At 68.7% G+C, this 56,914-nt stretch carries 51 protein-coding genes and 1 tRNA gene (2 of these 52 running past the window's edge); 18 read left to right on the top strand and 34 right to left on the bottom strand.

Annotated elements, in window-relative coordinates:
• Positions 1–4,143 carry the 3' portion of a PAS domain-containing protein gene (locus tag AB0C75_RS03165; protein WP_362886521.1) on the top strand. 27 nt of this gene lie to the left of the window's left edge, so the window shows 4,143 of its 4,170 coding nt (coding positions 28–4,170); its start codon lies off the left edge, out of view; the stop codon is at positions 4,141–4,143.
• A gap of 119 nt (positions 4,144–4,262) precedes the next feature.
• On the opposite strand, the gene AB0C75_RS03160 is transcribed toward AB0C75_RS03165, so the two are convergent.
• The 3 genes from AB0C75_RS03160 to AB0C75_RS03150 all read right to left on the bottom strand — a co-directional run bounded on the left by AB0C75_RS03160 (position 4,263) and on the right by AB0C75_RS03150 (position 7,240).
• Entirely contained in the window at positions 4,263–5,909 is a 1,647-nt protein-coding gene (locus AB0C75_RS03160; protein ID WP_362886519.1) for a long-chain fatty acid--CoA ligase, read from the bottom strand.
• Positions 5,910–6,141: 232 nt separating this feature from the next.
• Positions 6,142–6,696, bottom strand: a complete 555-nt coding sequence (locus tag AB0C75_RS03155; protein ID WP_362886517.1) for a SigE family RNA polymerase sigma factor — start codon at positions 6,694–6,696, stop codon at positions 6,142–6,144.
• 232 nt (positions 6,697–6,928) lie between these two features.
• Entirely contained in the window at positions 6,929–7,240 is a 312-nt protein-coding gene (locus AB0C75_RS03150) for a hypothetical protein (RefSeq protein WP_362886516.1), read from the bottom strand.
• 290 nt (positions 7,241–7,530) lie between these two features.
• On the opposite strand from AB0C75_RS03150, the gene AB0C75_RS03145 reads away from it, so the two are divergent.
• Entirely contained in the window at positions 7,531–8,415 is an 885-nt protein-coding gene (locus AB0C75_RS03145) for a bifunctional DNA primase/polymerase (RefSeq protein WP_362886514.1), read from the top strand.
• A gap of 28 nt (positions 8,416–8,443) precedes the next feature.
• Here the strand turns inward: AB0C75_RS03145 and AB0C75_RS03140 are convergent, their stop codons facing one another.
• The 14 genes from AB0C75_RS03140 to AB0C75_RS03075 form a co-directional block, all read right to left on the bottom strand.
• On the bottom strand, positions 8,444–10,495 hold the full coding sequence (locus AB0C75_RS03140; protein ID WP_362886512.1) for a hypothetical protein: 2,052 nt from the start codon (positions 10,493–10,495) through the stop codon (positions 8,444–8,446).
• Between the two features lie 435 nt (positions 10,496–10,930).
• Positions 10,931–11,602 carry a hypothetical protein gene (locus AB0C75_RS03135; RefSeq protein WP_362886510.1) on the bottom strand — a complete coding sequence of 224 codons (672 nt, stop codon included), beginning with the start codon at positions 11,600–11,602 and terminating at the stop codon, positions 10,931–10,933.
• A gap of 210 nt (positions 11,603–11,812) precedes the next feature.
• A complete protein-coding gene (locus AB0C75_RS03130) occupies positions 11,813–12,955 on the bottom strand; it encodes a tyrosine-type recombinase/integrase (protein WP_362886508.1) in 1,143 nt (380 codons plus the stop codon).
• Positions 12,955–13,176, bottom strand: coding sequence for a helix-turn-helix domain-containing protein (locus tag AB0C75_RS03125; RefSeq protein WP_362886506.1), 222 nt, complete (start codon positions 13,174–13,176; stop codon positions 12,955–12,957). Before AB0C75_RS03125 ends, AB0C75_RS03130 begins: the two co-directional genes overlap by 1 nt.
• A gap of 2 nt (positions 13,177–13,178) precedes the next feature.
• Complete coding sequence (gene repSA / locus AB0C75_RS03120) at positions 13,179–14,594, bottom strand: replication initiator protein RepSA (RefSeq protein ID WP_362886504.1); 1,416 nt, start codon at positions 14,592–14,594, stop codon at positions 13,179–13,181.
• A 91-nt stretch (positions 14,595–14,685) separates the two neighbouring features.
• Complete coding sequence (locus AB0C75_RS03115) at positions 14,686–15,000, bottom strand: SpdD-like protein (protein ID WP_362886502.1); 315 nt, start codon at positions 14,998–15,000, stop codon at positions 14,686–14,688.
• Positions 15,001–15,027: 27 nt separating this feature from the next.
• The gene (locus AB0C75_RS03110; protein WP_010060553.1) at positions 15,028–15,183 is read right to left on the bottom strand and encodes a hypothetical protein; all 156 of its coding nucleotides are present in this window, start codon (positions 15,181–15,183) and stop codon (positions 15,028–15,030) included.
• Positions 15,184–15,195: 12 nt separating this feature from the next.
• Entirely contained in the window at positions 15,196–15,387 is a 192-nt protein-coding gene (locus tag AB0C75_RS03105) for a mobile element transfer protein (protein ID WP_362886500.1), read from the bottom strand.
• 5 nt (positions 15,388–15,392) lie between these two features.
• A complete protein-coding gene (locus AB0C75_RS03100; RefSeq protein ID WP_362886498.1) occupies positions 15,393–15,578 on the bottom strand; it encodes a hypothetical protein in 186 nt (61 codons plus the stop codon).
• Between the two features lie 18 nt (positions 15,579–15,596).
• Complete coding sequence (locus AB0C75_RS03095) at positions 15,597–16,274, bottom strand: DUF2637 domain-containing protein (RefSeq protein ID WP_362886496.1); 678 nt, start codon at positions 16,272–16,274, stop codon at positions 15,597–15,599.
• Positions 16,274–16,459, bottom strand: a complete 186-nt coding sequence (locus AB0C75_RS03090; RefSeq protein WP_362886494.1) for a hypothetical protein — start codon at positions 16,457–16,459, stop codon at positions 16,274–16,276. Before AB0C75_RS03090 ends, AB0C75_RS03095 begins: the two co-directional genes overlap by 1 nt.
• Before the next feature lie 79 nt (positions 16,460–16,538).
• Positions 16,539–17,891: an FtsK/SpoIIIE domain-containing protein gene (locus AB0C75_RS03085; RefSeq protein WP_362886492.1), complete on the bottom strand. Its 1,353-nt coding sequence runs from the start codon at positions 17,889–17,891 to the stop codon at positions 16,539–16,541.
• A gap of 2 nt (positions 17,892–17,893) precedes the next feature.
• Positions 17,894–18,253, bottom strand: a complete 360-nt coding sequence (locus AB0C75_RS03080) for a hypothetical protein (protein ID WP_362886490.1) — start codon at positions 18,251–18,253, stop codon at positions 17,894–17,896.
• A 139-nt stretch (positions 18,254–18,392) separates the two neighbouring features.
• On the bottom strand, positions 18,393–19,172 hold the full coding sequence (locus tag AB0C75_RS03075) for a GntR family transcriptional regulator (RefSeq protein ID WP_362886488.1): 780 nt from the start codon (positions 19,170–19,172) through the stop codon (positions 18,393–18,395).
• 18 nt (positions 19,173–19,190) lie between these two features.
• Between AB0C75_RS03075 and AB0C75_RS03070 the strand changes: the two genes are divergently transcribed.
• Positions 19,191–19,655 (top strand): NUDIX domain-containing protein, encoded by a 465-nt coding sequence (locus AB0C75_RS03070; protein WP_362886486.1) that lies wholly within the window; start codon positions 19,191–19,193, stop codon positions 19,653–19,655.
• A 575-nt stretch (positions 19,656–20,230) separates the two neighbouring features.
• Here AB0C75_RS03070 and AB0C75_RS03065 read toward each other — a convergent pair.
• Entirely contained in the window at positions 20,231–20,542 is a 312-nt protein-coding gene (locus AB0C75_RS03065; protein WP_362886484.1) for a DUF3800 domain-containing protein, read from the bottom strand.
• A gap of 1,093 nt (positions 20,543–21,635) precedes the next feature.
• Between AB0C75_RS03065 and AB0C75_RS03060 the strand changes: the two genes are divergently transcribed.
• Together AB0C75_RS03060 and AB0C75_RS03055 are read left to right on the top strand one after the other, a co-directional pair.
• A complete protein-coding gene (locus tag AB0C75_RS03060; RefSeq protein ID WP_362886482.1) occupies positions 21,636–21,926 on the top strand; it encodes a hypothetical protein in 291 nt (96 codons plus the stop codon).
• The gene (locus tag AB0C75_RS03055) at positions 21,923–22,120 is read left to right on the top strand and encodes a hypothetical protein (RefSeq protein WP_362886481.1); all 198 of its coding nucleotides are present in this window, start codon (positions 21,923–21,925) and stop codon (positions 22,118–22,120) included. Before AB0C75_RS03060 ends, AB0C75_RS03055 begins: the two co-directional genes overlap by 4 nt.
• On the opposite strand, the gene AB0C75_RS03050 is transcribed toward AB0C75_RS03055, so the two are convergent.
• From AB0C75_RS03050 to AB0C75_RS03015, 8 genes are all read right to left on the bottom strand, one after another.
• Entirely contained in the window at positions 22,084–22,311 is a 228-nt protein-coding gene (locus AB0C75_RS03050) for a helix-turn-helix transcriptional regulator (RefSeq protein ID WP_362886479.1), read from the bottom strand. The genes AB0C75_RS03055 and AB0C75_RS03050 overlap by 37 nt on opposite strands.
• Positions 22,312–22,318: 7 nt before the next feature.
• Positions 22,319–25,435, bottom strand: coding sequence for a DEAD/DEAH box helicase family protein (locus AB0C75_RS03045; protein ID WP_362886477.1), 3,117 nt, complete (start codon positions 25,433–25,435; stop codon positions 22,319–22,321).
• The gene (locus AB0C75_RS03040) at positions 25,432–26,673 is read right to left on the bottom strand and encodes a restriction endonuclease subunit S (protein WP_362886475.1); all 1,242 of its coding nucleotides are present in this window, start codon (positions 26,671–26,673) and stop codon (positions 25,432–25,434) included. The genes AB0C75_RS03045 and AB0C75_RS03040 overlap by 4 nt, the downstream gene beginning before the upstream one ends.
• Complete coding sequence (locus AB0C75_RS03035) at positions 26,666–28,627, bottom strand: class I SAM-dependent DNA methyltransferase (RefSeq protein ID WP_362886473.1); 1,962 nt, start codon at positions 28,625–28,627, stop codon at positions 26,666–26,668. The genes AB0C75_RS03040 and AB0C75_RS03035 overlap by 8 nt, the downstream gene beginning before the upstream one ends.
• 1,227 nt (positions 28,628–29,854) lie before the next feature.
• Positions 29,855–30,130, bottom strand: coding sequence for a hypothetical protein (locus AB0C75_RS03030; protein ID WP_359955443.1), 276 nt, complete (start codon positions 30,128–30,130; stop codon positions 29,855–29,857).
• The gene (locus tag AB0C75_RS03025) at positions 30,127–30,870 is read right to left on the bottom strand and encodes a GntR family transcriptional regulator (RefSeq protein WP_362886471.1); all 744 of its coding nucleotides are present in this window, start codon (positions 30,868–30,870) and stop codon (positions 30,127–30,129) included. Before AB0C75_RS03025 ends, AB0C75_RS03030 begins: the two co-directional genes overlap by 4 nt.
• Entirely contained in the window at positions 30,867–31,091 is a 225-nt protein-coding gene (locus AB0C75_RS03020; protein WP_362886469.1) for a hypothetical protein, read from the bottom strand. The genes AB0C75_RS03025 and AB0C75_RS03020 overlap by 4 nt, the downstream gene beginning before the upstream one ends.
• Before the next feature lie 526 nt (positions 31,092–31,617).
• Positions 31,618–31,896, bottom strand: coding sequence for a hypothetical protein (locus AB0C75_RS03015; protein WP_362886467.1), 279 nt, complete (start codon positions 31,894–31,896; stop codon positions 31,618–31,620).
• A gap of 78 nt (positions 31,897–31,974) precedes the next feature.
• On the opposite strand from AB0C75_RS03015, the gene AB0C75_RS03010 reads away from it, so the two are divergent.
• Positions 31,975–32,730 (top strand): GntR family transcriptional regulator, encoded by a 756-nt coding sequence (locus AB0C75_RS03010; protein WP_362886465.1) that lies wholly within the window; start codon positions 31,975–31,977, stop codon positions 32,728–32,730.
• Positions 32,731–32,892: 162 nt separating this feature from the next.
• Here the strand turns inward: AB0C75_RS03010 and AB0C75_RS03005 are convergent.
• Positions 32,893–32,979: transfer RNA gene (locus AB0C75_RS03005), tRNA-Ser, on the bottom strand.
• A gap of 172 nt (positions 32,980–33,151) precedes the next feature.
• Positions 33,152–33,730 (bottom strand): hypothetical protein, encoded by a 579-nt coding sequence (locus AB0C75_RS03000; protein ID WP_362886463.1) that lies wholly within the window; start codon positions 33,728–33,730, stop codon positions 33,152–33,154.
• A gap of 229 nt (positions 33,731–33,959) precedes the next feature.
• Between AB0C75_RS03000 and AB0C75_RS02995 the strand changes: the two genes are divergently transcribed.
• Complete coding sequence (locus AB0C75_RS02995; RefSeq protein ID WP_362886461.1) at positions 33,960–34,895, top strand: FkbM family methyltransferase; 936 nt, start codon at positions 33,960–33,962, stop codon at positions 34,893–34,895.
• A 233-nt stretch (positions 34,896–35,128) separates the two neighbouring features.
• On the opposite strand, the gene AB0C75_RS02990 is transcribed toward AB0C75_RS02995, so the two are convergent.
• A complete protein-coding gene (locus tag AB0C75_RS02990; protein WP_362886459.1) occupies positions 35,129–35,893 on the bottom strand; it encodes a glycosyltransferase in 765 nt (254 codons plus the stop codon).
• A 5-nt stretch (positions 35,894–35,898) separates the two neighbouring features.
• Positions 35,899–36,687, bottom strand: a complete 789-nt coding sequence (locus tag AB0C75_RS02985) for a GntR family transcriptional regulator (protein ID WP_362886457.1) — start codon at positions 36,685–36,687, stop codon at positions 35,899–35,901.
• Between the two features lie 174 nt (positions 36,688–36,861).
• Between AB0C75_RS02985 and AB0C75_RS02980 the strand changes: the two genes are divergently transcribed.
• The gene (locus AB0C75_RS02980; protein ID WP_362886455.1) at positions 36,862–38,415 is read left to right on the top strand and encodes a serine/threonine-protein kinase; all 1,554 of its coding nucleotides are present in this window, start codon (positions 36,862–36,864) and stop codon (positions 38,413–38,415) included.
• Positions 38,416–38,605: 190 nt separating this feature from the next.
• On the opposite strand, the gene AB0C75_RS02975 is transcribed toward AB0C75_RS02980, so the two are convergent.
• Positions 38,606–42,595, bottom strand: coding sequence for a hypothetical protein (locus AB0C75_RS02975; protein WP_362886453.1), 3,990 nt, complete (start codon positions 42,593–42,595; stop codon positions 38,606–38,608).
• Between the two features lie 561 nt (positions 42,596–43,156).
• On the bottom strand, positions 43,157–44,647 hold the full coding sequence (locus AB0C75_RS02970) for a trypsin-like peptidase domain-containing protein (protein ID WP_362886451.1): 1,491 nt from the start codon (positions 44,645–44,647) through the stop codon (positions 43,157–43,159).
• 197 nt (positions 44,648–44,844) lie between these two features.
• Here AB0C75_RS02970 and AB0C75_RS02965 point away from each other — a divergent pair, with 197 nt between their 5' ends.
• The 3 genes from AB0C75_RS02965 (at position 44,845) to AB0C75_RS02955 (ending at position 47,541) form a co-directional block, all read left to right on the top strand.
• Positions 44,845–45,672: a glycerophosphodiester phosphodiesterase gene (locus tag AB0C75_RS02965; RefSeq protein ID WP_362886449.1), complete on the top strand. Its 828-nt coding sequence runs from the start codon at positions 44,845–44,847 to the stop codon at positions 45,670–45,672.
• Positions 45,673–45,812: 140 nt separating this feature from the next.
• Positions 45,813–46,403, top strand: coding sequence for an ATP-binding protein (locus AB0C75_RS02960; RefSeq protein WP_362886447.1), 591 nt, complete (start codon positions 45,813–45,815; stop codon positions 46,401–46,403).
• 172 nt (positions 46,404–46,575) lie between these two features.
• Positions 46,576–47,541: a DUF5926 family protein gene (locus tag AB0C75_RS02955; RefSeq protein WP_362886445.1), complete on the top strand. Its 966-nt coding sequence runs from the start codon at positions 46,576–46,578 to the stop codon at positions 47,539–47,541.
• Between the two features lie 583 nt (positions 47,542–48,124).
• On the opposite strand, the gene AB0C75_RS02950 is transcribed toward AB0C75_RS02955, so the two are convergent.
• A complete protein-coding gene (locus AB0C75_RS02950) occupies positions 48,125–48,808 on the bottom strand; it encodes a bifunctional DNA primase/polymerase (protein WP_362886443.1) in 684 nt (227 codons plus the stop codon).
• 694 nt (positions 48,809–49,502) lie between these two features.
• Between AB0C75_RS02950 and AB0C75_RS02945 the strand changes: the two genes are divergently transcribed.
• Positions 49,503–50,831, top strand: coding sequence for a PP2C family protein-serine/threonine phosphatase (locus AB0C75_RS02945; RefSeq protein WP_362886441.1), 1,329 nt, complete (start codon positions 49,503–49,505; stop codon positions 50,829–50,831).
• Positions 50,832–50,972: 141 nt separating this feature from the next.
• A complete protein-coding gene (locus AB0C75_RS02940; RefSeq protein WP_362886439.1) occupies positions 50,973–52,436 on the top strand; it encodes an aminopeptidase P family protein in 1,464 nt (487 codons plus the stop codon).
• Positions 52,437–52,477: 41 nt separating this feature from the next.
• Here the strand turns inward: AB0C75_RS02940 and AB0C75_RS02935 are convergent, their stop codons facing one another.
• Positions 52,478–53,035 (bottom strand): ATP-binding protein, encoded by a 558-nt coding sequence (locus tag AB0C75_RS02935; RefSeq protein ID WP_362886437.1) that lies wholly within the window; start codon positions 53,033–53,035, stop codon positions 52,478–52,480.
• A gap of 261 nt (positions 53,036–53,296) precedes the next feature.
• Between AB0C75_RS02935 and AB0C75_RS02930 the strand changes: the two genes are divergently transcribed.
• The 5 genes from AB0C75_RS02930 to AB0C75_RS02910 form a co-directional block, all read left to right on the top strand.
• A complete protein-coding gene (locus AB0C75_RS02930; protein ID WP_362886435.1) occupies positions 53,297–54,124 on the top strand; it encodes a hypothetical protein in 828 nt (275 codons plus the stop codon).
• A gap of 104 nt (positions 54,125–54,228) precedes the next feature.
• Complete coding sequence (locus tag AB0C75_RS02925; RefSeq protein ID WP_362886434.1) at positions 54,229–54,960, top strand: YcnI family protein; 732 nt, start codon at positions 54,229–54,231, stop codon at positions 54,958–54,960.
• Between the two features lie 51 nt (positions 54,961–55,011).
• A complete protein-coding gene (locus AB0C75_RS02920) occupies positions 55,012–55,668 on the top strand; it encodes an SCO family protein (RefSeq protein WP_362886432.1) in 657 nt (218 codons plus the stop codon).
• Positions 55,665–56,111: a copper chaperone PCu(A)C gene (locus tag AB0C75_RS02915; RefSeq protein ID WP_362886430.1), complete on the top strand. Its 447-nt coding sequence runs from the start codon at positions 55,665–55,667 to the stop codon at positions 56,109–56,111. Before AB0C75_RS02920 ends, AB0C75_RS02915 begins: the two co-directional genes overlap by 4 nt.
• Positions 56,112–56,125: 14 nt before the next feature.
• Positions 56,126–56,914, top strand: partial view of a copper resistance protein CopC gene (locus AB0C75_RS02910; RefSeq protein ID WP_362886428.1) — the beginning only. Its footprint extends 1,155 nt past the window's final position; only the first 789 of its 1,944 coding nucleotides appear in the window; its start codon is at positions 56,126–56,128; its stop codon lies off the right edge, out of view.

Raw genomic sequence — 56,914 nt, 5'->3', positions numbered from 1 at the left:
GCTCGCCTCGCAGCCATACTCGACGCCCTTCCGGACGGGCTCCTGCTCGTCAACTGCAACGGCACGGTCGTCAACGCCAACACCATCGCCCTCGAAATGTTCGAGACCCCGGGCACCGCGCTCGTGGGACGAGGACTGCTCGATCTGCTTCCGGAGTTCGACTCCAGGCTGATCCCGGGGTCGATGCGCAGGCCGGACGCTGCGGACGAGCAGGGCAGGACGAAGCCTACGCGGATGATCGCGCGCCGTACCGACGGCACCGACTACCCCGTCGAGGTCACCAGTGCCTCGCTGGACAGCGGCCAGGCCGCCTACAGCGACATCCACTCCAGCTACACGGGCGACGAACTGCTCATGCTCGTCGTACGGGACCTCTCCGGCACCGTCGACACCGAGGCCGAGCTGGCCCGCTCGCAGCGCCAGACCGAGATGATCCTGCGGGCCGCATCCGAGGGCGTCGTCGGCACGGACACGGACGGCCGGGTCGTCCTGGTCAACCCCGCCGCCGCCCACATCCTCGGCTTCCGCGCCAGCGATCTCGGCGGCCAGGAGCTCCACCCGCTGATCCTGCACTCACGCGCGGAGGGCGACCCGTTCCCGTACGAGGAGTCGCCGCTCGCCGACACCCTGCGGTCCGGCCGCAAGCACCGGGTGCGCGGTCAGGTGCTCTGGTCCAAGGGCGGCGACCAGGTCCCGGTGGACCTGACGACCGCCCCGGTGCGCGACGGGGACCAGCTGGTCGGCGCCGTCATGACGTTCACCGACCGCAGGCCCTACGAGGAACTGACGCAGCAGCACACCGAGGAGGTCTCGGGGCTGACAGAACGGCACGCCGCCGAGATCGCCGAGCTCACCGAGAGCCACCGCGCGGAGGTCACCGCGCTCACCGAACGGCACGCGGCGGAGACCTCCGACCGGACCGAGCGGTACGCCTCCGAGCTGGAGGAGCAGACGGAGCGTCTGACCGGTCTCGGCGAGCGGCACACGCAGCTGACCGCCGTGCTCGGCGAGTCCCTCCGCGGACCGCTGGAGGAGCTGCGCGGCGAACTCTCGGCCCTCGCGGCCGACCCGGCCGGCCAGCTCTGGCCGGAGGCCAACCAGATCCTTCACCACCTCGCCGCGGGCTATGCGCGCATGACGACGCTCGTCGACAACGTACTGAGCTACCAGCGCCTGGACACCGGCGCCGAGGAGCTCGTCAAGCAGGCCGTGCTGCTGGACTCCGTGGTGACCGCGGGCATCGACGGTGCCGTCGAACTGATCGGTCCGGGGCGCGCGCAGTTCGCGGTGCACGCCCCGCCGATCGAGGCCGAGGTCGACGCGGGCCGGCTGATCACGGCGCTCGCCCATCTCGTCGCCGACGTCGCCGGAGTCGACTCGACCGGCAAGGCCAGGCCGGTGCCGGGCGGCGGCTACGTCGATTCCACGGTCGTCGTGGCCGCGGCGCAGCGCGGTGACGTCGTACGGATCGAGGTGCGCGGGCCGTTCGCCGGGGGCGACCCCGTGCACGTGCCGATCGTGCGCGGGATCGTACGCGCGCACGGCGGTGTGCTCCAGACGCACGAGATGCCCGGGATGAGCGGCAGCGCGTACGTCCTGGAGGTGCCGCTCGGCGCGGGTACCGGCACCATCGCGCAGGAGCCGCCCCCGGTGTCCGAGGAACCGGCCGTACCGGAACCCGCCCCGCAGCAGCCCGCCCCGCAGGGTGGCCGGCGCCGGGCGCGCAGGGCGTCGACGGACGCCTTCCTGGACAGCCCCGTCGACGCGGGAGGGGCCGCAGGTCCTGAGTCCGGTGACACGGCGGCCTCCGAGCCGACCGGGCGGCGCAGGGCACGCCGTGAGTCCACGGCCCCGCAGGAGCCCCAGCCGGAAGAGGACATGACCCCGCCTCGACGGAGCGAGGGCTCCGGTCGCAGGCGCGGCCGGCCCAGTCCCGCGGAGACGGGCGGGGAGCCCCGGCAGGCACTGGCGCTCCCCGCAGCGGCCCCTTCCCCCTCGGAAGGGTCCGTCGTCACGGCGGCCGAGGGCGCGCAGGGCGGTGGCGGCCGCCCGCAGCGCGGGCAGACCGTGCCGCCCCAGGGTGTGCCCCAGAACGCCTCCGCCCCCCAGCACCTCTCCGCCCCGCAGGGCGGCGGCCGACCCGCGCTGCCTGCCCTCGCCTCGCCCGAGGCCCGGAGCCAGAGCCACGACCCGGCCTCTGCCCAGCACCCCGCCCAGGCGCAGGCGCCCGGGTCCGGGCAGCTGGAGCAGTCACGGCCGGGGCAGACGGGACATGCGGGGCAGCCGGAGCAGCAGCCCAGGGGGCGGCGCGCCCGCCGGGCCCTGGCCGCAGCGCAGGAACGCGCCGCCGCGGCCGAGCCCTCGGGGCCGCGTACCGCCTTCGCGCTGCCGCCCGCCGCCGCGGACCGGATCCCGCCGGTGGCCCCGGGCCCGCCCCTCGTGGCACCGCCGTCCGCCGCGCCCCCGGCCTCGCCCGCCCCACAGCAGGCCCCGGCTCCCCCGGGCACTGAGCCGCTCCCGGCCGTGGACGGCCCGCTGCCCGAGCGCCACGACGCCGTACGGACCACCCCGGACGCCGACCACACCCCGCCGCAGCCGCACCCCGTGCCGTCCGGCCGCCGCAGGGCACGGAACCCTGAGCCTCCGGAGGCGCAGGTCCGGCCCGGTCACCCCGTTCCCGGGCAGCCGCTGCCCGCGGTGCCTCCGCAGCCCGACTGGGCGCAGCCTGGCGTGCCGGTGCAGGATCCTGCCGCACCGGTGCACGAGGACGGCGTGGGCCCGGCCGCCGACGAGGCCTGGGCGGCCCCCGGCGCCACCACGCACACCACGGGCACCGTCGCCGCTCCGGCCGGTCCCGCGGCGGCCGGAGCGGGACCGGCCGGTCCCTCGCCGGAAGCAGCGTCCGTACCCACGTCGCCCGCGCCGGGGCCGCATCCGGCCGACAGCGACGCTCCTTCCGCCGTCCGGGACGCGCGGCGTCAGCCGCTGCCCGCCGAGGCGCCCATGCCGGCGTCCTCGGATTCGACCCAGGGCCGTGCGTTCAGCGTGCGGACACTGGGGCAGGGCGTGCCCTTCGCACAGCACCTCGCGCATCAGCAGAACCAGACGCTCGGCGGTGCCGGGCGGCGCCGTAAGCTCGCCGCCCCGCCCGAAGCCGAGCCCCCGGCCCCGCCCGTCGTGGCTCCCGTGCCGCCGCAGCCCGCCCCGGCCCCTGTTCCGCCGCAGCCCGAGGGCACCCAGGGCAGCACCGTGCAGGGCTCAGGTTCCAGCAGTCTGCTGTCCCCGCCCGCGTCCGAGGGGCGCGCGTACGCGATAGGGGCACCCGACGCGGGCGCCGAGGGGCCTGAGCCGCTGGACGGGCCCGGTGGGGCAGTCGAGGTGGCGAACCGTCCGCAGCCGCAGCCCGTCGACGACGAGCTGCCCCCGGAGCCGCTGGACAACCCGAGGCGGCTGCTCGTCTGGCCCGCTCCTGACGTCTCCACCCAGCAGGCCCTCAGCGACCGCGGCTACCGTCCGGTGATCGTGCACTCCCGCGAGGAGGTGGACGCCCAGATCGCGGCGTTCCCCGCCGCGCTGTTCGTGGACCCGCTGACCGGGCCGATCACCCGTACGGCGCTGCAGTCGCTGCGTCAGGCGGCCGTGGCGGCCGAGGTCCCGGTGCTGGTGACGGCCGGCCTGGGGCAGGCGACCAGGGAAGCGGCGTACGGCGCCGACCCGGCGGTCCTCCTCAAGGCGCTCGCCCCGCGCGACAGCGACCAGCACCCGCCGAGGGTCCTGGTGATCGAGGAGCACGAGGAGGTCTCGCTGGCGCTGACGGAGACGCTGGAGCGGCGCGGCATGCAGGTCTCCCGGGCGTCGGGCGACAGCGAGGCGGTCGACATCGCCACCCGGATGCGGCCGAATCTGGTGGTGATGGACCTGATGCAGGTACGCCGCCGACGCGCCGGGATCATCGACTGGCTCCGCGCGAACGGCTCGCTGAACCACACCCCGCTGGTCGTCTACACCTCGGCCGGCATGGAGGAGGCGGACCTGCCGAGGCTCGCCTCCGGCGAGACGGTGCTCTTCCTGGCCGAGCGCTCGACGAGTGACGAGGTGCAGTCCAGGATCGTGGATCTGCTGGCGAAGATAGGGACGAACTGACGCCCGGCCCGACACCTGACGCCCGGCACCCGGCACCCGACGCCCGGACAGCATCGGGCGCATACGACGAGGGCGGTACGGATCTTCCCGTACCGCCCTCGTCGTGTCCGCCGGCCGTCTCAGAGCTGCGTGATGTCCAGCTCGCCGTCGGCGTACCGCCTGCGGATCACCTTCTTGTCGAACTTGCCCACGCTCGTCTTCGGCACCGCCGGCACGATCGTCCAGCGCTCCGGCAGCTGCCACTTGGCGACGGACCGGGCGAGGAAGGTCCTGAGCGCCGCGTGGTCGGCGGTGGCGCCCTCCTTGAGGACGACGGTCGCGAGGGGGCGCTCTCCCCACTTCTCGTCGGGGACGGCGACGACCGCGGCCTCGGCCACATCCGGGTGCGCCATGATCGCGTTCTCCAGGTCGACACTGGAGATCCACTCACCGCCTGACTTGATGACGTCCTTGGCCCGGTCGGTCAGCGTGAGGTAGCCGTCGTCGCTGATCACGCCGACGTCGCCGGTCTTCAGCCAGCCGTCCTCGCTGAACTTGTCCTCGGGGCGCAGGTCCCCGCCGTCCGCACCGCCGTAGTACGCACCGGCGATCCAGGGGCCACGGACCTCGAGCTCACCCGCCGATTCGCCGTCCCACGGCAGCTGTTCCCCGCCGGGGCCGGTGAGACGCGCCTCGACACCGGCCGGGAAGCGGCCCTGGGTGACGCGGTACGGCCACTCCTGCTCCTCGGTCAGTCCGGCGGGCGGGTTGGACATGGTGCCGAGCGGCGATGTCTCCGTCATGCCCCAGGCGTGGCAGAGGCGGACACCGAGCTTGTCGTACGCCTCCATCAGCGAGGGCGGACAGGCGGCTCCGCCGATGGTGACACGGGCCATGGAGGAGAGGTCGCGCGGCTTGTCGGTGACCTCGGCCAGCAGTCCCTGCCAGATGGTGGGGACCGCCGCGGCGTGCGTCGGGCGCTCCTGCTCGATCATGTCGGCGAGGGGAGCCGGCTGCAGGAAGCGGTCGGGCATGAGCATGTTGACGCCGGTCATGAACGTCGAGTGCGGCAGCCCCCAGGCGTTCACGTGGAACTGCGGCACGACGACCAGCGTCGTGTCCTTGTCGGTCAGCCCCATCGACTCGGACATGTTGACCTGCATGGAGTGCAGGTAGATGGAGCGGTGGGAGTAGACGACGCCCTTGGGGTCCCCCGTGGTGCCCGAGGTGTAGCACATGGCGGCTGCCTGGCATTCGTCCAGCTCGGGCCAGTCGTAGACCGTGGGGCGGCCGGCGATCAGCTCCTCGTACTCGTGCACCCGGGGCGCGGCGCCGTCGAGCACGGAGCGGTCGCCCGGCCCTGACACCACCACGTGCTCGACGGACGGCAGGTGGGGGAGCAGCGGCGCGAGCAGCGGCAGCAGCGAACCGTTGACGAGGACCACCTTGTCGTCGGCGTGGCCGACGATCCAGACCAGTTGCTCGGCGGGGAGCCGCAGATTGAGCGTGTGCAGCACGGCGCCCATCGAAGGGATCCCCAGATACGCCTCGACATGCTCGGCGTTGTTCCACATGAGGGTCGCGACGCGCTGGTCGCCGTCGACCCCCAGCTCGTCACGGAGGGCGTGCGCCAGCTGCGCGGCACGCCTGCCGATCTCGGCGAAACTCCGCCGGTGCGGCTCCGGCTCGCCGGTCCAGGTCGTCACCTGCGACTTCCCGTGGATGGTCATCCCATGGGTCAGGATGCGGGTCACAGTCAGCGGTACGTCCTGCATGGTGCTCAGCACGGCGTCCTCCCGGTGGGCGCTACGCGGCGGTAGGTATGCGCTGATTCTGCGCACATACCACGCGGTATGTCACTACTCCCGGGAGTACGAATCGATGTCGGCCCGTAGAAGCGGACCGCGGAAGACCTGCGGAACCGGGCCGTAGGAAGCCCGCAGAACCGGTCCGTGGAAGGCCTTCAGACCCGGACCGTGGGAGGCCTGCGGAGAAGACCGGGAAGGGGCAGGGCGCCGGTCAGCGGACCGGAGTGAGCTCGGGGTCCTCGCGGAGCTTTCCGAGCGCCCGCGACACGGCACTCTTGACCGTACCGACGGACACACCGAGCACCTCGGCCGTCTGGACCTCGCTCAGGTCCTCGTAGTACCTCAGGACGACCATGGCCCGCTGGCGGTCCGGAAGCTTCAGCACGGCGCGCCACATCGCGTCGTGCAGCGACTGCTGCTCGGCCGGGTCAGGCGCGTGCACCGCCTCCTTCTCGGGCAGCTCCTCACAGGCGAACTCGTCGACCTTCCGCTTGCGCCACTGCGAGGTGCGGGTGTTCACCAGGGCGCGGCGGACATATCCGTCGAGCGCCCTGTGGTCCTCGATCCGCTCCCAGGCGACGTACGTCTTGGTGAGGGCGGTCTGCAGCAGGTCCTCGGCGTCGCTCGGGTTCGCGGTGAGGGAGCGTGCGGTGCGCAGCAGTACGGGGCCCCGGGCCCGCACGTACGACGAGAACGACGGGTAACGGCGGTGTCCGGCGGTGGCAGCGACCGCCCTGGAGGCGCCGGTGCAGACTGGCGTGGTCATAACCTCCACGCTAGGAGCGGGCACGGACGACGGGATCGGCCCCAGGTCCCGAAGCCACGTCCGCCTCAGGTTGTAGGGGCCGACCGGGCTCCACCTCCTGTAGGTGGAGGGAGGACCCGGTCGCGTCAGGGTCCTCACCCCGAGGCCCCGGGGGCGCGCCTCCGCCTTCGGCACGGAGGCGGCCCGTGCGGTGGCGCCGTGACCGCCGCCGCACGGGCCCGCCCCGCTCAGCTCACCAGAGCGGCGTGAAGTTCACCGCGACGATGTCCGTGGACTGGTCGATCGCCGTGAACGCCGACCGGTTCACCTGGGCGGAGTTGCTGTGGTTGGAGGCTCCGAGGCCGACGGCCTGCTGCTGCGACGTGGACGAATTACCGGAGTTGCTCCCGCCGACACCTCCGGATCCGATGGTCGCCACCGCCGCGTTCGATCCGTCGTCCGCGAACGAGCCGTTGTCGGCCACCGCGACCCCTCCGAACAAGGCTGCGGCGAGAGGCAGAGCTGCGACAGCGGCGAGGGCGCGAGCGGTACGGATACTTGCCATGTCAATTCCTCCAGGAACGGAAAACGCTGCTTGATACGGCTGGTTGATACGGCTGGTCCGAAGCAGTTGGCCGACCGCCTCGGTACTGATCACGACGTCGCGGGAGCAAAACTTCCCACCGCATCCCCGGCGAACCGCCCATGGCGCGCACTTCCCCCTCACGTATGACGAACAGCCGATAAACCTCCCGCGCCCGGAGAAGCGTTCCGCCCCGTGCGGGACCCGGCGACCTCCCGGGCGAACCCAGCCACCCCCTTCCCTTCTTCGAACACTTGTACGAACATGGCCTCATGGCCACCACCGACCGGCAGACCGCCACCCTGGCGCTGGCCCACGCGCTCTCCGCCGCCGAGCGTGGGCTCCCCGTCTTCCCACTGTCCGCCACCAAGCTCCCCGCACTGCGCTCACCGCATCACGGCGAGGACCCTCCCGTGCACTGCCGGGGCGCCTGCGGACTGCCCGGTCACGGAGTGCACGACGCCACCACCGACCCCGCCGCCGTCCGCGCGCTCTTCGCCGCGGCACCCAGGGCCACCGGTTACGGCATCGCCTGCGGGCGGGAGCCGCACCGCCTCATCGGTATCGACCTCGACATCGACACCGCCCACGGCAACGACTCGGTCGCCGCACTCCAGCACCTGGCCCTGCAGCACCTGTTCACGATCCCGGCCACCGTCACGGTGCTCACGCCGAGCGGCGGCCGGCACCTCTGGCTGACGGGCCCGTACGGCGTCCCCGTACCCAACTCCGCAGGCCGCCTCGCTCCCGGCATCGACGTACGAGGAGCGGGCGGCTACCTGGTCGGCCCGGGCTCGGTCACGACCCACGGCAGATACCGGCTCGCCCCCGGCACCGCCCACCTCGCGCCGGCCCCCTGCCCCCGCGCGCTCCTGCGCCTGCTCACACCACCGCCGCGCCCCCGCCACGCGGCCGCCGGCGAGGCCGCACCCACCCGGCAGGGTCAGGGCCTGGTCCAGTTCGTACGCGCCGCACACGAGGGCCAGCGCAACACCCGCCTGTTCTGGGCGGCCTGCCGGGCATACGAACACGGCTTCGGCGAGGCCCTCGCGGACGCCCTCACCGACGCCGCGCTCGGCACGGGCCTCACCGAACAGGAGGCCCGCGCAGCGATCGCGTCGGCCGCCCGCCTGACCGATCCACGACGCACTCCCTGACCTCGGGGCGCGCCGGTACCGCTTCCGCTCACCCGAGCCCGGTCCGCTGCAACGCGGTCGCGGGGCTCGCCCGGTACGTCTCCATCGCGGCTTCGGCCCGTTCCGCCTCCCCCTTCGCCGCCAGCGCGTTGGTGGCGGAGTTGAAGCGTTCCATCGACGTGGGACGGTCAGGTCCCAGGACGTACTCCTTGAGGGTGCGGCGGTCGAGGACCAACGGGTCCGTGTGCGGGGCGCGGACGGAGTCGAGGATCTCCGGGAGACGGGTGCACGCGCGGTCGAGGAGGTAGGCGCCGCCCGCAGTGGTGTAGGCGGCCCGGAACTCGTGGTCGGGCAGGTCACTCGCGTTCGTGAGGACGTACGGCTTGAGGCTGGCCACGAAGTCGGCGACCACCGAGGAGACATCGCTGATGAGCATGTCCGCCTGGTTGAAGCACTCGTAGAGATTCGGCAGCTGCTCGACGATCACGTTGTGGCGGACGGCACCCTGGCTCTCCCAGAAGATCCGGTGCCACTCGTCGCGCAGCTCCTGCCACTCGGCCGCCCCGGCACGGTCGGGGACCCGGGCCTCGCGCATCTGCTCGGCGTCGTCCTCGCCGTCGTGCCGGCCGGCCAGTTCGTCCAGGCGGGCCTGGAGCTCCCGCAGACGGGGTCGTACGGCGGCTGCCGCGGCCTCCGCCCGCACGGGGTCGCGCCGCTCGTTGTCCGCGTACAGCAGCTCGCGGATCGCCCGGTCGGCGGCCGCGGCCTCGTCCGAGCGCTTGCCGGTGAGCGGGTGCGGCTTGTAGATGACGCGTACGTTCTCCGCCAGGAGCTTCTCGATGAGGGGTACGCCCATCGGGATCAGAGAGGTGTGGCAGTCGTCGTCGCTCCAGCCCTCCCAGGTGGGCGCGTAGAGGACGACCGGCAGAGGGCCGGGGACATGCTCGGTGTGCAGGCGGATCGGGGACAGCTGCGGGCGGCCCACCTCCACGATCGCGCTGTCACTGATCGCGTGCCGCACCCGCTGGTAGCGGTCCCGGCCCGCGCGGCCGGCCACCCAGATCTCGTCGTACACCTTGCTGACCCGGTTGCTGCTGGCGAGCTTGTCGCTGTCGCCGTGCCCGATGAAGACATGCTTGGCCTCGGCCACGCGGAGCATGTGGACGTTCTTGCCCGCGTTGCCGGGATACAGCACGACCCGGACGCCGGGCAGTTCGAGCTCGGCCAGGTCGTCGGCCTTCGGCACGCAGACCACCGGAATCCAGGTACGGCTCAGGTAACGGAACGAGGCACGCTCCCGAAGGATGATCACCGGACGGAGGTCCAGCTGTTCGAGCGTCTCGATCCACATGTTGACCTGGTACATGAAGTCACGGGAGACGGCCGCGAAGCTGAAGTAGAGCGCCACCTCGGGCCGGTATCCGTCCAGCCGACGGTTGACCTCGGCGAACACCTCGTCACGTGCGGGCATCCGGTGCACCTTGCGGTACTGGCCCACCAGCGCGAGGACGGCCACCAAGGTCACAACGACGGTGAGCGCGTAGCCCGCGTAGGCCGACTCCCAGGTGCCGGCGGCGAGCGCGACAAGGAGGCCGGCGTGGGCCGGGAGGTCCAGGTGAAGGAGCTTGCGCAAGTGGCGCCTGTACAGCACCGCGGGCGGCTGCTGAGGTATCGCCAACTCGCTCAGGTCGAGGTTGCGCACCACCAGCGGCAGCACCCGGCGCCTGCGGATGGCGTGGTGCACCGCCGTGTACAGCGTCATCATCGCGAAGTGACCGCTGAAGACGGCGAGGGCTGCGACCAGAACCGCGCCCGGCGCGTCCATCCGGCTGGCCAGGGCGAACAGCATCGCCGTACGGACCGCGAACCGCATGGTGCGATCGAGATGCAGTGTCGCCAGCCTGCGCACGAAACCCGGAGCCCGCACATGCAGGACCTCGTCCACCACATACGTCACGGCCGCCGCCGCCACGAAGCCCCACAGGGACGGCACCAGTGCGAAAACCGGCAGCGCGACGAAACCGACGCCGAACAGCAGCACAAGGAGCAGGTCGATCACCCCGCGCACACGCAGGACTTCACACAACCGGCGGATCATCATGGGCAGGCTTCCTCTTGCGAGACGTTCACCCAGACGCAGATGGGGCGAACTGGCATACACCAGTTCGACTCACGAGGAAGGTTAAGAGTTGTACACCTGACTCACAGGAAAAATTCATCTTCTGTTGGCAATGCCAGGGTCATGGGCAGAGGCGTGGGGAGACAGACGGCGATACAGACAGAGCGCATGCGGGAGGGGCACCCCTGGTTCGGAGTGCCCCTCCCGCATGCGCTCATTCGGACTGGCGGTGGGTGTGGGATTTGAACCCACGGTGACATCGCTGCCACGACGGTTTTCAAGACCTTTTACCGGTCAGGGGCGGTACGGGCTCCGCCGCAGGTCAGGCGGCAGTTGGAGTCCCAGCGGAGCCGTCGGCGTCGTCGTCGTGCCCCTTACGTGCCCCATCGGCCGACCCACCCCGGTTTCCATGGTGCGTCAGCAGTTAGTAGAGAACAGCGTGTCTACCTCAGCCTCAGTGATGTCGTTGCCATGCTCCGTCGTGGACAGCACAGCCATGAGCGCCGCTACCGCGCCCGTGGAGTCTCGGTTGTACATCGAGCACATCCGCAGACGGTCGGCGTCAGACAACGTCAGCCACGCCATGTCCAACGCGAGCGGCGGCTCTTCGTACCCTGCATCATCGCTGTCGTCGTAGTCGCTGTCGTCGTAGTCGGCGCCAATCTCGGCCTCGGCCTCTTCCCGAGCGGCGGTCACCTCATCGACCATCTCGTTGTAGGCCTTGACTCGTCCCCGATCCAGCTTCCCGTCCACGCAGTCCGGCTTCTTCTCCACGCCGTGAAACTCGATGGCCCAGAAGGGATCGTCGTCCACGTCCACGTAGTCGGTCGTGGCCCAGCAGACCGTCCATGACTCGTAGCCTTCCAGCGGCGCTTCGTCACCGACAGTCAGCAGTTCTGCCGTACCGCCAGCCACGTACCCCTTCGGGATGTGGTAACCAGCCTTCTCGGCCGCCTTGGCCGCTTCGGCGAGCGTCTTGCCCGTCTGGTCGGCCAGCTTCGGCTCCGGCAGAGTCTCGGCGCATCCGGTGAGCAGCAGGGCTGCAACCAGGACAGCCGGGACAAGTCGCTTCGCAGAGACAGATTTCATGGGCGGAACGCTAGCCGAGAAAATACCCCAAGAGAGACTAATCAGACATAATGCCTTAGTCAACTTGCAGCACTTATCGGATGGTTGGCCTGCCCATGAAGGAAACCCCCAGAGAGGACGATCAGCGTAGCGCTCCATTCCACGAGCGCATGCGAGGTCAGCATGACGCCCCTGGTCGAAGGACCAGGGGCATCACCCTATGCGCATGTATCAGCGAGCCTCGCCCACCTCAGAAGAGCCAAACTCATCCTGCCCGCCGAGCCATGCATCAGCAGCCTCAGCCACCTGGCCATCTCGACCGACGACGGGCCGGGCGTAGTGCCGGGTCGTAACGCTCGCGTTCGAGTGGCCCAGCCGGTGCGCGGCAGTCATCACCCCGTACCTGTCGGCAACCCATGTGCCGTGCGAGGCGCGGAGATCATGCGGAGTGACGTCGGTCAGCCCGGCCTCCGCCACAGCGGGGTCGAAGTACGCCTTTCGCCACTGGTTGTACCGCAGAGGCTTGCCACCGGGCGTGACGAAGAGGAGAGCGTCCTCCCCGCCGGGCAGCGTCTCCAAGTGCCGGCCGATCCGCGCCGCGAGTGACGGCCCGATCCGCAGGACCCGCTTCTGATGGGACTTGGGAGTGTCGAAGACCAGGGTGCCGTTCGCTTCGGCCAGGTTCTCGTCGACGAGGACCAGGCCGCCGGACACGTCGATGTCCACTCGCCGCAACGCGAACGCCTCACCAACCCTCAGACCCGCGTAGGCGAGCAAAGAGATCAGCAGGTCATGCGGTTTCGTTGCGCTCCGCACAATCCGTGAGGCTTCCAGCGAGGTGAGGATGTGCGGCTCGGTCTGCGGCATGCGAGGCAGCTTCACGCCCCTGCACGGGGTCTGCCCGATCATCTCGTTGTCGACGGCCGCCCGCATGATCTGCGAGAGCACCCGGTAGGCCTGCCTGATCCGCGAGGCGCTGAGACCGCGGGTCTTCATCGCACCGACCCATTCGACGATGGTGATCGGCCGGAGGCTGGAAAGCTCACGGTCACCGAGCGCCGGAACGATCAGCGAGTTGATCAGGGATCGGTACGACGCCTGTGTCTTGTGCTTGAGCTGCGGGGAGACAGCGGTGAGCCATCGTGCCGACCAGTCGATGACGGTGGTCTTCCCCTCAGCGGGATCGACCCAGCGGCCCTCCTCCATCTCGATGCGCTTCCGTGCCAGCCAGCGATCGGCGTCCGTCGTTGTCGCGAACGTCTGATCAGCGGCACGCAGCACGCCGTCAGGCCCCGGATACCGAGCCTGGAACCGGCCGGACGGCAGCTTCCGGATCCGGCCGAAGGCGCGGCGGGCTTTACGCTTGGCGGGCATCAGGCAGCCCTCCGGTACGGGTACGCGGACGCGGGCCGCAGGACGATCGGCGCCACCGTGTGGGCACTGACGTACTCCTCCACGGCGCTCTCGGGGATACGGACATGTCGGCCGACCTTGACGAACGTGATGCGGCGTTCCTCGATGAGCCGGCGAGGGAAGCGGAGACCGGTTCCGAGGCGTTCGGCGACCTGGTTCACGGTGAGCAGTCGGTCCGCCACGGTCACCACTCCCCCTCGTTGGCAGTGCGCTCCTTCAGTGCATCGCGGGCGGTCTCGCGGTTGGTCTGGAGGTCACGGGCGATGGTGGCGGCGAGAGCTCCTTCGCCGGGGGTGTGCCCGTGGCCGACGTACTGCCAGTCGGTCAGGACGAGGACGGTGTCCGGTTCACGGTCGGCCAGGCCAAGGACCGTCGCTTCCTGCGTAGCGCGGTAGTCGGCGCGTTCCTGGCGGAGGGCACCGAGGGTGGTCGAGTACGTGCGGGACTTGGACGAGAAGTGGCCGCGAAATCCGAGCATGTGAGCCCAGGCCCAGAGGCGCCGGTCCGGATAGAGGCTGTCGAGCTCACGGCATGCGGTGATGAGCCGACGGGTGTGATCGGGAACGCGGTGGCGGTCGAGTTCGGCGAGCTCACCGATACGGCGGTCCAGGGTGCCGGTGTTCTCGGCGGCTTTGGTGGCGTACTTGGCCACGTACGAGGCGACCGCCTGTTCGGTGACATCTGAACCGTCGCCGAAGGCCTTGACGGGGCGGACATCGAGCTGTCGGCCCCATCGAAAGGTCCGGAACGGCTGTTCACCGGCAGCCGGGACGGAGACCGACGTGTATGAGTGCGCGGCTGCGGCGCGTATCGCGTCGGTGAGGAGATCGACCGTGGCCCACGCGGGCGGCGGCGTACGAGGTCCCTCGGGGCCGTCGAGACGTACGACGGCGTGGAAGTGGAGGGCTCCGCGCTTCTGGAATTCGGCGACCTTGCCGAAGGAGACGCGGAGATGGTCGCCCAACTCACGGCGTGGGATGCCCGCGTGGATGGCGAGTTCGCGGCGGAGTCTGGTGGTGAAACGCTGCCAGAGCTCCCCGGCGTGGTTGTTGAAGAGCACGGCGCCCGCGTAGTCGTAGGTCTCCGGATCAAGGGCGGAGCCCAGGTACCCGGAGTCCGAGGCGTGCGCGGTGCCGCACCGGCAGGTGCCCCGGTCGGGGCGGTTGTGGACGGGGCCGAACGACGGTGCGGTGAGGGTGGCGAAGACGCGCGGGTGGTCGCGGACGGCGGTGGTGATGTCTCGGCGGTCGTCTCCGGCGAGGCCGGCACGGATCAAGTGGTAGGTGTCGCCCGCGTAGGTCCAGGCGCAGGAGGGGCAGCGGGAGGCGCGGCGGTTGCCGCAGGCGATGCGGAGGCGACCGCCTGGCTCGTACGCGGTCGAGTAGCGGTGCAGGGTCTCGCCGGTGGTCTTGTCCTTGTGGGTTACCCAGCCGCTCAGATGGACGGGGTCGGCACAGCCGCCGGTGCGGCGGATCTGGTCCTCCCAGCGGGTGTAGTCGGAGGCCGAGGCCACCCGGAGGACGTCCCCGAGGACGGTCGGGTCGAGCTGTGGGGCGGGCATGGACCGCTTCTGCTTCGAGAGTGAGGGCCGGTGGGCCATGCTGGGGGTTCCTTCCGGTTGCGAGATCGATCGGTGGGCACGGCTCCCGGGCGGCGGATGCTTGGCGGTATCGAGGCCGCCCGGGGGCCGGTCAGCGGCGTTTGGCGTCGGACGCGATCAGGGAGCGCAGGACGACCGCGCAGACGGCGACCGATGCGCTGGTGACGGCTACCGCCAGGAGCAGCGAGACCAGGACGGTGCCGACGACCAGGGCGACGGCAGTACCGGCACCGACGAGCGCGACCGCGGTGCCGGGGGTCAGCTGTACGACCGGACGGGACGGCTCAGGGGCGGCGGCGGGTGCCGGGGCAGGCGTGCCCGGCGTGATGGTGGTCGGCTGGACGACGGCGGGCGGGGTGACCAGGCCCGAGGGCTGCGGCATGGTCGGGATCTCGGGCTGGAACATGGTTGGTTCTCCTCTCCCGGGCGCGGGTTACTTGACTGCGGTGTCGATGACGGAGGCGAAGAGGCTGTCGGCGAGGAGGTAGCCGCCGAGGAGAAGTACGCAGATCAGCCACACCGGCGGACGGAAGAGCTTGATGCCGAGGTAGCCGACAACCAGCAGGGCGATCCAGAGGGGGACGTCCATGGACGCTGACTCCTAACGGACGGTGCAGCGGTGGGTACGGGCGGCGAGTTGGGCGGCGGTCCGGCTGGAGTAGTCGGCCGACCAGCCGCAGCGGTCGGCAGTGCAGACGGCAGTGTGGGCGGTGCGGCCGGTGCGGTCGCGGTGGGTGCCGATCCGCACGGGGCCGATACGCATCACGGAGTGGAAGCTGTCGCGGGCGGGCATGCCGGTCAGTCCCTGTCGGTCGTCGGGTCGGTGTACTGGGCGCGGATGCTGCGGGCGGTGGCCGGGTCATCGATGCGCCGTGCAGCTTCCTCGGCGAGCAGGTGGGCGAGGAAGGGGCGTCCGGCTGCGGCCATCTCACGCGCTCCGTCGAGGTAGTCGGCCACGGTCAGGTCGGCGGGATCGTGGGTCATCTCAGTTCTCCTTTGCGGTCAGCTGAGGCGGGCGGCGATGGCGTCGGCAAGGTGGGGCGGAACGCCGAGGCGGGAGCGGAGGGTGTCGGTGTCGATCGGTGATCCGGTACGGGTGCGGTACTCGTCGGCGACCTTGCGGGCGTGGTCGATCAGCACGGCGGGGACGGGCGGATCCGGGGACGGGGCCAGGGCCGAGGACAGGGCCGTTGTCGCAGGGGGTTCATCGGCCGGGGATGAGGTCGGGGCGGCGTCAGGCACACGCGTTGGCCCGACGTCCTCCGTCTCCGTGACGGCGGCTGGTAGAACCGGCTCCGGCTCCGGCTCCGCCTTTCCCGACGAGTGGGCGAGGAGAGTGCCTCCGAGGAAGGCGAGTGCGGGCCATCCGGCGATGCCGAGCCGGAGCGACGCCGGCGGGTCGGCCAGGTCGAGGAACCCGGCGGTGGCGACGTTGGCGCCGAGCGAGGCGAACAGGGCGATCAGGAACCAGCACCAGGCCAACCGGGACGGACCCTCACTGCGCAGCCGACGCCAGGCGGCGACAAGGAGCAGGTCGACGCTGACCGGGTAGGCCCATGCCTTCCAGCCGTCCTGTCCGGCCGCGGCAGCGAGGTCGTGCAGGTGGGCGAAGGACAAGGCTCCGGCGATGACCGCCTGGATCAACACCGCGTCGATCCGGAGACCGTGCCGGGCGCCCATCAGAAGTCCTCAGCGGGGTCGGAGTCGCCCGGGAACGTGCCCGGCGGCGGCTCCGGCAGCGACACGGCGAGGGACGGGCTGACGACGTCCACGAAGTCGAGGTCGGCGCCGGCCATGTCGGCGTACAGGGCGAGTTGGCCGAGCAGAAGCACGGTCCGGGCGAAGTCCTCGCAGTCGGGGCACATGGCGGTTCTCCCTTCTCTGGGCATGGCAGTGGTAGGGACCCGGCGCGAAGACGGTCACGCCTACCGGGTGGGGGAGAGATCAGGCGGTGGCCGGAGAGGCCTTCGCCGATGGCACAGGTTCGGTGGCGGTGCCGGTGGTGGGCCGGAAAGGGGCCAGCTCGGGCAGGTCCGGCGTCCTGTCGGCGTACCGGTTGCAGAGGTTCACGGCCTGGCGGAGCGAGGTGTGCGGAGCGCGGATGCGGTGCCAACCGCCGGACGCGTCACCCGCGATGGCGAGGCCTCGCAGTTCGGCGGGAATCTGGATGGCGGCGAGGACCGCGTCCGGGGCGATGTCGCCGAAGGCCATGTTGGCGGAGGTCTCGTCGTTGAGACGGTGGGCGGTGCGGCCGGTGAGTTGGGCACGGAGCATGGTGATGCCCTTGCCGAGTTCGGAGCCGAAGCGCTGTCCGCAGATTTCGAGGTAGATACCGGCGGCGCGGCCGAGCTGCGCGAGACGGACCAGGGCGGTGATGATGCGGTCCCGCCGCTTCTCCTCCTCCTTCGTTGCGTACAGAGCGAGTTCGGCCACCTCGTCGACCAGGACGACGACCGGGGTCGGGCGGAGCTCATCAGGCAGGTCCCAGACGTCGGCGGCGATCTCCGCGTCCGGCACATCGACGTTGATGCGCTGCTGGGTACGGATGAGACGGTAGACGTCCGCCATCCGCGCCACGAGTGCATCAAGGAGTTCGGCGGCGCTGTCCGGGCTGTCGGCCAGGGCTGAGAACCGGCGCGCCAGCGGGAAGAGTTCGACCCCCTGCTTGCAGTCGATGCCGACGAGGGCAACGTCCAGAGGAGCAAGGCCGGCGACCAGGTTGCGTTGGTAGACCGACTTTCCGGACTCCGTGGCGCCGAGGGTGAGGGCGTGAGGTATCGCGCGGTAGTCGCGGTAGTGCACCGACCCGTCCTCCCGAAGGGCGACCGGTACTCGCATCGCCCGAATCTCCCTCTCAGCGGGCATCTGCACCCGCTTGAGCACGTCGTATCCGGTCATCCGCACCTCGACGACACCGGACCGCACCTCACGCGCGGTCACGCCGAACATCGAGAACGAGTGCCGAAGCCGATCCGAGGCCGCGGCGATGTCGAAGACGTCCTGCCCGGGACGGAGCTTGAGTCGGAGGACCAGGCCGGTGCGAGTCGGCCGCAGTCGCCGGATACGCGGTGGGCGGGGCTCAGGTATCGGCCGGTTGGTGGCCCGAGCCAGAGATAACCGCCACCACGCCGGCGGAACGGTCAACCCGCACGCGTCCATGACCGAGCGGTACCGGACCAAGACCCGCATCGCGGCCAGAGTGACCCCGAAGGCCAGCCAGTACCAGGCGGGCCGCCGCCACCGCAGGAGACCCGCAGTAGCGACGACCAGCACCAGAGCGACCGTGAAGGCGGTCATGATCAGGCCGCCTTCGATCCTGTGGCGGCGAGTTCGGCGAGCGAGGTGACCGCGACCGCGCGGAACGCGATGCCGTGCCGCCGCTGACCATTGAAGTCGTTCTCCCACGGACGGGCGACCAAGCCGGTGAGCGCGACCGGCGTACCCATGGCCAGCTCACCGGTGATCCCGGGCTCCGGAACGGTGACGGACAGGATCTCCACCTCCTCGTTCGCCGCGAACATCACGTCCACGGTCATGAGCTGAGCACCGGTCTCCATGTCGGTGGCGATCTCACCGGTGCGGCGGTCACGGACCTTGACCTGCGGAGGCTTGGCGACCATCACGACAGCAGTGGAGGTGTCGACGGGAATCTGACGCACAGCAGATCACTCCTCTATAGATGTTGAACTCCGCCACTCATGTACATGAGTGGCATGAAGAAGAGTGCATGACTCCTGTACATGAGTCAACCCGCCGCGAAGAAGAACTCGCGACGGGTTGAGGGAAGTTGAGCGGACGTCAGTCGTCGGCAGGGATCCGGTACTCGAAAACGAACTGGTCAGCAGCCATGAGCGTGTCGCACACCTCGACCACCCGACCCGCGGTCGTACGGGCCTCCCGGATCAGGTGAACCACGGGCGCGCCAGGGCTGAGCGCCAGTTCCGACGCCTCCGACTTCGAGGCCGGGCGCGCTTGCAGCGTCTCGATGAACTCCGCGAACTCATGCCCGTGGTCTTCGAGTCGGGCGTAGATGCCACCGCCACCGGGGTTCTCGGCAAACAGCTCGGGGATCTCCTTCACCACGTCCCAGGGCAGGTACGACGAGGCCGTTTCCACCGGGGTGCCGTTGCGGAAGTAGAGGCGCCGGCGGGCCAACACCTGCGTACCGGCGGGAACGCCTAGGCGCTCGGCGGCGTCTTCGGGCGCGTCCATAGGACCGATGTAGAGGACGCTGACTTTGGCGGTGGCGCCGGACTGTGCGGACTCCGCGAGGTAGGCGGCCTGGCCCCCTTGCCGGAGCGAACGCCGGAAGCGATCGGAGGAGCGGTGCCGTACGGGGGGCCGGTTCTTCACGATCGAGCCCTTGCCGTGCCTGGTCTCGACGAGCCCGCTCGCCCGTACCTCGACCATGGCCTTGCGGATCGTCCCGCCGGAGACGCCGTAGCGGTCCACCAGCTCGGATTCGCTCGGCACCATGTCGCCGGCCTTGAGAACCCCCGCCCGGATCTGCTGCACGAGGTCATCAGCGATCTGCACATACCGAGGACCGGAACCGGCCCCTCCCGCCGCAGTTCCCATAGTCCTTCCCTGCCTCCTATGCTCCTCTACATGAGTCAACCACAGGCAGCGGCACCCACTCCCCTGCACTCCGTGTCCGTCGCCGGAGTAGTGGTGCGCGAGGACGGCCGCCTGCTGGCGATCCGCCGAGCCGACAACGGCACCTGGGAGCTCCCCGGCGGCATCCTCGAACTCAACGAGACACCCGAGGCAGGCGTTGCCCGCGAGGTCTGGGAAGAGACAGGCATCCACGTCGAGGTGGACCAGCTCACCGGCGTCTACAAGAACACGACCCGAGGCATCGTCGCCCTGGTCTTCCGCTGCAAGCCCTCCGGCGGCACCGAGCGCACATCAAGCGAGTCGACAGCCGTCTCCTGGCTCACACCCGACGAGGTCAGCGAGCGCATGTCCGAGGTCTACGCGGTCCGTCTCCTAGACGCCCTGGACGGCAACGGCCCTCACGTACGGAGCCACGACGGCAAGCAACTCATCACAGCGGGATAAGACTTTCTCTACTTCATCAAGGCACCCGGCTGCGCTCCGCTCCGCCGGGCGCGCTTCCCGGCTCTGGCTGCGCCCGCGCTCCTGCCTCCGGCCCGCTCGGCGCTGCCGCCGCCGACGCGCGCCCACAACTGGATAGGCCCGAGGGCATGAGACGAGAACCAAGCCCGCGGCTTCACGACGATGCCTCCGGCGGGGGCGCTCAGACTCCGGGATGGACAGGGCACCGTTCGCGAGTGCCGGCCGGAGTAGGGCGAGCGTCGTGGGGCTCCCACCCCGACCACCTTCGACCCAGGCAGAGCCGAGCAGTCGCGGCCCAGGGCGTCAAGGTCGTTCGTACAGTGGCGCGCTCCACCTTGACGCCCTGAACCACGACCGCTCCACGGAGTGTGGGTCGAAGGCGGACGGGATGGGAGCCGAGGCGAGTGGCGGGTTGAGGCAGGCCGTAAATCACTCGACAGCCGACTTGACTTGATCTCCCAAATCAAGTTCTATCGAGGTGCGGGCTGAACCTGTCCTCCTTGACAGGTGTAGGTCTGCGATCAGGGCCCTCCTTTACGGAGGGCCTCTTTCTTGCCTCAACGAGGCCAATGAACTATCCCGTCGGGGCGACTTGTGGAGACTTCAGCCAACACCCTGGACCCCAGTTCCCCCCACATCTTCTCGTTGCACACCGCTCCCGACCTCCCGTCTGGCGGCACAATCCTTCTATACGCGGCATAAGCGCACAGGTCCGCAAGCTGGATAAAATAGGAGTCATCAGACTTGCGCGAGATGGGGTCTTCTACGAAGTAGGGGGCCTGCACCAAAGCCCCGCGCGCATCCCAGCTGACCCTCCGAAACGCCCTGTGTAGGGACTTGATCTTCTTGTCCTCTCCCTCGTCATGCACGAGGGCAATCGGAACACTGGACTGCGTCGACCGCTCGCGCAGCCGCCCCGCCGTTGAACAGCCGCCGGAGGAGTACGTCTGGCGACTGGCAGCCGCGAAACCTCACGCACAGTCGCTCTCGTGGCGCGATCCATGCACAATCCGTGCCTGGTCTGACCCAACTAACTCTCGCTGCTTGGTCAGCCATCTCAGAGGTGGTGATACCGGAGCACTCAGCGGTCATCGACACCGGGGCCGGCCGAGCGGTGTCCCCGACAGCACTGCATCGGCCACCGAGTGGCTGAACTGCCCCTGCTGCTCGGTCACAAGTGATCTCTTTAGCGACGGGAACGAGGTGGCCTCCGGGTCCGCGAGACCGGGAACCGGAGGGGAACCCACGGGCGCTTACGGGCAGCGCGCGCTAAAGTGGTCTCGGAGCTGTGCTGAGCTCGGCATTGCCGAGTCTCGCACTGTCCCTCTCCGCGGCCGTCATCTGCAAGGTCTTGGCATCGAAGTTGAACGACAACGACCAGGGCATGGAGACGAACGAACGCGAGGAGAACCGCATGGCTGATGAACCGAAGTTGAGCAGGATGAAGCAGTGGGCTAGCGCTCTTTGTGACGTACTGGGAGACCTTGCAGTTGGCTTCGCGGGTGGGGCAGTGTCGAGCTGAGCACAGCTCCTTTGCTCGTCAGCCGCCACGCACAGCACGGCTGTGGGGGCAGCGCTGAGTGTCTAACTGCGTGACAACCACGTCGCACAACCACGAACGACTGTGGACGCTGGCGGACCATTAACGCAGTTGACAAGCGGAGCGGTCCACGGTCACCGACCGTCTCAAGTTGCTTCGGGACGAAGAGGTCACCACCCAAGGTCTCACCGCCATGCTTCCGTCGGACGCCTTGCTCCGGTCGACGGCATGGCAGCGTGGTTGAGGCCGGTGGGGGTACAGCGAGGTACACGCGTGCTTAGTCAGCTAGCTCAGCCGCCATCGTGGCTGACTGTCGTGGGCTAAGGTTCGACCTCCGATGGCCAGCCTCACTCCAAGGTGAAGTCGCGGCCGCTCTCCAATAAGGTGCGCTGCATGGCCAGCGACGCGCCGGCCTGTCCCGAGTGCGGCGCCCTGGGAACCGGCCCCGACAGCACACCGCGCAGTCCGTCTCCGGCTGCATCGAGCAGCTGACGGACATCCCGGAGCCGGGAGCGGTCGCCTACCGCACGGACGAGGAACACCACGACGCGAATCCCGGCTTCGAGTTCCCCGCGTCCTGGCACCGGGCCTGCATCACCAGGATCGCCCAGGCGGTGCCGGCTCTGCCCATCGCTTACGGCGACCAGGGCGAGCACGCCACGGCTGCACCTGCCTCCCGCACCGCGAAGCCCACGGCGCGGGAGGCACGATGAACGGGGATGTGTTCACTGCCCGTCCCGACCAGCGCAAGGCGGTCAACGCGGCCTTGGCGCAACTGGCGAGCGGCGCGCGGGCCACGACGCTCCTTCCCTTCTCCGGGAAGAAGCAGACGATGCCCGCCCCAGCCGGGGAGATGTACCTCGGCAGCTATCACGGTTCGGCTGCCCTCCTGGTGGCCGCCGCCTGACCCGCCTCGGCGACCTCGACAGTCAGCCCAAGGGCCGAAACAACCTTGACGAGGGTCGCCGTGGACACATCATCTCCCCGCTCGATGCGCGCGATCGTGGGCCGCGACACCTCGGCGCGCGCCGCTGTTTCCTCCTGAGACCAGCCAAGCGCGTTACGCGCCATTCGGATCCGCTGAGCGATCCCGGCCATCGGCTCCTCAGACTGTCTCACCGTCATTGACCTTGCCATGGTGCTCCGCGTGCATCATCTCAGCACTGATTGAGATGAGCTTGTCCATGACGTCGGCATCAGCCAACGCCTTCTTGATCTCACCGGCGTCTTGAAAGGCCTGGAACGCGGCATACTCGGCAGCGTCCGAGAATTTCGCCGACGCATCAAGTTGCTCGACGGTGTTGCTCTTGGCCATCGCCACTGCCTCCTCGTCCGCATCGAGGTAGCCCCAGTACGCAGTGATGAACCCGGCTACGCTCGCCGGATTCGCGTCGACGCCTCGCGCGCTAAAGAGTTCGTTGACCTTGCTTATCGCCTCCTCGAGCGGCCCACGGGGCTTCGCCCCCTCACTGTGGTCATGCGTACCGAAGGTCGGCAGATCGAGAGTCTGACTCTCGCCACCCGGCGACAGTGCGTAGTTCTCATTCACCTTGTCCGGTACGAGCTTCACGCCGCCGAGCTGGACGACCTCCATATAGCTGTCGTCGTAGGTCTCGGGTGTGAGGTGGAGATGACGCGCCAGCAGCGTCATGAGCACCGCGCGCAGCCTCAGGTCCTCGTCCTGGTAGTCGACGATCTGCGAGAGGAACTGCCAGGCGTTGCGGTAGCTGATGACGTCGGACCGGAACTGCTTGAGCTCCTCGTAGCGCTCCTTGTCATGCGTGAACTTCGCCTTCTGCAGCTCGCGCGTCCACGCATGCTTGATTGGGCTGAGCGCAGCCTGGATCGCCTCGCCGCCTTGCTGGTTGAGGTACGCCTCGGAGACAGCACGCAGCTGCGCCTCGGTGTAAAGCCCAGACGCATCGAGGCGCTCGGCGAGTTCGATGAGTGCGTTCGCGTCCACCTCGTCGGCGACATGGGCATCCGTGTAGTACCGCTCGAAGTCGCGCTGGACGCTCTCAGGGCTGTTGACGAAGTCCACAACCATCGGGGCCGACTTGCCCGGGTAGATCCGGTTCAGGCGCGAGAGCGTCTGAACCGTCGCGATGTCAGTGAGTACCTTGTCAACGTACATGGCCATGAGCCGCGGTTCGTCGAAGCCCGTCTGGAACTTGTTCGCGACGATGAGGACCTTGTACTCGTCCTCCTCACGGAAGGCTGTGGCGACGTCACTCACGCCGTTCATCGAGACCTCGGTGACGTCCTTTCCAGCATCGTTCTCCACTGTGCCGGAGAAAGCCACAAGCGTTTTGAACTCTTGGTCGTACCCGCGGGCGGCGATGTAGGCGTTCATCTTCTCCGACCACAGCACGGCATCCTTGCGTCCTGACGTCACGACCATCGCACGAGCCTGCCCATCGAGCAGCCCGGCAACGTTCCGGCGGAAGTGCTCGACCACGACCTGGACCTTCTGCGCGATCGCCGTCGGGTGCAGCTGCGCGAAGCGGACGATGCCCTTGACCGCCCGGCGGGTCTCCACCTCAGTCTCGTCGTCCTCGTCGAGTGCACTCTTGACCCGAAGGAACATGTCGTACGTCGAGTAGTTCGTGAGAACGTCGAGAATGAAGCCCTCTTCGACGGCCTGGGCCATCGTGTAATTGTCGAAGGCCTGCCACCGGTCCTCGCCATCGACCTTGGTCCCGAACAGCCGTAGTGTCTTCGCCTTCGGGGTGGCGGTGAGCGCAACGAAGGTGATGTTTGCGCTCTTTGCGATCGCCGAGTCCGTCGCGGCCAACAGGTCGTCGGCGCTGATCTCCTCATCGTCATCGAGTTCGACGTCGACGAGGAGGCTCTTGAGCGCACGCGCAGAGCTGCCAGTCTGCGAGGAGTGCGCCTCATCGGCCACGATCGCCCAGCGTCGGCCTCGCAGCTGGTCAGTGCCCTCAATAAGCTTCATTACGTGCGGGAAGGTCTGCAGCGTGCACGTGATGATGTGCCCGCCCTCGATGAGGGCATCCTTTACCTGCGCCGACTTCGCACCGGAGACCGCGCCGATGTTCACCACGAGGCCGGCGCTCGACTGCACCAGCTTCATGTCCTCACGCACGTTCTCGTCGAGCACGGTCCGGTCGGTGACGACGATGACCGAGTCGAACGTAGAGGTCGCGTCAGCACCCATGTGCCGGATGAGCCGGTGCGAGAGCCAGGAGATCGTCTTCGTCTTACCCGAGCCGGCCGAGTGCCACACGAGGTACCGGCCACCCGGCCCTTGCGTCTCGATGTCGGTGACGATGCGCTCGACAGCACGCAGTTGGTGAAAGCGGGGGAAAACGAGCCGCCCGCTCTTCTTCTTCGAGCGGCCGGGCTCGTAGAGCGCGAAGTCCTTGACAATGCGCATGAACATCGGCCGCGCGAGGATTGCCCGCCACAGGTAGTCCGTCGCCGAACCCGTCGGTGAGGATGGGTTGCCCTCGTGGCCGTCGTCGCCCTGGTTGAACGGGAGAAACACCGTGTCAGCACCGGCGAGCTTCGTCGTCATGAACACGTGGTCGTTCGACACCGCGAAATGGACGAGGGCGCGCCCGGGAGCGAGCAGCGCTCGCGTCGGCCCCGGCACCCGATCGGCCTTGTACTGCGTGATGGCGTCGTTCACGGTCTGCGTGTTGTCGGTCTTCAACTCGAGAGTCACGATCGGCAGGCCGTTGGCCGTTAGCACGACGTCGATCGTCTCTGTGGTCTTCGTGTCAAAGCGCACCTGACGCAGCACGCGCAGCTTCACCGCGTCCGCCTGGTCGACGACGCTCGTGAGCTGTGGGTTTGCCGGCGGGAAAGCCATGAGAGGCCCGAACTTCGCCGTCGGCTGCCCAACCTGCGCGTAGCTGAAGCCCTTACGCAGAACGCCAAGCAGGCCGCCCATCGGGTGGCCGCTGATCGAGTCCATCTTCGTGGGCTTGCCGAGCTCCTTGAGGACGTGGTCGAGCAGCTTTTTCTGCGCGAGCTCGAGGGCGCCGTTCACGAGGTCCGACGGTACGGCCTTCTCGTACTCGTCCGGATACTGTGTGGCGAGCCAGTCGAGCACGTCGCCAGGAATGATCGCACGTGCGACGTCCCAGCCCGCGGCGCTTGTTTTGCCCGCGTCCTTATAGATCCAACCGCGCTTACCGAGTGCCTTGCAGATGTTCTCTTCGAACTCGCGCTCCAGCAACTGATGATCAGCACTCATGAGACGTCCTTCCGCCCCGTGACGACATCGGTGATGAGCACAGCACGGCGCTTGAGGAGGAGGTTCTTGAGATCCGTGATCTTCGCGAGCATCTGGTCAATGCGACCGGTGACCTCATCGAGGTGGTCAGCGATGCGCTTCTGCTCGTCGAGAGAGGGCACCGGCACCGGTGTCGCGTCTAGAACGGTTTTGGTCACGCGCTTCGCGTTCGGACGAACGCCAGTGCTGATCGCCGCGAAATAGTCGACGTACCGCGAACTGCGGAAGAGATAGTGCACATACCGCGGATCAAACCGATCAGAGATCCAGAACGACTTGTAGTCCGGGCTGATATAGCCGGTCAAGGACGACACTCCGAGGCCTCCGTGGTTGAGCCACATCATGTTTGCCGCCAGCTGACCGGGCCGCACGACTCGGTATTTCGACACATCCGACGAAGCCTGCTGCCCGTCGCTACGGGTGTTGAGCTCGACGCCTCGGTACTCCGAGATCGACAGCAGGGGGCCAGGCGGGTTGTCGCCATTCCGCTCGGTACTCTCGGTGAAGTCGTAGCCGAACCTCGTGTGATCCCAGTGCTCGGGCGTACCGACCAACGGAGAGCTTGCGTCGACCAAACGACGTCGGTTTCCAGCGTCAAGCCCGAAGACTGATCGCGTCGAAACCTCGGCGAGACGAAACCGCAATGTCCCCGTCAGTTCGTCGAGCTTCGCGATCATCGCGTCGATCTCGCCTGCCTCGCGGTCGAGGTAGTCAGCGATGCGCTTCTGCTCGTCGAGGTTGTAGCCAGGCACAGGAAGGCTAGCGATCGTTCGCGTCAGCAGCGAGTACCGCGTCACCCCGAACGAGTTGTTCAGCCAGTACCCCTTGGCGTAGTTCGACTCGAGGAGCCAGTAGATGAACCGTGGATCAGCCTGCACGGGATCAGGTCGAAGTAGCGACAAGTGATAGGCACACACCATGTCCGAATCGGACTTGGTGACGAGCGCGGGAACGCCGATGTCATCCGGTGATTCCGAGTCCTTGGTGATGATCAGATCACCAGGAAGGACGCCGAAGCGACTGATGTGGTCATCAGGCGCGGTCGCGGCCATGAGCTCGAGCTCAGGCGTGATCCACTGGTTGTAGTAGACGTCCGTGTAGTTCACAAGCCGGATGGCCTGCTCGCCATCCTTCGTCTTCTTGTCGACGTTCGATGTACGGATATCGGCGTATCGCCACAGCGGCGCTGTCTTACGCATCCTTGTGCACCGCCTCGAACATCACGGCCAGCTCACGCATGAGGCGTGCGACGTCGGTATCGATGTCCTCGAGCGCCCGTGGCTCCTCCGGGACGTAGAAGATCCGGGTGAACGGGATCTCGTTGCCCTCCTTGGCCTTGCCTTCGTCCCAGGTCGCGCCCTCGGCAAATGGCAGCACCTTATGCCTCATGTGCTCATCAAGATCCTCGCTCATCGGCACGCGCTCAGTGATCTTCCATCCATCGAGCAGTACCGGCTGGCCCTTGCGGTCGACGGCCAGCGGCGCACTGTCGTCCTGCACACCCATCGCAGCGCACACGGCGTCGATCAACCCGACTGGAGCCTTGAGGGCCTGGGCCTTGCACATGCTCTTGAACGCGTCCGGCAGATCGTTCCACGGTGAGCCGTCGAGCTTCTCCATGATCTCGCCGTACCCCTCGGCAAAGAACTTGTGCTCGGAGACCAGGTCGAGCGCCTCCTGCGAGAACCGCGTGGCGAGCCGCGCCTGCTTGTACACCGGCACGTCGCGGAACATGAATTCCTCCTTGACCATGACGCGCGAGATCGCCGGGTCCGCGTCCTCGAAGGCCTTGTATGCCTCGTGCACGGCCCGGCGCTTCTTCTCAGTCATCTCGCGGCGCTTGAAGCCCATCGGCTTGCGCAACTCCCACAGAGCCGATGCGTCGATGAGCTGGATTTTGCCCCGGCGGCCACGTTCCTTGTTCGTGTCGAGAAGCCACACGTACGTCGCGATACCGGTGCCGTAGAACATGTCATTTGGAAGCTGGATGATCGCGTCGATGAGGTCCGCGTCGAAAAGCCATTGCCGGATCGAGGTCGGGCCGTTGTCACTGTTGAACAGCGGCGAGGCGTTCGAGACCACCGCGGCCCGGCCGCCGTTACCGGCTTTGCCGGCGGGGGCGAGCTTCGACGCGCAGTGTGCGAGGAAGAGCATTTGGCCGTCGCTCTTGCCCGGCAAACCGTGAGAGAAGCGCGAGCCCTCCACATTCGACTGCTTGATGACCGATTCCTGCTGCACCTCCCAGTCGGTGCCGAATGGGGGGTTCGAGAGCACGTAGTCGAACTGCCGGTCCTCGTACTTGTCCTCAAGAAGCGTGTCCCCCTTGCGGATCGCGTCGGGCAGTCCGCCCTGGATGAGGAGGTCCGCCTTGCCCAGCGCGTAGGAACTGTCCATCATTTCCTGGCCGAAGAGGTTGACCTCGATGTCAGGGTTGAGCGCCGCGAGGTGCTCCTGCGCGACGAGTAGCATGCCACCCGAGCCCGCAGTTGGGTCATAGATCGAGCGCGTCGTGCTGCGGCCCGCCAGTGATTCCTCATCGGAGGCGAAGAGCAGATCGACCATAAGGTGAATGGCGTCACGAGGCGTGTAGAAGCCACCGGCGGCCTTCCCCTTCTTGTCGAAAGCGCGGTACATGACGTTCTCGAAGAGGTCACCCATGGCGGTGTTCGGCATCGCCGCTGCCGACAGATCCAGCCCCGCGAAGTGCCGGACGACCTGATGAAGCCGGTTCGCGTCGGCGAGCTTCTTCACCAAGCGCGGGAACTCGAACGAGGTCCAGACATCGGCAATGTTGTTTGAGAACCCAGCGACGTAGGCAAGCAGCGACTTGTCGACGTTGTCGTCGGTCGATGCGATGGTCGCCATGCTCAGCGGCGAGGTGTTGTAGAAAGTGAGCCCGAACCGTCGCTTCACCTCGGCGTCGATGAACCGCACTGGCGTGTCATTGTCAACGAGCGTCTTGACCACGCTGATGAGCTCAGTTTTCGTATTGGCCAGCAAGCACTCCAGGCGGCGCAGCACCGTGAACGGCAGGATGTAGTCGCCGTACTCTGTCTCCTCGACGACGTTACGCAGGAACTTGTCCGCGGTGTCCCAGACGACGTTCGCGGTCGTCGCCACGCGTTGAACCTGCGCCGGAGTGGTGTTGGTCATGAAACCTCTTCAGTCATCGAGTTTTGAGCTTGTATCAGATAGTTTACGAGAGGCAGGGCCCGCCATGCATCACCCTCGGCCTTCAGGCTGGCGGGAACGGCGACTCCTGAGACAGGCCGGCGCGGTCTGTTCGCTGCAGTCGAGTCCCTGCATGCCTGGGAGCAGCGCGACCATCAGCTCTGGGCTGTGCGGGCGAAGGTCACGGCGTCCGGTACCGCTTCACCGGGGAGCGCCCGGCCGACTGGGTGCCCACCGACGAGGGCTGCGAACTGCTAGTGATCCGCAGCGTTGCTCATGGTGGCAGAGGCCCAGAGCGCATCGCCCGCTCCGCTAGGCGCTGAGAAATCGTGGACCATCCGTGGACGGGCTTCGCCCCAGCAATCGTGCGCGAGCCTCCGAGCTGCTGCATTTACTGAGAACCAAGAGCCCTCCGGAGCCGTGTGTCTCTAGCATTACTGCCCGGACCTTAACGAAGTCGGACGTCTGTAGCAGTGCGTCGAGAACTGCTGTACCGAGTTCCGCTGAAAGCGCCAACTCCGGGGGCGACGTGAGGTGCACCTGCCTCATCCGCTGTCGTAGTACTGGGGTCGAGCAGAGAGCTGGGGACAGAGGTGCGCGGAAGGGAACTGCCTTACCCGGATGGGTTTGGCCAAGAGGACGCGGCTTGGTGGATGCAGGAGTGCTATGCCGATGAGGGCATCAACCGCTCCAGCGAGCCTGCGGTGCTGGTCCGTGCTAGCGCTCCAGGAAGCCGGGAAGTGTTTCACGGCGACGAGCAGTGTGGACTCATCGTGGGCGAAGGACGCCAGTTGAGCGATGCCAGTTGGATGCTACTGGGCGACGCACAGGAGGTGGGGTATCGGCCTTGCGGACGCTGCGGTTCGCCCGAGAGGTAGGCGAGCGCGACCGAAGCAGACGTGGACGCTGGGGTCGTCGGACATCTCATTGGTGAGTGTCTAACTGCGTGACAACGTCGGCGAACTTCAGCGCACAACCCTGGACGCCTGCGGACCATCAGCCCAGGTAAAGAGCACCTCGGCCCACGGCAGTGCCCCCACCCAGGTTGCTTCGGGACGAAGCAGTCCTCAGGCCGTCCAAGGTTGACGAAAATCAGCCGGCAAGCCAGAAGCCCATGGCGTCTGATCTGGTCAGAGCCATGGGCTTCCATTGCCGTGCTGGTCGGGGGACCGTAGATCAACAGGTGGGCTCACGAGGATTGCGCGTTGCTCAGAGGTGGCCGCGGCTCGTTGCGACGCGGTAGACGTCCCGCAGAGCCCCGGTCAGCTCTTTGACCAGACACCGCATGTCGTCGAGTGACGTCCCCTGGCTGTCGAGAGCCTCTGAGGCTTCTGCCAACAGTTCGCTCGCCGTACCGAGTTGGATCGCTTCGATGCTGTCCGCGAGGCGGGACATGTAGCCGTCCGGGTCGTCCGTGCTCAGGTAGCAAGGCTTGTCCCCCGGGCCCGACCACGGGAGGAGTCGAAGTTCGTTCGGTGTTGTCATCCTTGGGTTGGCCTCTCGTTGAGCATGTGGTGGGCGGTGAAGACGGCGTCGACTCGGTCTCCTGGAAAGGCCAGGAGTGCGGCTTCAACGACGCGGTCGGTGGTGTCGGTGGCGATGCGCGTGATCGCGAGCACGGCCATGTTGTTTCCGATGCGGAGGGCCGACGCTTCGTCTGGGGTGGGGGAGCGGGCGGAGACCGTCTCTCGAATGATGGCCGGCGACGGGCCGAGGACGGCGAATCGCGTGGCTGCCTCCCGGCATACGGAGTCGTCGTCGAGGGCTCCGGCCGGGGCCAGGTCGCGCGGGATGTAGATGCGGGCCAGCCCGTGCGGTGACCCGTGTTCGAGGCTGAGGCAGGTGTACTCCGCGAGGGGGCTGCCCGTTGGCACCTTCAGCAACGTCGTCAGCTGCACGGAGGCCGGAACCGTGGTGCTGCGAACCGTGATGCGCAACGTTGGCTCAGCCGCGGTCCAGGGGTCCAGCGTGCCCCAGCCGCCGACGTACATGATCTTGCGGCGCGGGTGACGGACGTAGTTCCCCTTGCCGTGGATCTTCTCGACGAGTCCTTCGCCCTGGAGCACGGCGAGAGCGCGTCGCAGGGTCACCGTGCTGACCCTGTACCGGGCGGCCAGGCCGGCTTCGGACGGGAGGCGTTCGCCAGGCTTGATGCTGCCCGTTGTGATCTGGTGGCGTAGGTCGTCGGCGATGTCGTGATGGCGTCGGTGCACGGAGCGGGTCACCGCCTTCTCAGCAGTCGCAGGGCGGTGAGCCGGGTGCGGGCGTGTATGGCCAGCAGTTCGCCCGACTCGAAGACCAGTTGCTTGGCCCCCTGAGGAAGCTGGTAGAGGTCTCTCACTCGGCAGGCCTGACCGCCGAGTTGGATGATGTCGCCCTGTTGCACGGTGACCGCAGCGACTTCGACGGGGTAAACCAGTGCCCCGCCGGGGTCCGGGGCCCTCATGCCATTACCTTCACGGGCACGGACGGGTCCGCGGTCGAGTGGCACGGGCAGACGCACACCTCGTAGATCACCGGTACGTCGTCCGTCGCCGCAGGCGGGGTCGGCTCGATGCAGGAGTGGTGTGTGCCAATCCAGCAGGCGATCGAGCGGTAGGGGACGGAAGCCGTGCCCGTCGGGTGCGGTTCTCGGCGAGGAGGCATCAGTGGGCCCCCGCGAGGGCCGACCATGCGTCGGCCGGCAGGTGCGGGGCGACGAACACTGAGCGCGTCCGTGCACGCTGCTCTTCCCAGGCCAGCAGGTACGGACGGACAAGCGCGACGTCCTCTCCCCTCAGCGGGTATCGGTGGACTGTGCCAGCCGGAGTCCGTCCCAGGGCGACGGTCGAAGCGTCAGCGGGCGCGGGGCAGGTGAGAGGGACCAGCGGCCGGGAGGGCGTTAAGAGGCGGCGGTGGCGGCCGTTAGGGAAGCACCGCACTCTGGTGCGCGAGATGGCGTGGCGGATACGGTTGAGCATGCTGTTCAGCTCCTATCGCTGATAGCCCGGTCCCCCGACGTCGCCTGTCGTGGGGACCGTTTTACGTACGCCCGCCCATAAAGTGCGGCCGTTCAAGCTGGTGGCCACGAGCCCGAATCGATCGGCATCGGCCACCGCGTCCAGGACCTCCCGCCATGAGTCGGCGGTGAGCGTGTCCGGTACTTCTGCCTCGACCGTCGTGAACCGGGTGTGCTCCTCCACGCGCGGGCGGAGGCCAGCGGCAGACAAGCGGGCGGCGATAGCCGCCGCGGTCACTTCCGAAGCGGACACAGCACACCCTCCATTGCCAGCGATCACTTTCAGTGAAGCTAGTTAACTAGATTAGAGCTAGTGGACTAGATTTTCCATATGTCTGAGCAACCGCCGTACCTCCGCATCGCCGACGAACTCCGGCAGCGCATCGCGGAGCACGTCTGGGAACCGGGTGACCGCCTCCCGTCCCGCGCCCAGATCGGCCAGGAGTTCGGCGTGGGCGAGAACGTGGTGCGCAGGGCACAGGAGTTGCTGATCTCCCAAGGCGTGTTGGAAGGCCGGGCCGGATCGGGGACCTACGTCGCCGAGCCCCGGGAGCGCGTGAGAGTCGTTCGGTCGTCGGCACGCGAGCAGCCCAGTGGATCCCCGTTCCGCCAGGACATGAAGGCCCTTCGTCTACAGAGCGACTGGGAGAGCCGGACCGACGCGAAGGTGCCGGCCCCGGCGGAGATCGCGACGCGGCTCGGGATCGCCGAAGGCGAGCCGTGCGTCCGGACGACGTACGAGTTCCTGGCGGACGGGAAGCCAGTCCAGCTGTCGACGAGTTGGGAGCCATACGCCATCACCGGCGGAACCCTCGTCGTTCTCCCCGAGGGAGGGCCCCACGCGGGGGCCGGGGTCGTGAACCGCATGGCCGAGATCGGAGTCACCATCAGCCACGCGGTGGAGCAGCCCGAACCCAGGCACGCGACCGCCGAGGAAGCATCACTGCTCGGCATCCAGAAAGCCGCGCTCGTGACGCACATCCGGCGGACGTACTACAGCGACGACGGCCGTCCCGTGGAGACAGCGGACATCGTGGTGCCCGCAGCGCACTGCGAGATCGTCTACGAGATCCCGATCAACCGCTGACGAGCGGCCCCGGCAGCTCCAAAGCCGTGGTCCAGCCGTGCCCCCCGCGTGCCCCTTCCGTGCCCGACAGAGCGGGAAACCAGGGGTAACAGCGGTGTACGGCAGGGAGTAGACATGGCAGAGGCCCCCGACCATACGTACTGGTCGGGGGCCTCTCGCCTGCGGTGGGTGTGGGATTTGAACCCACGGTCACATCGCTGCGACGACGGTTTTCAAGACCGTTCCCTTAGGCCGCTCGGGCAACCCACCCTCGCCCCGCCTACCTGCTGCGGAGCGCCTACAGCGTACCGGTTCGCCGAACCTGCTGGGCGCTCCCGGCCGGAGGATGGCCACGGGCCTGCCCGCCGGCCACAGATTCGGCTCCGCCAGCGGCACACAGACCGTGCGAGTCTCTCACTTCCCCGCACCGCGCCACACAGCCTCAGGCGCCTGAGGTGCCCGCCGTGTCGCCATCCCTACGCGATGACGGGAGCACCAGGTCTCGCTGGCGATGCTTCTCGCCCTTGACGCTGGCCTGCACGCCGAGGTCTATCCGGGCGGCCTCGTGGAACTCGTTGATCTGACGGAAAGCTGCTCGGTGCCGCGTTCGCCACTCGTCCAAGGTGCCGCCGGTCCGGCCGTCAGCCTGCCAGTCGATCGCGAGCGCCTCGGCGTTCAGCTCGTGCCCCGCCTCCACGACGGAGTCGCCGCCCAGGAGCATGACCCGCTCGAAGGCTCGCCCTCGAAGGCGGGCGGCTTCCCTCAGCTCCTCGTGCAGGTCGCTCTCGGGCTTGCCGCTCGGACGGAGGCCTTCCCTGTGCTCGTAGAGCTGCACGGCCAGGAAGATGCCGGCCCTGACCCGGTCGACGTAGCCCTCGTAGGCGTCGATCTTCCTGTCGTCCCACCGCGTGAGCAGCGCGTACTTGTTGCGGCTCCGTTCCATGATGAAGGTGGTCAGGTGCGTGGTCAGCGCGCCTAACAGAACGGCCGCGATCGTGACGAGCTGCTCGCCGGGTCCCAACTCGTCCTCCTGGTACGACTCTTGAGAATGACTGGGTGATCGTACGAGGTGAGGCAGCCGGCCGGAGTGGCTCCACCAGAAATTGGGTCGCAAATCTGCCGCCGTGAACGCCTGCTCCGGCAGCTGAACCATTCTTCGCCCTGAGATCGGGGGACGGACGGTAGTGGACCATGGAGGCAACTGGCCCCGGGCGCTACGGTCCTCGGGCGCACTGCGGAGAGGCGAGGCGATGGCGAATCCCCTGGTAGAGGCGCTGATCACCTTGGGGCGCGGCTACGTGCGCCGTGCCCCTGGCTCGGTCGGTACGGCTTCGATCGCTGCCCGCTGCCTGAACCCGCTACTCCGAGACAACCCCCGCCGGCGCGTGGTCGACACCGTTTACGGGGCGAAGTTCGCCGTCGATACGCAGGACCTCATCCAGCGCTACATCTACATGTTCGGCGTGTGGGAGCCCAACATGTCCCGCTGGCTGCGGCGGAGGCTTCGTCACGGCGACACGTTCGTCGATGTCGGTGCCAATGTCGGGTACTTCAGCATGCTCGCCGCACAACTCGTCGGCGAGGAAGGCCGGGTGGTGGCCATCGAGGCGTCGTCCGTCTTCCATCGACGGCTCTTGCAGCAGGTCCGACTGAACGGAGGCGGAAACGGAAACGGAAATGTCCGCGCCGTGAATCTCGCCGTCGATGACGAGCGTAAGACTCTGACCTTCGTACTGGCCAGCTCAGCGAACATGGGGGCGAACAGCATCGTCCCGTACAGCGGGCCCGCGGAGTCGACGTTCGAGATCGAGGCCGTCCCTCTGGCCGAGGCACTCGAACCGTCGGAGATCGCCCGTGCTCGCGTGATCAAGATCGACGTGGAGGGCGCCGAGGGCGGTGTCGTCCGGGGGCTGGCTCCGTTGCTCGACAGGCTGCGGCCGGATGCGGAAATCACAGTGGAGGTCACTCCGTCCCGCATGGCCCAACTCGGGGATTCCGTCGAAGAGCTGCTGGCGACCATGAGCCGGCACGGCTTCCACACCTATCGCCTGGCCAATGACTACTCACCGGGCAGTTATCCGAAGATGCTGCGTGACGAGTCGGTCGTGCCGGTTCGTTGGCGAGGACCCGTGGTCGAGGAGAGCGACCTGATCTTTTCTCGCGTCGATGCGGAGACCCTCCCCTGACATGGCGCGGGCCCGGCTCTCCGTCGGGAGGCGGGCCGCGGGCGGCGTCGGGGGAGGCGCCGCTGTCCCCCGGGCGGTCGTGGGCCGTGTGGCGATGCATCGGCGTACGTCGCCTCACGCTGCCGCGATGGGGGCCCTTATCCGTTCCGGCCTCGACCTGCCCACGGATGCGTGGCACCGGAACGGAGCTCAGGGACTGACATCACGGCGCCTGTCGCATGCTGCGAGATCGTCTACGAGATGTCCGTGGTCGGGTAACCCCACCCCAGGTGGCCAAGCTCACGGGCCCGCGCCTCGACGACCGCCATGCGTGCGTCGCGTTCGCCCACCGCGGTGTGCTCGGCCTGGCTGGTGGCCTGGCCTGGCCACTTCCGGTACAGGAGCCCCACCTCGGGCGAGAACCATCCGCGGCTGGTCGCGTTCAACGCCAGGAGCAGGCCCGTGTCCTCCGATGCCGGCAGGGCCATCCAGCCACCGAGCGCCAGGAGCAGACCGCGGCGGGCGAACAGGGTCGCGGGATGCACCTGCGCCCGGAACCCGTTCGCCTTCCAGAAGTCGAGTACGGCTCCTCGCTCGATCGCGCCGGCCTCCGGGTCACCCGGGAACCCTGCCGTCGAGCCGTCGGGCAGCAGGTCCAGTACGCGCGAGGTGGCCCACCCGATGCCGGGGTCGGCTTCGAGTGCGGCCAGGTCCCGCGCCAGCGCACCGGCGGGCAGCTGGTCATCCGCGTCAAGGATCTTGATGTACTCGCCGTCCGCATGCGCGAGCGCCATCGTCCGGGCGACGCCAGGGCCACCCGATCGCCCCTGCCGGAAGGTGATGCGCTGGTCGTCGGGGACGTGAGGGGCGACCTCTTCGGTCCGCCCGTCCTCCTGGATGAGCCAGTGCCATTCCCATCCGTCCGGGAGCTCCTGCTCGCAGAGGGACTTGTAGGCGTCGGCCAGGAACGGCGCGGACGGAGGATGCACAGCGGTGACGATGATGATGCGCCGGCGCACGGCACTCACCACCTTTCCAGAGGAGTGGTGAAGAGCATTTCCGTGCGGTCGCCGGGCAGCGTGACGTCGGACATCTCCACGACGCGGCCGTTGGTGTCGAACGATGTCTTCTTGAGGACCAGGACGGATGTTCCCGGAGGGAGCTCCAGCTCCTCCGCCTCTTCCGGCGTGGGAGGCCGAGCCGTCACGTGCTCCTCCATGCGGTCGAGCTCGATGCCGACCGTGAAGAGCTGGTTCTGCGTGCCGCCTGGCCAGGGCTCGTTGCCGTCGTCCAGGAGGTCCGGGTTCCCAGCGATCAAGTCCCGGACGATGTACGAGGTCACAAGGCTGAACGGTGCCGTCTCGACGGTGTACCGCGTCCGATACTCCCGCTCCAGGATGGTCGTACCTTCAGCGACATCGAAGATCCCCGACAGGCGTTCGTCCGCCTTGATCTCGCGGTAGGACGCTCGGAAGTCGAGATCGTTCATCTGAAGCCCGGTGTCCTGCTCCGTCGTGCCGGTCTTCAGCCGCACAGGCTTCGGCTCGCGCGCCCGGTCCTTCTCCCACTGGTGGCGGACGTCGGAGCGCGACACGGTGGTGCGGGACTGCCGGACGAAGTTGCCGCGGCCGTGCTGCTTCTCGATCAACCCTTCGTCCCGGAGCAGGCGAAGTGCGTCTCTGATCGTCGGGACACTCCGCCTGTACTGCTCGGCCAGCTTCGACTCCGCCGGCAGACGGTCTCCGGGACTCAGTTCACCCGCACGAATGGATTGCCTGAGCTCGTCCGCGATCCGCTCGTATGCGACTGCCATGTGGTGCTCACCGTCCTGTCGAACCAACGGCCTCACCCTACGACTCCTCAAGAGGTCTTGATGAGCTCGGGACAGGCAAGGCTGCTCACAGCGTTCGGGTTTACGACCGGTGGTCACGGGACAGCTCGCATACTCGACGTGCGATCAGGTCGTCGCCATCACGGGGGTGCACGCATGACCGATCGGTTCAAACCACTCACCGACGACGACCCGAGGAGCGTGGGCGGATACGACTTGCGCGCGCGACTCGGGGCCGGCGGCATGGGGCGTGTCTATCTGGCCTTCACCCCGGGCGGGAGGGCCCTCGCCCTCAAAGTGGTGCGCCCCGACTATGCCGAGGACGACGAGTTCCGGCGCCGCTTCCGTAAGGAGATCGACGCGGCGCAGCGCGTCCAGGGCCTCTACACCGCGCCCGTAGTGGACGCCGACAGCGAGGCGGCGTTGCCCTGGCTGGCCACGGCATATGTGCCCGGACCCTCCCTGCACCAAGCCGTCGTCGAGCACGGCCCGCTCCCGCTGACCACGGTGTTCCGCCTCCTTGCGGGCGTCGCTGAAGGACTCACCGCGATTCACGCCTGCAATCTGATCCACCGCGACCTCAAGCCTGCCAACATCCTGCTGGCTGAGGACGGTCCGCGCGTAATCGACTTCGGTATCGCGCACGCTGCCGACGCCACCGCCCTCACCAGTACGCATGTGCGCGTCGGCACACCCGCGTTCATGGCTCCCGAGCAGATCCGCGGCCATTCCGCGAGCTCTGCCACGGATGTGTTCGCCCTCGGTAACCTCGCGGTGTTCGCCGCGACGGGACGGACCGCTTTCGGCGAGGGAAATCCGGAGGCCATGTTCTTCCGGATCATCAATGAGCCGCCGGAACTGAGCAGTTGTGACGCCGAGTTACGCACTCTCGTCGAGCGGTGCCTCGCCAAGGGGCCGGTGGAGCGGCCGTCCGTCTCCGAGGTCATGGAGTACGCGCGTCGTCAGCTCCAGGGCGAGCCGGCGGGCCTCGCCGGACTTTGGCTGCCTCACTCCGTGACGAAATCCCTTGCCGGATACGGGACAGCCAGTTACACCGAAGTGGAACCCCGTGAGGCGAAGGGGGAAGAGGAAGAGGACACCCCCCACAAGTCCACCGGCGAGAAGGCGCCCACCGGCGACACGGCGCCCCCTCCGGAAAAGGACGATTCCGCACTCGGCAGGCTCGGCTGTCTGGTCGTCATCCTCATCGTGGCCGCGGTCGTGCTCATCGGACCGCAAAAGGTGATCGACTGGGTCAAGTCCGACGGCACACCGTCCGGATCGCCAGGCCACTCGGCTCCCAGCTACACACCGCCTACGGACTCTGCTGCCGACGCCGAGGCCGACACGGGGTCCACGGAGGAGGACACGGAGCCCGCCGAGGAGGACACGACCGACCCTGGCTGCGAACAGGCAAACCAGGCGATCTCCTCGAACAATGACACCTTCGACGAAGCCTCGTCCGCCTCATTGAGTTCACTTGCTTCGAACCTCGACTCCGCCGCGGACACGGCGGAGGACTCTGAGGTGACCTCCACGATCCGTGCCCTCGCCAACGACACCAGGTCCATGAGCGACAGTGCGGCAGGAGCAAACTCCGCTGCCGAGCGCGGGGATTCCACACAGCTCGAAAGCTACCAAGACGCCTTCAGCGACGCGTCGGACCAGTGGGACACAGACATCGAAACCTACAAGTCCCTGTGTCTGTAAGGGGCTCCACCGACTGCCACCGGGGCGCAAGGCATGAATGCGCCCGACCGCTGGAGACGGGGGATGCACCAGCGGTCGGGCTGCCGTCAACAGTAGCAAGACCGTTCGTCCGGCGAGAGAACTACCCCGCGAGCGCGCTGAGTTGTGATCTGGGTCACGCATGCGGTCGGCGTCGCCCCTGGTCTCTCCGTCACTGATCGCACGGGGGCTTGTACGAGAGGCGAGGAAGGTACTCGTGCCATTTTTCCGGCGTCAGGACACCACGGGTGCCCGAGCAAATGCGGCTGATCGCCTTGTCGACGTTCAGGTTCCACAGCCGGACCGTATCGGCACCACTCGACACCCCCAGCATCTGGCTGCTTCGGTTGAACGACAGGAAATTTCCGGTCCTGGCATTCGGGCTCATCGATTGGCCGACAGGAGTCGCTCTGGACGGGTGCGTGACGTTCCAGATCCGGACCGTGTCGTCGTTGCCGCCGCTCGCCAGGGTGCGACCGTTCCCGCTGAACGTCAGCGACACGACCGCTTGGGTGTGACCCGTGAGGACGGAGCCCAGCCGGGCTCCGTCGAGAGGTTCGGTGACGTTCCAGAGCCTGACCGTGCCGTCGTCGCTGCCGCTGGCCAATGTGCGGCCGTCCGGACTGTAGGCGACCACGTTGACGGGCCCCAGATGCCCACGAAGAGGTGCTCCGAGCGGAACGGCGTGGTGTGAGTCGCTCACGTCCCAGAGCCGGACGGTGGCGTCGGCGCTGCCACTGGCGAGAGTGCGCCCATCGGGGCTGAAGACAAGGCTGTTGATGTAACCCTTGGGGCCTGTGAGCGGCGCACCGACCGGGCGCGGACCGGACGGGTCGACAACGTCCCACAGCTGTATGGTGCGGTCGTCGAGGGCGGTTGCCAGAGTGCGCCCGTCCGGACTGAACGCCAGCGCGTCGGGGCCCGTGAATCGCGTCTCCAGCATGACGGGTGACCCGTAGGCGACAGGCTGGGTCGGGTCCGCGACATTCCACAAGTGCACCGCGCGGTTTCCGGTCAGCACCGCAAGCGTGTGCCCGTCGGGGGAGAACGCCAGCGAACGCACGTCGCCATCGCCGGGCATGAACGGTTTGCTCACCAACTCGGGACGGGTGGGAGACGCCACGGTCCACAGCCGGACCTTGCCGTCCCGCGCGGCCGTGGCGAGCACTCGTCCGTCAGGGCGGAACGCTCCGATGCGGCCGGTCATGTCCGCCGTCGGTATCGACCACAGGCGGACCTTGTTGTCGCCGCTCCCGGTGGCAAGAGTTCGGCCATCAGGACTGAAGCCGACGGCGTACATCTCGCCGCTGCTGCCCGTGAGACGCTCGCCCACCTGTGAGGGGTATGCCGGATTGATGACGTTCCACAGACTCGCCGTACTGTCCGCACTGCCGACCGCGAGCATGCTTCCGTCGGGGCTGAAGGCCACTGACCATATGGGGCCGGTGTGACCGGTGAGGGGCTCGCCGAGAGTGGTGGCATGGCGTGTGTCGGTCACGTTCCACAGCCGGACGGCATGGTCCGCGCCGCCGGTGGCGAGGGTACGGCCGTCGGGGCTGAAGGCCACCGAGTGCACGGTGCCCTTGTGGCCGGTCAGCGCCGAGCCGATCGATTCCGGATGACGCGGATCATTCACGTTCCACAGCCTGATCGTGCCGTCGTCGCCGCCGGCTGCCAGCGTCCGCCCGTCAGGGCTGAAGGCCACGGAGCGCACGGCGGCCGTGTGGCCGGTCAGGGTCTCGATCGCTTTCGGCCGTCCCGGGTCGTCCACATCCCAGAGCCGCACGGTGTGATCTTCATGCGCGGAGACCAGGGTGTGCCCGTCAGGGCTGAACGCGAGGAGGTAGGCCGTGCCGCCACGCCCGGCCATCGGTGAACCGAGCGGCTTCGGGCGGCTGGGATCCCGTACGTTCCACAGCCGAATCGTGCCGTCGTCCGAAGTGCTGGCGAGGGTGTTGCCGTCCGGGCTGAACACCGCGCTGCTCACCCAGCTCTCATGGCCCTTGAGGGGCTTGCCCAGTTGTTCGGGACGAGTCGGGTCCGTCACGTCCCACAGCCGAACGGTCCGGTCGTAGCTGGCGGTGGCCAGAGTCCGTCCGTCGGGGCTGAACGAGGTGAGGTAGACGGCACCGGAGTGACCGACAAGCGGCGTGGCCAGCGGCGCGTTCACTATGGAGATCAGCCGATTGTTCGTGCCCTCGTCGTCCGGCCGCAGACGGTGTGCCACCATGCTGAGCTGGGCCGACAGTGACGGATCCGACTCCTGGACGCGATCGGCTTCGGCGACCACCTGCTCGAACACGGCGTCGTCCCGCTCCTGCCACGCCAGCACCGCCGAACTGGCAGCCAGGATCGCCAGAACGACCAGAGCCGACACCGCACCACGGCTGATCCAGAGTGTGCGCCTGCGCAGCCTGGCCGAAGCAGCCAGGAAGTCCACCGCGCTCCGGGTCAGAAATCCCTCACCGCCGGATCGCTCCCAGCTGCCGGCCTGTTCAAGACGGGAACCCCGGTAGAGCAGTGACGTGTCGCGGTTCGCGCTCTCCCAGGCGCGACCGTCCTCCTCCACCTGCTGGCGCAGCAGATTGCCGTTCCGGTCCTCGTCTATCCAGTCACGCAGGCGCGGCCAGGCGTGGAGCAGTGCCTCATGGGTGATCTCCACGTTCTCCGCGTCGAGCGTCACCAATCGGGCGTGCACCAGCGCCTCGATCGACTCCTCCGTCTTGTCGGGGTCCGTCGACTCTTCTGCCAGCTGGCGCCGTGTCTCCCGCCTACGGGTCGCCTGGGTGTCTTCGCTCAAGCGGACCAGCCTGAGAAGGAGCAGCCTCGCGGCCGTGCGTGCTGCGGGCCCGAGGCCGGACCAGGCCCGCTCGGCGGTCGCCGCCACCGCTCCTTGGATTCCGCCCGCCGCGCCGTAACCGGCCAGCGTGAGTCTTCCCGCATTCCGTCGCTGCCACGTGGCGAGCAAGGCGTGGGAGAGAAGCGGCAGCACCCCCGCGTGCGTGCCACGGGGACTGTCAGCGCTCACATCCCGGACGATCAGCTCCGTCAGCCCCGGTTCGAGTGCCAGACCCACCGCCTTCGCCGGGCCTGTTACCGCTGCGCGCAATTCCGCGGTGGTCAGCGGCCCGAGCACCATGTGCCGGTGTTGCAGAGCGTCAGCCAGTTCGGGATAGCCCAGGCATTGCTCGTAGAAGTCGGCGCGTATGCCGAGGACCACGAGTGCGGGAGCCGAGTCATCCGCTTCGGCGGGCGTGCACGCGGCGTGGAGGAGATGGACGAAGGCGCGCCGGTCCTCCTCGTCGGAGCAGAGGGTGAACGTCTCCTCGAACTGATCCACGACGAGGACAGGCCGGGCATGGTGGGGGGAGGAATCACGGTGTGCCCACGCCGAGACGGCGTCCCTCGCCAGGCGCGCGAATCGGGGTGTACCGGGTTCCTCGGCGGCGGAGAGAACGCGGGCAAGCTCAGGTATTCGGCGAGTCAGCTCCGCGAGGGGATCGTTTCCCGGGAACAGCTGGAGCACCTGCCGCGCCTGGATGCCTTCGTCGCCCGGTTCGCCGTTCTGCAACGTGGGCACCAGGCCCGCGTTCAGGAGAGAGGACTTCCCTGCCCCCGAGGCGCCCACGAGCATGACCAGGCCGCCCGTGTCCTCCGCTGCCAGGAGCTGGGCGACGAGGGCCTCCTTGCTCCGCTCCCGGCCGAAGAACCACTGGGCGTCCTGCTGCCGGTACGGAGCCAGTCCTCGGTAGGGGCACACGCCACCTGGGACGGCCAGGGCTTCGGCCGGGGATCGTTCCTCCTCCACGGCTGCTGCGGGGCGATCGCCGGCCGGGTCCTCCACCGCGAGCTCCCACAGGCGCTGCCACTGGGCCAGGTCGTACAGGCCTGTGGACACCGGCACCGTTCGCGAGCGCCGCGCTTGGGGGACCAGGACCTGCAGGACCGCGGCGAGGGCGACGAACTGGGCAGGGACGTTCTTGGCCCTCCGCCAGTCGCTGATCCGCTGAGCGGATACCCGCACCGGGCGTCCTCGTTCGTCGACCCGCTGAAGCCGGACGACCGCCTCGGACACGCTCTTGAGGGGAGGGTTGCCGGCCTCCTTGTACAGCAGCGCAAGGCGTTCCGCCAACGCTGTACGTGCCCCTGAGTCGGACCTCAAGGTCCCTACTCCTTACTTCCCTGCGCCTGGACATCCGGACCGGAAAACTCAGCTTATCTGTCTGACCTGCGGATAATTGCAGACCGGAACCCCGGAACATCCTGGGCGAGAGTCATGGCTGAGAGGATCACGAGGCAGTAGCGCATCGACCGGACATCGCCCGGAAGGTGCCGCCACCCACTCGCAGAGACCCTCATGCTGCCGCATGTTCTCCGCTGAATTCCGCCGTAGCCACGAAACGGTGACGGGGGTCTCCGCAAGGGGCTCGAAAGACCGGGGAACCCGCCCCACCCGGGCTGCTGTCGCATCGACCGCGAGTCCGCCCTCTTCTGATGAGCGCCGAACACAGCGCGCGCCGGCTTCACACGCGTTGTTCGGTACCGGTCCCCACGAGGGGAGGGACTGGTATCGAACGACGCGTGTGAAGCCGGCGCGAGTCACATGCAGCTCTCTCAGCCGCCAGGACGCTGTGGCCCTGCCCGGGAGGTCCGGCCCGGAGCGGTCGCGGTTTTCAGAACCGTTCCCTCAGGCCGCTCGGGCAACCCACGACTGCCTGACCGGTCAGCTGTCGCCCTTGCGCTCGCCCAGGGTGAGTTCGGCCGTCGCCGTCCTGCCGTCCCGCTTGTAGGTGAGCGTGACCTTGTCGCCCGCCTTGTGGGTCCAGATCTCGCCGATCAGCGTGGGGCCGCTCTCGACCGCCGTGTCGTTGAACTTGGTGATCACGTCACCGCCCTTCAGGCCCGCCTCGGCCGCAGGGCCGTTCGGGGTGACGGCGGGGGTGCCGTCGGTGCCCTTGTCCGAGATGACGGCGCCGCCGGTCTTCTCCTCCATCGACACCGTCGCGCCGATCACCGGGTAGACGGGCTGCCCTGTCTTGATCAGCTGTTCGGCGACGTTCTTCGCCTGGTTGACCGGGATGGCGAAGCCGAGGCCGATGGATCCGGCCTGGGACTGGCCGGTGCCGCCGCTGGTGGACTGGATGGCCGAGTTGATGCCGATGACGGCGCCGCCCGCGTCCAGGAGCGGTCCACCCGAGTTGCCCGGGTTGATGGAGGCGTCGGTCTGCAGGGCGCTCATGTACGAGTTCGCACTGCTGGAACCGTCACCGGAGGCGACCGGGCGGTTCTTCGCGCTGATGATGCCCGTGGTGACCGTGTTGGAGAGGCCGAAGGGTGCGCCGATCGCGATGGTGGAATCGCCCACCGCGACCTTGTCGGAGTCCCCCAGGGACAGCGGGGTCAGTCCGTCCGGGGCGTTCTTCAGCTTCAGCACGGCCACGTCGTAGCCCTGGGCCCGGCCGACCACCTCGGCGTCGTACTTCTTGCCGTCCGAGAACGTCGCGGTCAGCTGGCCGCTGTCCGCCGCGGAGGCCACCACGTGGTTGTTCGTGAGGATGTGGCCCTCCTTGTCGTACACGAAGCCGGTGCCCGTACCGCCCTCGCCGCCGCCGGACTGGGCGTCGATGGTGACCACGCTGGGCAGCGCGCTCTGCGCGACGCCCGCGACCGTGCCCGCCTCTCGCTTGAAGTCCTTGGGGCTGTTGGAGGCGGCGACCGTGGTCGACCCGGAGGAGCCCGAGTCGTTGCTGTCGGCGGCCCAGTAGCCGAGAGCCCCGCCGACGCCGCCCGCGACCAGTGCGGCCACCGCCACGGCGGCGATCAGGCCGCCTGTGCGGCGTCCACGGGGGCGCTCGTGCTCCGAGTGCTCCGGGGCTCCCCAGGCCGGGGGGCTACCGCCGTCGGCGTACGAGGGGATGGCGGGAGGGGGCGGAGGCCAGCCGGCCGAGGCGGCCGGGGGCTGCTGCGGCGACGGCGGCGCGTACGGGTACCCCGGCTGCCCCGCGGCGGGCGGCTCGGCGCCTTCCTGGCGCGTCGCGGCCGGGATGTGCGCCGTCGGCGCGTCCCCGGAACCGGCGGCGGGCGTGGCCTCAGGTGCGGGCGGGCCGTCCTGCGGGGTGCCCTCAGGAGCGGCAGCCGGCACGGGAGGTGCGGACGGAACAGACGGTACGGACGGAACCGCGTTGTCCTCGTTGCCCTCGTTCTCGGTGCTCACAGCTCTTTACTCCTCGGTTCCACTCGGCATTCGGCAAGAGATCCGCTGTGCACGTGTCTGCGGTCAGCTTTTCCCACAGCACGTCAGGCCACTGTAAACAGGACCTGTGCATCCGCACACCAATCTTTACATCAGGCAAAACGGTCCTACACAACAAGGTGTCAGCCCCCGGCCCGTCTCGGTGACACGATGACGCGGTGACCCACGCACGCCTGCCATCGCAACAGCCTCCCATCCAGGTCGTCGCACACCGCGGCGCCTCGGACGACGCCCCCGAGCACACCCTGGCCGCGTATCTGAAGGCCATCGAGGACGGGGCGGACGCCCTGGAGTGCGATGTACGCCTCACGGCGGACGGACAGCTCGTCTGTGTGCACGACCGCAGGGTGAACCGCACGTCGAACGGCAGGGGCGCCGTATCCGCCCTGGAGCTGGCTGATCTCGCCACCCTCGACTTCGGTTCCTGGAAGGACCACGAGGAGTCCCCCGACTGGGACCCGGTGCCGGGCGAGCTGACGTCCGTACTCACCCTGGAACGGCTCCTCGAGCTGGCCCACGACGTCCGGGCGGGCGGCAGGCCCCTCCAGCTCGCCATCGAGACCAAACACCCCACACGCTGGGCCGGCCAGGTCGAGGAGCGGCTGCTCCACCTGCTCAAGCGGTTCGGCCTGGACACTCCGCCGGCCGACAGGCCTTCCCCGGTGCGCGTCATGAGCTTCTCCGCCCGCTCCCTGTACCGCGTCCGGGCGGCCGCGCCGACGCTGCCCACCGTCTTCCTGATGCAGTTCGTCACCCCGAGGCTGCGGGACGGCCGGCTCCCGGCGGGGGCCCGGATCGCCGGTCCCGGGATGCGGATCGTACGCAGCCATCCCGGGTACATCGAGCGGCTGCACCAGGCGGGGCACCGGGTGCACGTGTGGACCGTGAACGAGCCGGAGGACGTCGAGCTCTGCGCGCGCCTCGGAGTGGAGGCAATCATCACGAACCGACCGAAACAGGTCCTGTCGCAACTTGGCCGTTCATAACATCAGTCACAGGTAGTGCACCGGCGCGTTCACTCCGCAACCAATCGTTACGAGTGCATCACCGACAGGGCTTTGGCCGGTTTCCGGCGCAGTCCAGGGGGGCATCCAATCCGTGGCGTGGGGCAAAGGAGGTCTCGGGGGTGGCGTTTGTGGTGGCACAGGAAGTGCCCGCGTCGTCGAGCATGGCCGTACCCCATGGCCCTGCCGGCGTGGGCCAGGCACGGCACCGTATGCGCGAGCAGCTGCGCAGCAACGGGGTCTCGGACACCGTGGTCGACGATGCCGTACTGATTCTTTCCGAGCTTCTCAGCAACGCCTGCCGGCACGGCAGGCCGCTGGGGCAGCACCCGGAGACGGGGGACGGCGACATCCGCGCCGCATGGCGCGTGGACAGAAGGGGTGACCTGACCGTCGAGGTCACGGACGGCGGCGGGCCGACCAGGCCGGTCCCGGCCACACCGTCGGTCACCGCGCGTGGCGGGCGCGGGCTCAACATCATCAGCGCCCTCGCCCAGGCGTGGGGCGTGCGGGACGACGCGGTCGGCGAGGTCACCGTCTGGGCCCTGGTCTCCGCGGGCCACGGCCGCAGCGGCTTCGCGACGGCGGGTCCCGCGAGGTCCGCGCACCGCGAGCGGTCCGGGCTGAGCGGACTGAGCACCATGGGCGGCTTCGGCTCCCTCGACGGACTGGAGCTCGCCGACGCTCTCGACGCCTTCGACGACGCGGGCTGAGAGCGGGCCGAGGGTGAGCGGAGAGCGGGTCGAGGCCGAGCCGGGAGCCGTACGGAGCGCGGCGCGGCGAGCAGGCCGCAGGGGGGCGCCACGACACGTGTCCCCCGGCGATGACGGGGACGGCTAGGCTCGCGCCCGAGACCGCACTGTCGCAATCGGGAGAACGCCCACCATGGCCAAGAAGCGCCCTCAGTCCAAGGCCGGGAAGCCGCAGCTCAAGGACGGTGAAATCCCGGTCGTAGGGGCCCGTGAGCCCTGCCCGTGCGGTTCGGGCCGCCGTTACAAGGCGTGTCACGGACGCGCCGCCGCCCATGCCGTGACCGAGCTGGTCCAGCGCCCCTTCGAGGGAATCTCCGGAGAGTGCGACTGGATCGCTCTGCGCGAGTTGGTCCCCGCCGCCACCGTCGAGCTGACGCTGAAGGGCGGGCTTCCCGAAGGCGTGCCGTCCGTGTCGCTCGCGACGGTGCTGCCGATGGCCTGGCCGGCGCTGCGCCGCGACGACGGCTCCGTCCTGCTCGCCCTGCAGAACGACACCTCGTCCGGCGACCTCAGCCGGGACCTCGCCGACACCCTGCAGCGCGCACTGGAGGCCGAGCCCGGCGCGCCGGTCGCCGCCCGCCGGGTGCCCGCCGACGGCCCCCGCCTGCAGGACGTCCTCGACCCCGACGCCGCGTTCGAGCCGGTCGTGCATTCCGGGTTCGAATTCTGGGTCCCGGACGCTTCGAACGCCACGGCGGAGGTGTCCGCATCCCTGGAGCGGGCCAACGAGGCGGCCATCCCCACGACCCGGCTCTCCGGCGTGGACGCGGCCTACTGGTGCGAGACGCCGGAGAAGAACCACCTGCGCTGGGTCATGCCGCACCCCGAGGAGCAGCTCCTCGACGCACTCGCCCGGCTGCACGCGGCGGGCACGTCATCGCTCGGCGAAGACACCCGCCTGGTGGGCTCGTTCCGCGCCCATGGGCTCATGGTCCCGGTCTGGGACCTGCCGAGCACCATGGGGGCCGAGGAGTGCGAGAAGCCCGCCGCAGGCTTCGCCGAGCGGCTCGCCGAGGCACTCGCGTCGGACGCCCCGCTGACGGCCGACGAGCGCCGGGCACGCGGTGGGCTCACCAATCGCCAAGTGACGCTCAGCTGACAGTGACGAAACCCGCGACGCGGCGGTGACACCCGTCACAACTCCCCACGTCTGTCGGTAAATCGCTGTCCGAATAGGCGAGATCGAATTTGCTAACGGCAGATCTCTTGTTACGGTTCTGGAAGTCCGGTCGCTGGTGCATCCCCCGTCGCCAGCGGCCGGACGTCCTCGTTTCCGGGCCCTGACGGCCGGGGCGCACGCCGGAGCGCTCAGCAGCTCCCAACCTGCGGCGCCCGTCCGGCCCCCACCTGCCTCCCGCCCTCGTGCAGCGGTCGCACCGCAGGCTCACGCCCCGTCAACTCCCGCTCGGAGAACCGGACCACCGCCGCGACGACGTGATGCGCGGCGCCGGGCACCGGCTCGACCGGGCGTTCGCTTTCGGACAGAAATCCCGGGGCACCTGCCGGACACCGGGAATGACCCCACCGCACCGGGAAACACACAGGAAGCATTCACACCGGCGTCACCGCGCGGCGTTTCCACAATCCGCGAAAGAGACGCCGGAATGGCCGCGAGCACCCGTTTTCATGAGCATGCAATTACATATGCACCGTGCACGCCGCGTCGGCACACCGCCGACCGCTCAGTACGCGAGCCGGCTGCCGCCGTCCGGAGCGCTGTTGCTCGCCTCGACGAGCGCGTCCAGGACCGACTCCACATCCGGGAGCCACGGCGCGGCGTTCCCGGCCTCAGGCGCGCGCTCCCAGCGCACCTGCCCCGTGCCCACCTCGGACGGGGGCAGGAGGAGATAGCCGCCCTCCCCGTGGAACCGCAGGGAGCTGGGGACCCAGTCCTTGGCATGCAGCAGTTCGCCGAGCCGCTCCAAGGTGTACGGGGCGACCAGCAGCGACCATCTGGTGGGGGTCGCCACGACAGGGCCGAGCCGCAGCCCCATGCCGTCGAGCGCGGTCAGCGCCCGGGCGCCGGCGACGGCCGGCAGGCTCAGCGCGCAGGGCGCCTGGCCACCCGTGGCCAGGACCACGGGCGCGGTGGGCCGGTTGGTCCACCACCAGCGCACCATGCGCGCGTCGGTGGTCGCCGCGAGGAGACCGGGGTCGAAGGGGTGTGCGCCTGGTACGGCGCACTCGGGGTCGGGGCAGGCGCAGCCGCGACCGCGTTCGCCGCGTACGGCTCCCGCCGCCAGCCCTGCTCCGGGGAGCACGGGCCAGTTCCGGACAGTGGCACAGGTCAGCGCCGCGTCGAGCTGGGCGGAACTTCCCTTGCGCCGGGGCCGGTGCCTGCGTCGCCTTCCGAGGATCTCGCGCATGAGCGCTCGTTCCTTTCCGTTGAACGCCGAGGTCCACATCGCACCACGTGCTCGTTACACCACGTGTGCGTCTCTTGGCTTGCGTGCTTGCTCATCGGGTCTGCGGCACGGACGGTCGAGTCGGTGCCGCGCGTGAGCCGAGCCGAGCAGAGTGGAACCGAACAGAATGGAGCTGAGCCGAGTCGAACCGAGTTGAGCCGAGCCGAGTCCAGTCAAAACATCGCGCGGTCGGCGTGCGCATCGCGCGTGCCGTCCCTTGTGCAACCCCGCCACTCGGGGGGTGGGCGGGCGGCCGTCACCTATGAGGACGCCCGGGCTCGCTGTCGGGTTCCAGGGCGTCACAACTGCCCCTGGCCATCCACGATTACGTACCCCGCACGACCGGGATGACGCTCCCTCCGGCATTTCACCCCGAGGACGTCCCTGTCGAGCGCACCCAGTCGATCGCAAATAGCCGCCCGGGGGTGCATTTTTCAGCCAAGTTCGCCGCCTCGCGGACACCTTAAATACCGTAAGGACAATGCTGGACATCACCTCAGTTGTGCGTGTACATGTGGGTGCGTGTACATGTGGTTGCACCGATAGCGGCGCAGAACGACATGGGGGTTTGCGATGCTATTCGACAGAACGCACCCGTCGGAGAACCGACTGCCATGAGCGCCCCCACCTTCCGAAAGTGGCTGGAATCGATCCCATGGTTCCTGTTTCAACGCAGACTGCCGCACCCACGGAAGGCGTGCCCGCCCCTCCGGGAGCCTTCATCCAGGACCGGCTGGCCGGCTGGGTCTCCGACCTCACCACCCTGCACGAACTCACCGAACGACTTGCCGGGACCAGCACCCTGGACAGCGCCCTCCACGAACTCCTGGGTGCCGGGGCAGCCCTCGTGGGAGCGGGCCGGGGACTCCTCGTCCTCGAACCCGCCGACGGCGCCGGCCCGTCCCGCACGATCGGTCTCGGGCTCGCCCACTCGGACCTGGGACACATCGAGACGCTGCCGCGCAGCGCCACCGCGTACGGCCGCTTCCTCGACGGTCTCCCGGATACCGACGGCCCACTGGCCAGCCCCGACATCCTCGGTGACACCGGCCTCGACCCCCGCTGCCGCGAGGTCGCCGCCCGGCTCGGATACGCCGCCAGCTACGCGCTGCCCCTCGCCACCGAGACCGCCGGCCGGCTCGCCGCGGCCGTCTGGCTGTACGACGAACCGGCCGAACCGCTGGAACGCCAGTGCCACCTCGTCGGCGTGTACGCCCGCTACGCCGCCGAACACCTCGCCCGGCTGCTCGAACTCGAACGCGCCAGGGCGGACGCCGCGGTCGTCGCCGAGGAGCTGCTGCCCAGCAGACTGCCCCGGATTCCCGGAGTACGGCTGGCCGCACGGCGCCGGGCAGGGCCGGGGGGCAGTGGCGACTGGTACGACGCGCTGCCCCTCCCCGACAACACCCTCGGCCTGGCCGTCGGCTCGGTCGGCGGCTCCGGGCCGGCCGCCCTGGCCGCCACGGGCCGGCTCCGCGCCGGCCTGCGGGCCTATGCCGTGATGGAGGGCGAGGACCCTGTCGCCGTGCTCTCCGATCTCGAACTGCTGCTGCGGCTGACCGAACCGGCCACAGCCGCGACCGCTCTCTACGCGTACTGCGAGCCCGGCCTGCGCACGATCGTGCTCGCGGGCGCCGGGCACACCCCGCCCCTGGTCACCGGCGAACGGCGCACCGAATTCGTGGAGACCACCCTGTCCGCGCCGCTGGGCATGCTCTCCTGCTGGGAGGCGCCGAGCGTGCGGTTCACGGCCAGGCCGGGCGAAACGGTCCTGTTCTACACCGACGGGCTGCTGCGCCGCACCGGGGACTCCAGGGACCGGGCGTTCGCACGGCTGCACTCCGCGGCGGCGGGTGTACCGAAGACCCTGCGCCAGGACCCCGGAACCGTCGCGGACCACATCCTGCGGACCGTCCTGCCCGACGCCGCGGAGCGAAACGGCAGCGCCGAGGACGTCGCCCTGCTGGCCGCGCGCTTCGACTGAGCAGCGCGGAACAGCCACAGGGCGCGGCCCCCCGGACCCGTAACCACGCGGGTGGGACCGTAGGAGGTCGTCCGGCACCGGTCCCCCTTCCGTACGCCCGTACGATGGAGGGGGTTCAGTGTCGTACAAGGAGGACAAAACGTGTCTGAGGAGCTCGCCCCGGAGACCCCGGAAGAAGCAGAAGCAGAGCCGGTCAAGCAGCGGAAGAACGGCCTGTACCCGGGCATTTCCGATGAGCTCGCCGAGAACATGAAGTCCGGCTGGGCCGACACCGAGCTGCACGGCCTGGAGCCGATCGCCCAGGCCTCGCACACCGCCGCGCGCCGAGCCGCGCTCTCCGCGCGTTTCCCCGGAGAGCGGCTCGTCATCCCCGCGGGCAATCTCAAGACCCGCTCCAATGACACCGAGTACGCCTTCCGCGCGTCCACCGAATACGCCTATCTCACCGGCGACCTGACCCAGGACGGCGTCCTGGTCCTCGAGCCGGCCGAGGGCGGGCACAAGGCCACGGTCTACCTCCTGCCCCGCTCCGACCGTGAGAACGGCGAGTTCTGGCTCGACGGCCAGGGCGAGCTCTGGGTCGGCCGCCGCAGCTCCCTCACCGAGGCCGAGCAGCTGCTGGGCATACCCGCCAAGGACGTCCGTGAGCTCCCGGCCGCACTGGCCGAGGCCACAGGGCCGGTGCGTAACGTCCGCGGACACGACGCGAGCATCGAAGCCGCACTCACCGACAAGGTCACCGCGGAACGCGACGAAGAACTGCGCGTCTTCCTCTCGGAGGCCCGTCTGGTCAAGGACGCCTTCGAGATCGCCGAGCTGCAGAAGGCCTGCGACGCCACGGCGCGCGGCTTCGAGGACGTCGTCAAGGTCCTCGACAGGGCCGAGGCCACGAGCGAGCGCTACATCGAGGGCACCTTCTTCCTGCGCGCCCGCGTGGACGGCAACGACATCGGTTACGGCTCGATCTGCGCGGCCGGCCCCCACGCCACCACGCTGCACTGGGTCCGCAACGACGGCCCGGTCCGCTCCGGGGAGCTCCTGCTGCTCGACGCCGGCGTGGAGACCACCGAGCTCTACACCGCGGACGTGACCCGGACGCTGCCCGTCAACGGCACGTTCTCACCGCTGCAGCGGAAGATCTACGACGCCGTGTACGAGGCCCAGGAGGCGGGCATCGCGGCCGTGAAGCCCGGCGCCGCCTTCCGCGACTTCCACGACGCCGCTCAGCGGGTGCTCGCCGAGAAGCTGGTCGAGTGGGGCCTGCTCGGCGACCTGACCGTGGAGAAGGTCCTCGAACTGGGTCTCCAGCGCCGCTGGACGCTGCACGGCACGGGACACATGCTCGGCATGGACGTCCACGACTGCGCCGTGGCGCGCACGGAGTCGTACGTCAACGGCACCCTGGAGCCCGGGGTCTGCCTCACGGTCGAGCCCGGTCTGTACTTCCAGGCCGACGACCTGACCGTGCCCGAGGAGTACCGCGGGATCGGCGTCCGGATCGAGGACGACATCCTCGTCACCGAGCACGGCAACCGGAACCTGTCCGCCGCTCTGCCGCGCCGCTCGGCCGAGGTCGAGGAGTGGATGGCCGGGCTCAAGGGCTGACACGGCCCCGCAGGCGCCGGGAGGACTCCGGGGCCCGCTGCTCAGGACACCATGAGCAGCGGGCCCTCCCGCCATTTCAGGACCTTGTCGAAGCTCACCACCGCGCCGCGCCCCGGCCGGTTGCCGAAGTGGACATGATCGGCGAGCTCCTCGATCAGACAGAGCCCGCGCCCGCTCTCGGCCGTGCCCGGAGGGTGCACCACGGTACGCGGATGCGAGGGGTCGCCCGCCGGGCGAGTGGCGGACGGCTGCGCGGCGGTGCGAAGCGCGCGCCGGGAGGGGAAACCGGGCCCCGAGTCGGCGACTTCGATGCGGCACATCTCGCCGTCCAGATATGCGGTGACCCGGTACTCCCCGCAGGCGGGCCCGCCCGGCGCGTCGCCGACCGTGGCGAGGCCCGGTTCTCCGGCATCGCCCGCGTCCCGCAGGCCACCGCCGTGCTCGACGGCGTTCGCACAGGCTTCGCTGAGCGCGACCGAAAGGTCGTAGGAGACGTCCGGGTCCACCCCCGCGGTCTCCATCGTGCCGAGCAGAAAACGACGGGCGAGCGGAACGCTCGCAGCTTCGCGCCGCAGATGGAGTGACCACCACATGCTCATGCTCCAGCCTCCTGGCTGCGGCTCGACATATGGATACGTATTGCCGCGATCAGCACGTCGTAAGCACGGATCGGCTGTGACAGCGCTCATTCGGCGGATGCGGACATTCCGTCCACCGGTGTATGCGGGACCCGGATCCCGGCCCCCGGAGCCTCCATGAACAGGTGCAACACCCCCTGATCACTCCCTGATGGGGACGGATGCCGACCTTACGGACCTGCCGTACGGAGACGGGGGGTCCAGTGGGATGATGACCCGGCCATGTCTATGCCTGTCGCACGCGCCGGAGCCGGTATGCGGCTCTTGAGGACCGCGGTGTTCACCGCGGTCTGCGTCGTGCTCGCCGCCGCCGGACATGGCATCGCCGCAGGCGTGGGAGTGCCCGGCTGGAGTCTGCTCGCCGGCCTGGCCGGAGTCTTCGCCGTCACTGCGGCGCTCGCCGGACGTGAGCGGACCCTCCTTTCGATCACCGCGGCACTCGCGGCCGGACAGCTCGCCCTGCACATCCTCTTCGGGCTCGGGCGGCACACACCGGCCGCCGTGGCGGGGTCGGGGGACGACTCGCTGATCCACTTCGCCGCCGGTCTCGTGTGCGGTGACGGGCCGGCGCAGCTGAGCGCGGGGGACGCCCACCGCATCGTGACCACCGCGGGCCTGGACCCCGCCGCCGTGGCCCAGGGGCCCACCCACCTGGCATCCGCAGCGGCGTCGGACGCCGTATCCGCGGCGGATCCGACGCTCCTGGCCACGCTGACGGGATGCCTGCCCAGCCTGCCCATGTTCCTGGGGCATCTGCTCGCCGCACTCGCCACCGGCTGGCTGCTGCGTCGCGGCGAGATCGCGCTCTTCCGGCTGGCCAGGCTCTCGGCGCACGGTGGCCGACAGCTCGCGGCCGGGGCCAGGCTGCGCGCGTTGCGCGCGGCGATGGCACTCGTACGCGCACTGCGTGCGGGACTTCCGGGCCGGCCCACCACAGGGCCGCGTCCTCTCCGCAGCGCCGTCGACGCTCCCGCCCCGGCCGCCGGGGACCCCTTGCAGCACATGGTGATCAGGCGCGGGCCGCCGCCCGTATACGTACGCGCAGCCTGACGCGACCCCCTCCGCCGGGATTCCCGGGACGAGGCGGTCGTGATGCCGTCGCGCCTCCGCGCGCCGGACCACCGTTCCTCCTGTCCTGTGGAGTGATCCCTGTCATGAACGTTTCCCGTATCGCCCTGACCGGCGGCGTCGCCGCGTCCGCCGTCCTGCTGCTCGCCGGTACCGCGTCCGCGCACGTCAGCGTGCAGCCGCAGGGCGAGGCCGCCAAGGGCGGCTACGCCACGGTCAACTTCAAGGTCCCCAACGAGCGCGACAACGCCTCCACCGTCAAGGTCGAGGTCAGCCTGCCGACGGACCACCCGCTGGCGTCCGTCAGCCCGCAGCCGGTGGCCGGCTGGAAGATCAAGGTGACCAAGAGCAAGCTGGCCGAGCCGCTCGAGGTGCACGGCAAGAAGATCGACGAAGCGGTCTCCAAGGTCACCTGGACCGCGGACGACAACGGGATCGAGCCCGGGTTCTTCGAGCAGTTCCCGCTCTCGGTCGGGCAGCTCCCCGAGGACACCGACCAGCTCGTCTTCAAAGCCCTCCAGACGTACAGCAACAAGGAAGTCGTCCGCTGGATCGAGGAGCCCACCGAGGGCGGCGAAGAGCCCGAGACTCCGGCTCCCGTCCTCACACTGACCGCCCCGGCGGCCGACGCCGACGGCGCAGCCGCCGCGGATGACAAGGGCGGTGCGGCGGAGCAGACGAAGGAAACGACGACGGCATCGGACGACACGTCGTCGGACACCGACGGCACGGCCCGTGTCCTGGGCATCGTCGGCATCGTCGTCGGCGCCGCGGGGGTCGCCTTCGGCGTCCTCGCCGGCCGTCGCCGTAGCGCCTGATCCCGCCGGCCCATCAGCACCCGTACTTCACAGATCAGGAACAAGCTCTCCATGCACAGCAAGAAGACGGTGCTGGCCGCGGCGTTCGCCGCCGTGGCCGCACTGACCCTGTCGGCCTGCGGCAGCGACGGAGACTCGGCGGACAATGCCGTCGCCGACGTCTCCGCCGGGACCGAGTCCAAGCCCGCGACCGTGCTCGACCAGCCGTTCACCAAGCCCGACCTCGTCCTCACCGACACGCACGGCAAGAAGTACGACCTGCGTGAGAAGACCAAGGGCAAGCCGACCCTCATCTACTTCGGCTACACCAACTGTCCCGACGTGTGCCCGCTGACCATGAGCAACATCGCCCTCGCGAAGCGGGCACTGCCCAAGGCCGACCAGGAGAAGCTCCAGGTCGTCTTCGTCACGACGGACCCCGAGCGGGACACCCCGGCGTCGCTGGGCAGCTGGCTCAACGCCCAGGATCCAGACTTCACCGGTCTCACCGGCGACTTCCCGACCATCCAGGCGGGCGCACGGCAGATCGGCATCGGCATCGACCCGCCGAAGAAGGAGAAGGACGGCACGGTCGTCTCGATGCACGGCTCGCAGGTCATCGCGTTCTCCCCGAAGACGGACAAGGGGTACGTGCTCTACAGCGAGGACACCACGGCCGAGAACTACACCGAGGATCTCCCCGAGCTCGTCAAGGGGGAGACGCCGTGAACCGCCGTACGGCCGTCGCCGGCGCCCTGACCCTCACCACCGGGCTCGCGCTGTCGGCGTGTTCATCGGACAGCGTGCCGCGGCTCGAGGTGACCGGGGCGTTCATGCCACAGCCCGTCAGTGACATGGCGGCCGGTTTCCTCCTCGTGAAGAACAGCGGGGACGCCACCGACCGGCTCACCTCGGTGACGAGTTCCCTCTCGGACCATGTCTCGATCCACGAGACGAAGAACCGGACGATGCGGATGGTCACGTCGTTCGAGGTGCCCGCCGGTGGCGAGCTCGATCTCGAACGCGGCGGCAACCACATCATGTTCACGGAGCTGAAGCAGCAGCCGCAGCGGGGAGAAAAAGTCTCCGTGGAGCTGCACTTCGAGAAGGCCGACCCCATCAAGGTCGACATTCCCGTGAAGGAGACCACCTACAACCCGAAGAAGCAGTGAGGTACTGACGCCCCATGACAGCCACCGCCCCGCACTTCGGGCCCTCCCCGGCACGACGGCCGCTCACCTCGGTCGCGCTCCTCGCCACGCTCATCAGCCTGCTGTTCGGCCTGGTGCTGGCAGGCGCGAGCCCCGCGTCCGCGCACGCCGCCCTCACGGGGAGCGATCCGCAGGACGGGGCGGTGGTCGCCACCGCGCCCAAGGAGGTCGCCCTCACCTTCTCCGAGCAGATCGCCGTCAGCGACGACTCGATCCGGGTCCTCGACCCGAGCGGGAAGCGGGCGGACGAGGGTGCTCCCCGCGAACTGACGAGCGGTGGGGCCGTACGGTACGGCGTCCAGCTCCACAGCGGTCTGCCGGACGGCACGTACACCGTGGCCTGGCAGGCCGTGTCCGCGGACAGTCATCCGGTCTCGGGGGCCTTCACCTTCTCCGTCGGCGCTCCCTCGGAGACCAGCGTGGCGCTGCCCTCGAGCGAAGCCGGCGGCGGCCTCGTGGGTGCGCTCTACGGCATCGCGCGCTACGCCGCGTACGCCGGATTCATCCTCCTCGCGGGCGGATCGGCCTTCGTGCTCGCCTGCTGGCAGCGCGGGGCGGGGGCACGCCCGATGCAGCGCCTCGTCGTACGCGGCTGGATCACCCTCACCGCCGCGACCCTGGCCATGCTGCTCCTGCGCGGTCCGTACACCGGCTCCGGCAAGCTCGCGGACGCCTTCGATCTCGACGGCCTCCAGTCCGTCCTGGACACCAAACCGGGGGCCGCGCTGGTCTCCCGGCTGCTGCTCCTGGGCGCCTCCGCGCTC

Origin of the sequence: Streptomyces sp. NPDC048565 (assembly GCF_040650935.1) — a bacterium.
Lineage (GTDB): Bacteria > Actinomycetota > Actinomycetes > Streptomycetales > Streptomycetaceae > Streptomyces.
Note: the sequence above shows the minus strand (reverse complement) of the source record. Positions and strands in the feature narration are given on the sequence as shown.

What these genes read in the sequence shown, in the direction of transcription:
- AB0C75_RS02985 (WP_362886457.1), bottom strand. Translation starts at nt 36,687, where the DNA reads ATGGCAGTCGCATACGAGCGGATCGCGGACGAGCTCAGGCAATCCATT.
- AB0C75_RS03075 (WP_362886488.1), bottom strand. Translation starts at nt 19,172, where the DNA reads ATGGGAACTGCGGCGGGAGGGGCCGGTTCCGGTCCTCGGTATGTGCAG.
- AB0C75_RS03130 (WP_362886508.1), bottom strand. Translation starts at nt 12,955, where the DNA reads ATGCCCGCCAAGCGTAAAGCCCGCCGCGCCTTCGGCCGGATCCGGAAG.
- AB0C75_RS02945 (WP_362886441.1), top strand. Translation starts at nt 49,503, where the DNA reads ATGGTTCCTGTTTCAACGCAGACTGCCGCACCCACGGAAGGCGTGCCC.
- AB0C75_RS03050 (WP_362886479.1), bottom strand. Translation starts at nt 22,311, where the DNA reads ATGGCCGGGATCGCTCAGCGGATCCGAATGGCGCGTAACGCGCTTGGC.
- AB0C75_RS03045 (WP_362886477.1), bottom strand. Translation starts at nt 25,435, where the DNA reads ATGAGTGCTGATCATCAGTTGCTGGAGCGCGAGTTCGAAGAGAACATC.
- AB0C75_RS03035 (WP_362886473.1), bottom strand. Translation starts at nt 28,627, where the DNA reads ATGACCAACACCACTCCGGCGCAGGTTCAACGCGTGGCGACGACCGCG.
- AB0C75_RS03135 (WP_362886510.1), bottom strand. Translation starts at nt 11,602, where the DNA reads ATGAAATCTGTCTCTGCGAAGCGACTTGTCCCGGCTGTCCTGGTTGCA.
- AB0C75_RS02950 (WP_362886443.1), bottom strand. Translation starts at nt 48,808, where the DNA reads ATGCGCGAGATCCTCGGAAGGCGACGCAGGCACCGGCCCCGGCGCAAG.
- AB0C75_RS02930 (WP_362886435.1), top strand. Translation starts at nt 53,297, where the DNA reads ATGTCTATGCCTGTCGCACGCGCCGGAGCCGGTATGCGGCTCTTGAGG.
- AB0C75_RS03085 (WP_362886492.1), bottom strand. Translation starts at nt 17,891, where the DNA reads ATGACCGCCTTCACGGTCGCTCTGGTGCTGGTCGTCGCTACTGCGGGT.
- AB0C75_RS03040 (WP_362886475.1), bottom strand. Translation starts at nt 26,673, where the DNA reads ATGCGTAAGACAGCGCCGCTGTGGCGATACGCCGATATCCGTACATCG.
- AB0C75_RS02935 (WP_362886437.1), bottom strand. Translation starts at nt 53,035, where the DNA reads ATGAGCATGTGGTGGTCACTCCATCTGCGGCGCGAAGCTGCGAGCGTT.
- AB0C75_RS03055 (WP_362886481.1), top strand. Translation starts at nt 21,923, where the DNA reads ATGAACGGGGATGTGTTCACTGCCCGTCCCGACCAGCGCAAGGCGGTC.
- AB0C75_RS03150 (WP_362886516.1), bottom strand. Translation starts at nt 7,240, where the DNA reads ATGGCAAGTATCCGTACCGCTCGCGCCCTCGCCGCTGTCGCAGCTCTG.
- AB0C75_RS03020 (WP_362886469.1), bottom strand. Translation starts at nt 31,091, where the DNA reads ATGAGGGCCCCGGACCCCGGCGGGGCACTGGTTTACCCCGTCGAAGTC.
- AB0C75_RS03140 (WP_362886512.1), bottom strand. Translation starts at nt 10,495, where the DNA reads ATGATGATCCGCCGGTTGTGTGAAGTCCTGCGTGTGCGCGGGGTGATC.
- AB0C75_RS03145 (WP_362886514.1), top strand. Translation starts at nt 7,531, where the DNA reads ATGGCCACCACCGACCGGCAGACCGCCACCCTGGCGCTGGCCCACGCG.
- AB0C75_RS03100 (WP_362886498.1), bottom strand. Translation starts at nt 15,578, where the DNA reads ATGACCCACGATCCCGCCGACCTGACCGTGGCCGACTACCTCGACGGA.
- AB0C75_RS03115 (WP_362886502.1), bottom strand. Translation starts at nt 15,000, where the DNA reads ATGTTCCAGCCCGAGATCCCGACCATGCCGCAGCCCTCGGGCCTGGTC.
- repSA (WP_362886504.1), bottom strand. Translation starts at nt 14,594, where the DNA reads ATGGCCCACCGGCCCTCACTCTCGAAGCAGAAGCGGTCCATGCCCGCC.
- AB0C75_RS03095 (WP_362886496.1), bottom strand. Translation starts at nt 16,274, where the DNA reads ATGGGCGCCCGGCACGGTCTCCGGATCGACGCGGTGTTGATCCAGGCG.
- AB0C75_RS02920 (WP_362886432.1), top strand. Translation starts at nt 55,012, where the DNA reads ATGCACAGCAAGAAGACGGTGCTGGCCGCGGCGTTCGCCGCCGTGGCC.
- AB0C75_RS03155 (WP_362886517.1), bottom strand. Translation starts at nt 6,696, where the DNA reads ATGACCACGCCAGTCTGCACCGGCGCCTCCAGGGCGGTCGCTGCCACC.
- AB0C75_RS02955 (WP_362886445.1), top strand. Translation starts at nt 46,576, where the DNA reads ATGGCCAAGAAGCGCCCTCAGTCCAAGGCCGGGAAGCCGCAGCTCAAG.
- AB0C75_RS03010 (WP_362886465.1), top strand. Translation starts at nt 31,975, where the DNA reads ATGTCTGAGCAACCGCCGTACCTCCGCATCGCCGACGAACTCCGGCAG.
- AB0C75_RS02995 (WP_362886461.1), top strand. Translation starts at nt 33,960, where the DNA reads ATGGCGAATCCCCTGGTAGAGGCGCTGATCACCTTGGGGCGCGGCTAC.
- AB0C75_RS02980 (WP_362886455.1), top strand. Translation starts at nt 36,862, where the DNA reads ATGACCGATCGGTTCAAACCACTCACCGACGACGACCCGAGGAGCGTG.
- AB0C75_RS03070 (WP_362886486.1), top strand. Translation starts at nt 19,191, where the DNA reads ATGCTCCTCTACATGAGTCAACCACAGGCAGCGGCACCCACTCCCCTG.
- AB0C75_RS03110 (WP_010060553.1), bottom strand. Translation starts at nt 15,183, where the DNA reads ATGGACGTCCCCCTCTGGATCGCCCTGCTGGTTGTCGGCTACCTCGGC.
- AB0C75_RS03030 (WP_359955443.1), bottom strand. Translation starts at nt 30,130, where the DNA reads ATGACAACACCGAACGAACTTCGACTCCTCCCGTGGTCGGGCCCGGGG.
- AB0C75_RS02925 (WP_362886434.1), top strand. Translation starts at nt 54,229, where the DNA reads ATGAACGTTTCCCGTATCGCCCTGACCGGCGGCGTCGCCGCGTCCGCC.
- AB0C75_RS03105 (WP_362886500.1), bottom strand. Translation starts at nt 15,387, where the DNA reads ATGCCCGCCCGCGACAGCTTCCACTCCGTGATGCGTATCGGCCCCGTG.
- AB0C75_RS03090 (WP_362886494.1), bottom strand. Translation starts at nt 16,459, where the DNA reads ATGTGCCCCGACTGCGAGGACTTCGCCCGGACCGTGCTTCTGCTCGGC.